Annotated in this window: 47 protein-coding genes (1 of these 47 cut by a window edge); 22 read left to right on the plus strand and 25 right to left on the minus strand. The window is 42.9% G+C overall.

Annotation, left to right across the window (positions count from 1 at the left end; translation table 11 throughout):
• Nucleotides 1-134 precede the first annotated feature (134 nt).
• Nucleotides 135-1,604, minus strand: coding sequence for a gluconokinase (locus tag RB622_RS08170; protein WP_308046068.1), 1,470 nt, complete (start codon nucleotides 1,602-1,604; stop codon nucleotides 135-137).
• Between the two features lie 241 nt (nucleotides 1,605-1,845).
• Between RB622_RS08170 and RB622_RS08175 the strand changes: the two genes are divergently transcribed.
• Nucleotides 1,846-2,037 (plus strand): hypothetical protein, encoded by a 192-nt coding sequence (locus tag RB622_RS08175; protein WP_308046069.1) that lies wholly within the window; start codon nucleotides 1,846-1,848, stop codon nucleotides 2,035-2,037.
• Nucleotides 2,038-2,080: 43 nt separating this feature from the next.
• On the opposite strand, the gene RB622_RS08180 is transcribed toward RB622_RS08175, so the two are convergent.
• Nucleotides 2,081-3,313, minus strand: coding sequence for a metallophosphoesterase (locus RB622_RS08180; RefSeq protein ID WP_308046070.1), 1,233 nt, complete (start codon nucleotides 3,311-3,313; stop codon nucleotides 2,081-2,083).
• A gap of 160 nt (nucleotides 3,314-3,473) precedes the next feature.
• Between RB622_RS08180 and RB622_RS08185 the strand changes: the two genes are divergently transcribed.
• Nucleotides 3,474-3,989 carry a DinB family protein gene (locus RB622_RS08185; protein WP_308046071.1) on the plus strand — a complete coding sequence of 172 codons (516 nt, stop codon included), beginning with the start codon at nucleotides 3,474-3,476 and terminating at the stop codon, nucleotides 3,987-3,989.
• Between the two features lie 102 nt (nucleotides 3,990-4,091).
• Nucleotides 4,092-4,865 (plus strand): peptidoglycan editing factor PgeF, encoded by a 774-nt coding sequence (gene pgeF / locus RB622_RS08190; protein ID WP_308046072.1) that lies wholly within the window; start codon nucleotides 4,092-4,094, stop codon nucleotides 4,863-4,865.
• 16 nt (nucleotides 4,866-4,881) lie between these two features.
• Here pgeF and RB622_RS08195 read toward each other — a convergent pair whose 3' ends face one another.
• Nucleotides 4,882-6,573, minus strand: coding sequence for a lamin tail domain-containing protein (locus RB622_RS08195; RefSeq protein ID WP_308046073.1), 1,692 nt, complete (start codon nucleotides 6,571-6,573; stop codon nucleotides 4,882-4,884).
• 169 nt (nucleotides 6,574-6,742) lie between these two features.
• On the opposite strand from RB622_RS08195, the gene RB622_RS08200 reads away from it, so the two are divergent.
• Nucleotides 6,743-7,177, plus strand: coding sequence for a hypothetical protein (locus RB622_RS08200; RefSeq protein ID WP_308046074.1), 435 nt, complete (start codon nucleotides 6,743-6,745; stop codon nucleotides 7,175-7,177).
• 128 nt (nucleotides 7,178-7,305) lie between these two features.
• Here the strand turns inward: RB622_RS08200 and RB622_RS08205 are convergent, their stop codons facing one another.
• The gene (locus tag RB622_RS08205) at nucleotides 7,306-7,836 is read right to left on the minus strand and encodes an RNA methyltransferase (RefSeq protein ID WP_308046075.1); all 531 of its coding nucleotides are present in this window, start codon (nucleotides 7,834-7,836) and stop codon (nucleotides 7,306-7,308) included.
• Nucleotides 7,837-8,028: 192 nt separating this feature from the next.
• Nucleotides 8,029-8,661: a response regulator transcription factor gene (locus tag RB622_RS08210; protein WP_254561375.1), complete on the minus strand. Its 633-nt coding sequence runs from the start codon at nucleotides 8,659-8,661 to the stop codon at nucleotides 8,029-8,031.
• A 649-nt stretch (nucleotides 8,662-9,310) separates the two neighbouring features.
• Between RB622_RS08210 and RB622_RS08215 the strand changes: the two genes are divergently transcribed.
• On the plus strand, nucleotides 9,311-10,288 hold the full coding sequence (locus tag RB622_RS08215) for a hypothetical protein (protein ID WP_308046076.1): 978 nt from the start codon (nucleotides 9,311-9,313) through the stop codon (nucleotides 10,286-10,288).
• A gap of 198 nt (nucleotides 10,289-10,486) precedes the next feature.
• The gene (locus tag RB622_RS08220) at nucleotides 10,487-11,368 is read left to right on the plus strand and encodes an FkbM family methyltransferase (protein ID WP_308046077.1); all 882 of its coding nucleotides are present in this window, start codon (nucleotides 10,487-10,489) and stop codon (nucleotides 11,366-11,368) included.
• Between the two features lie 31 nt (nucleotides 11,369-11,399).
• On the opposite strand, the gene RB622_RS08225 is transcribed toward RB622_RS08220, so the two are convergent.
• From RB622_RS08225 to RB622_RS08240, 4 genes are all read right to left on the minus strand, one after another.
• Complete coding sequence (locus RB622_RS08225; RefSeq protein WP_308046078.1) at nucleotides 11,400-12,899, minus strand: polysaccharide biosynthesis C-terminal domain-containing protein; 1,500 nt, start codon at nucleotides 12,897-12,899, stop codon at nucleotides 11,400-11,402.
• A gap of 9 nt (nucleotides 12,900-12,908) precedes the next feature.
• Nucleotides 12,909-14,009 (minus strand): non-hydrolyzing UDP-N-acetylglucosamine 2-epimerase, encoded by a 1,101-nt coding sequence (gene wecB, locus RB622_RS08230; RefSeq protein ID WP_308046079.1) that lies wholly within the window; start codon nucleotides 14,007-14,009, stop codon nucleotides 12,909-12,911.
• Nucleotides 14,010-14,042: 33 nt separating this feature from the next.
• Nucleotides 14,043-15,254 carry a glycosyltransferase gene (locus RB622_RS08235; RefSeq protein WP_308046080.1) on the minus strand — a complete coding sequence of 404 codons (1,212 nt, stop codon included), beginning with the start codon at nucleotides 15,252-15,254 and terminating at the stop codon, nucleotides 14,043-14,045.
• Between the two features lie 180 nt (nucleotides 15,255-15,434).
• Nucleotides 15,435-16,703 carry a nucleotide sugar dehydrogenase gene (locus RB622_RS08240; RefSeq protein ID WP_308046081.1) on the minus strand — a complete coding sequence of 423 codons (1,269 nt, stop codon included), beginning with the start codon at nucleotides 16,701-16,703 and terminating at the stop codon, nucleotides 15,435-15,437.
• Between the two features lie 172 nt (nucleotides 16,704-16,875).
• On the opposite strand from RB622_RS08240, the gene RB622_RS08245 reads away from it, so the two are divergent.
• Together RB622_RS08245 and RB622_RS08250 are read left to right on the plus strand one after the other, a co-directional pair.
• Nucleotides 16,876-17,388 carry an ORF6N domain-containing protein gene (locus RB622_RS08245; protein ID WP_308046082.1) on the plus strand — a complete coding sequence of 171 codons (513 nt, stop codon included), beginning with the start codon at nucleotides 16,876-16,878 and terminating at the stop codon, nucleotides 17,386-17,388.
• Between the two features lie 59 nt (nucleotides 17,389-17,447).
• Nucleotides 17,448-18,257 (plus strand): FkbM family methyltransferase, encoded by an 810-nt coding sequence (locus tag RB622_RS08250; RefSeq protein WP_308046083.1) that lies wholly within the window; start codon nucleotides 17,448-17,450, stop codon nucleotides 18,255-18,257.
• Nucleotides 18,258-18,379: 122 nt separating this feature from the next.
• On the opposite strand, the gene RB622_RS08255 is transcribed toward RB622_RS08250, so the two are convergent.
• Nucleotides 18,380-19,288 (minus strand): class I SAM-dependent methyltransferase, encoded by a 909-nt coding sequence (locus RB622_RS08255; RefSeq protein ID WP_308046084.1) that lies wholly within the window; start codon nucleotides 19,286-19,288, stop codon nucleotides 18,380-18,382.
• Between the two features lie 256 nt (nucleotides 19,289-19,544).
• Here RB622_RS08255 and RB622_RS08260 point away from each other — a divergent pair, with 256 nt between their 5' ends.
• Both RB622_RS08260 and RB622_RS08265 read left to right on the plus strand, forming a co-directional pair.
• Nucleotides 19,545-20,789 (plus strand): glycosyltransferase family 4 protein, encoded by a 1,245-nt coding sequence (locus RB622_RS08260; protein ID WP_308046085.1) that lies wholly within the window; start codon nucleotides 19,545-19,547, stop codon nucleotides 20,787-20,789.
• The gene (locus RB622_RS08265; RefSeq protein ID WP_308046086.1) at nucleotides 20,786-21,556 is read left to right on the plus strand and encodes a glycosyltransferase; all 771 of its coding nucleotides are present in this window, start codon (nucleotides 20,786-20,788) and stop codon (nucleotides 21,554-21,556) included. Before RB622_RS08260 ends, RB622_RS08265 begins: the two co-directional genes overlap by 4 nt.
• A gap of 247 nt (nucleotides 21,557-21,803) precedes the next feature.
• Here RB622_RS08265 and RB622_RS08270 read toward each other — a convergent pair whose 3' ends face one another.
• From RB622_RS08270 to nirB, 9 genes are all read right to left on the minus strand, one after another.
• The gene (locus tag RB622_RS08270) at nucleotides 21,804-22,439 is read right to left on the minus strand and encodes a hypothetical protein (RefSeq protein ID WP_308046087.1); all 636 of its coding nucleotides are present in this window, start codon (nucleotides 22,437-22,439) and stop codon (nucleotides 21,804-21,806) included.
• 227 nt (nucleotides 22,440-22,666) lie between these two features.
• Nucleotides 22,667-23,980 (minus strand): DUF4302 domain-containing protein, encoded by a 1,314-nt coding sequence (locus RB622_RS08275; RefSeq protein WP_308046088.1) that lies wholly within the window; start codon nucleotides 23,978-23,980, stop codon nucleotides 22,667-22,669.
• Between the two features lie 27 nt (nucleotides 23,981-24,007).
• On the minus strand, nucleotides 24,008-24,922 hold the full coding sequence (locus RB622_RS08280; protein WP_308046089.1) for a putative zinc-binding metallopeptidase: 915 nt from the start codon (nucleotides 24,920-24,922) through the stop codon (nucleotides 24,008-24,010).
• A 49-nt stretch (nucleotides 24,923-24,971) separates the two neighbouring features.
• Entirely contained in the window at nucleotides 24,972-26,456 is a 1,485-nt protein-coding gene (locus RB622_RS08285; RefSeq protein WP_308046090.1) for a RagB/SusD family nutrient uptake outer membrane protein, read from the minus strand.
• Nucleotides 26,457-26,470: 14 nt separating this feature from the next.
• Nucleotides 26,471-29,842 (minus strand): SusC/RagA family TonB-linked outer membrane protein, encoded by a 3,372-nt coding sequence (locus RB622_RS08290; RefSeq protein WP_308046091.1) that lies wholly within the window; start codon nucleotides 29,840-29,842, stop codon nucleotides 26,471-26,473.
• Between the two features lie 283 nt (nucleotides 29,843-30,125).
• Nucleotides 30,126-30,800, minus strand: a complete 675-nt coding sequence (locus RB622_RS08295; RefSeq protein ID WP_308046092.1) for a response regulator transcription factor — start codon at nucleotides 30,798-30,800, stop codon at nucleotides 30,126-30,128.
• An 18-nt stretch (nucleotides 30,801-30,818) separates the two neighbouring features.
• Complete coding sequence (locus RB622_RS08300; RefSeq protein ID WP_308046093.1) at nucleotides 30,819-32,246, minus strand: ATP-binding protein; 1,428 nt, start codon at nucleotides 32,244-32,246, stop codon at nucleotides 30,819-30,821.
• A 5-nt stretch (nucleotides 32,247-32,251) separates the two neighbouring features.
• Nucleotides 32,252-32,605: a nitrite reductase small subunit NirD gene (gene nirD, locus RB622_RS08305; protein WP_308046094.1), complete on the minus strand. Its 354-nt coding sequence runs from the start codon at nucleotides 32,603-32,605 to the stop codon at nucleotides 32,252-32,254.
• Between the two features lie 147 nt (nucleotides 32,606-32,752).
• On the minus strand, nucleotides 32,753-35,269 hold the full coding sequence (nirB, locus tag RB622_RS08310; protein WP_308046095.1) for a nitrite reductase large subunit NirB: 2,517 nt from the start codon (nucleotides 35,267-35,269) through the stop codon (nucleotides 32,753-32,755).
• A gap of 279 nt (nucleotides 35,270-35,548) precedes the next feature.
• Here nirB and cobA point away from each other — a divergent pair, with 279 nt between their 5' ends.
• The 6 genes from cobA (at nucleotide 35,549) to RB622_RS08340 (ending at nucleotide 45,007) form a co-directional block, all read left to right on the plus strand.
• Nucleotides 35,549-36,307, plus strand: a complete 759-nt coding sequence (gene cobA / locus RB622_RS08315; RefSeq protein WP_308046096.1) for a uroporphyrinogen-III C-methyltransferase — start codon at nucleotides 35,549-35,551, stop codon at nucleotides 36,305-36,307.
• 233 nt (nucleotides 36,308-36,540) lie between these two features.
• On the plus strand, nucleotides 36,541-37,902 hold the full coding sequence (locus tag RB622_RS08320) for an alginate export family protein (RefSeq protein ID WP_308046097.1): 1,362 nt from the start codon (nucleotides 36,541-36,543) through the stop codon (nucleotides 37,900-37,902).
• A 67-nt stretch (nucleotides 37,903-37,969) separates the two neighbouring features.
• On the plus strand, nucleotides 37,970-39,283 hold the full coding sequence (locus RB622_RS08325; protein WP_308046098.1) for an MFS transporter: 1,314 nt from the start codon (nucleotides 37,970-37,972) through the stop codon (nucleotides 39,281-39,283).
• Between the two features lie 24 nt (nucleotides 39,284-39,307).
• A complete protein-coding gene (locus tag RB622_RS08330) occupies nucleotides 39,308-42,871 on the plus strand; it encodes a molybdopterin-dependent oxidoreductase (protein ID WP_308046099.1) in 3,564 nt (1,187 codons plus the stop codon).
• Between the two features lie 186 nt (nucleotides 42,872-43,057).
• Nucleotides 43,058-44,521: a rubredoxin domain-containing protein gene (locus tag RB622_RS08335; protein WP_308046100.1), complete on the plus strand. Its 1,464-nt coding sequence runs from the start codon at nucleotides 43,058-43,060 to the stop codon at nucleotides 44,519-44,521.
• Nucleotides 44,522-44,533: 12 nt separating this feature from the next.
• Complete coding sequence (locus RB622_RS08340; RefSeq protein WP_308046101.1) at nucleotides 44,534-45,007, plus strand: nitrate reductase associated protein; 474 nt, start codon at nucleotides 44,534-44,536, stop codon at nucleotides 45,005-45,007.
• A 27-nt stretch (nucleotides 45,008-45,034) separates the two neighbouring features.
• On the opposite strand, the gene RB622_RS08345 is transcribed toward RB622_RS08340, so the two are convergent.
• The gene (locus RB622_RS08345; RefSeq protein WP_308046102.1) at nucleotides 45,035-45,619 is read right to left on the minus strand and encodes a bifunctional precorrin-2 dehydrogenase/sirohydrochlorin ferrochelatase; all 585 of its coding nucleotides are present in this window, start codon (nucleotides 45,617-45,619) and stop codon (nucleotides 45,035-45,037) included.
• Between the two features lie 238 nt (nucleotides 45,620-45,857).
• Here RB622_RS08345 and RB622_RS08350 point away from each other — a divergent pair, with 238 nt between their 5' ends.
• Complete coding sequence (locus RB622_RS08350; RefSeq protein WP_308046103.1) at nucleotides 45,858-47,813, plus strand: ABC-F family ATP-binding cassette domain-containing protein; 1,956 nt, start codon at nucleotides 45,858-45,860, stop codon at nucleotides 47,811-47,813.
• Nucleotides 47,814-47,893: 80 nt separating this feature from the next.
• On the opposite strand, the gene RB622_RS08355 is transcribed toward RB622_RS08350, so the two are convergent.
• The gene (locus tag RB622_RS08355) at nucleotides 47,894-48,475 is read right to left on the minus strand and encodes a Uma2 family endonuclease (protein ID WP_308046104.1); all 582 of its coding nucleotides are present in this window, start codon (nucleotides 48,473-48,475) and stop codon (nucleotides 47,894-47,896) included.
• Nucleotides 48,476-48,579: 104 nt separating this feature from the next.
• On the opposite strand from RB622_RS08355, the gene RB622_RS08360 reads away from it, so the two are divergent.
• Both RB622_RS08360 and RB622_RS08365 read left to right on the plus strand, forming a co-directional pair.
• Complete coding sequence (locus RB622_RS08360; RefSeq protein WP_308046105.1) at nucleotides 48,580-49,863, plus strand: DUF5103 domain-containing protein; 1,284 nt, start codon at nucleotides 48,580-48,582, stop codon at nucleotides 49,861-49,863.
• 84 nt (nucleotides 49,864-49,947) lie between these two features.
• Nucleotides 49,948-50,346: a hypothetical protein gene (locus RB622_RS08365; RefSeq protein WP_308046106.1), complete on the plus strand. Its 399-nt coding sequence runs from the start codon at nucleotides 49,948-49,950 to the stop codon at nucleotides 50,344-50,346.
• Nucleotides 50,347-50,417: 71 nt separating this feature from the next.
• On the opposite strand, the gene ychF is transcribed toward RB622_RS08365, so the two are convergent.
• Both ychF and RB622_RS08375 read right to left on the minus strand, forming a co-directional pair.
• Nucleotides 50,418-51,521 (minus strand): redox-regulated ATPase YchF, encoded by a 1,104-nt coding sequence (gene ychF, locus RB622_RS08370; RefSeq protein WP_308046107.1) that lies wholly within the window; start codon nucleotides 51,519-51,521, stop codon nucleotides 50,418-50,420.
• 186 nt (nucleotides 51,522-51,707) lie between these two features.
• Complete coding sequence (locus RB622_RS08375) at nucleotides 51,708-52,028, minus strand: DUF3276 family protein (protein ID WP_090335433.1); 321 nt, start codon at nucleotides 52,026-52,028, stop codon at nucleotides 51,708-51,710.
• A gap of 271 nt (nucleotides 52,029-52,299) precedes the next feature.
• On the opposite strand from RB622_RS08375, the gene RB622_RS08380 reads away from it, so the two are divergent.
• From RB622_RS08380 to RB622_RS08390, 3 genes are read left to right on the plus strand one after another with little or no spacing between them, the layout of a single operon-like run.
• Entirely contained in the window at nucleotides 52,300-52,752 is a 453-nt protein-coding gene (locus RB622_RS08380; RefSeq protein ID WP_308046108.1) for a septal ring lytic transglycosylase RlpA family protein, read from the plus strand.
• Nucleotides 52,753-52,770: 18 nt separating this feature from the next.
• The gene (locus tag RB622_RS08385) at nucleotides 52,771-53,685 is read left to right on the plus strand and encodes a DUF58 domain-containing protein (protein ID WP_308046109.1); all 915 of its coding nucleotides are present in this window, start codon (nucleotides 52,771-52,773) and stop codon (nucleotides 53,683-53,685) included.
• Nucleotides 53,686-53,741: 56 nt separating this feature from the next.
• Nucleotides 53,742-54,887, plus strand: coding sequence for a hypothetical protein (locus tag RB622_RS08390; RefSeq protein ID WP_308046110.1), 1,146 nt, complete (start codon nucleotides 53,742-53,744; stop codon nucleotides 54,885-54,887).
• Between the two features lie 223 nt (nucleotides 54,888-55,110).
• Here the strand turns inward: RB622_RS08390 and RB622_RS08395 are convergent, their stop codons facing one another.
• Nucleotides 55,111-56,745, minus strand: a complete 1,635-nt coding sequence (locus tag RB622_RS08395; protein WP_308046111.1) for a hypothetical protein — start codon at nucleotides 56,743-56,745, stop codon at nucleotides 55,111-55,113.
• 355 nt (nucleotides 56,746-57,100) lie between these two features.
• Nucleotides 57,101-57,671, minus strand: partial view of a DNA repair protein RadA gene (gene radA, locus RB622_RS08400; RefSeq protein WP_308046112.1) — the final stretch only. 803 nt of this gene lie beyond the right edge of the window; the window shows 571 of its 1,374 coding nt (coding positions 804-1,374); the start codon falls outside the window, past its right edge; the stop codon is at nucleotides 57,101-57,103.

Consider the following 57,671-nt stretch of genomic DNA (forward strand, 5'->3'; position numbering starts at 1 on the left):
GGTGCTTGCATCAAAAAATAAGCGACCCGGTTTTCTAACAAAACCGGGTCGCTTATTTTTTTACAGACAATCTCATTGTCTTTTATTTTTGAAGAAAGCGCTCAATATTGTAATCCACGCACAGTTAAATCCCGTTATTTCGATATGCCAGCGTTGATCAAAACACTTTCGGAGGACGCATAAAACTTCTCATAAACACCCAGATATTGCTTATGCACGTCTTTGTCTGGCTCAAAAATTGTGCTCACCGGTGTAAAGAAGTCCAGATCCGACAATTCCTTCGCCAGCCCCAGCGCTTTCAATCCCATCATAGCGGCGCCCACAGTTCCCGTATCGACGGTCTCATTCAAAGCCACCGGCGTTCCGAAAACATCGGCCAGCATCTGCACCCAGAACGGGCTATGTGCAAACCCCCCGTTGGCATAAATCGTTTTGACCTTTTGCGTTTCCAGTAGAATTTTCCCGATGCTGTAAATATTCAGGTGAATACCTTCCATGACGGCTCTCGCAAAATGCGGTTTGGTGTGCTGAATATCCAGTCCGAGGAAACCGCCTCTTACCGCAGAACTCCACAATGGCGCTCTTTCGCCTAACAAATATGGGAAAAACAAAAGTCCGTCCGATCCGGGATTTACCTGTGTTGCGGCATCAAAAATCTGGTTATAATCGCTGTCTGAGAAGAAAGTATTCTTCAGCCATTCGAACACTACGGCTCCGTTATTTGAAGGCCCTCCTACCACATAGGTATCGTCATCGAGAATATAACAGAAAGTCCGCATCGTTTCATCCAGATATGGCACATCGGAACAAATTCTGGCCGCGCCACTCGTTCCGATGGTAATGGCCATCGTTCCCTTTCGAATCGCTCCACTCCCCAGATTTGCCAGACAGCCGTCGCTGGCCCCCATGATCAAGGGCGTTCCTTCGGGTAATTTAAAATCATTTCCGGAAGGCAGTTTTTCTATATGATAGGTAGAAACCGCTTTCGACAACCGGTTTTCATCCAGGCCAATTTTTTCGAGCGTCCACGCATCCCATTTTTTACTTTTGATATTAAAAAGACCCGTAGCAGACGCAATCGAATAATCGACAACAAATTGTCCGGTAAGTTTGAAAATAATATATTCCTTAATTCCGATAAACTTGTCGGTTTTTTCGAATACATCCTTTTCATTTTCTTTGAGCCAGATGAGTTTGCAAGCCGGTGTCATGGCATGAACAGGCGTACCATTATGCTGGTACATTTTTTTCCCATCTGCGGATGGGCGTAATTTTTTCGCGATCTCGGCGCTTCGGTTATCCGCCCAAATGATGAGATTAGTCAGGTTTTTACCGTTTTTATCCATGCACAAAATGCTGTGCATGGCAGAGCTAAAACTGATTCCGATGGGCTCTCCCTGCGGTTTACATATTTCACAGACTTTCTGAATGGAGTTGCAGACCGCGTTGAAAATATCATCCGGATTTTGTTCGCTCCATTCCGGCTGGGGATGAAGCATTTCATATCCTTCGCTGTGTGAAGCCAGTATTCCGGCAGAATCAGAGTCAAAAGCAGTAGTTTTAACGTTTGTAGTACCTATATCACAACCGATTATAAAAGACATTTCGAAAGGGCCTGGATTGAATTTTATTACCCGACAAATGTATCATATTCTGCTCTTACACACTATAAATTATTTCGGTGTTCCTCCCGACCGTATCACAAATCTTCTTCTAACCTATGGGGATCGGACGATTGGGTATCAAATGGATGATCAAACAAAATTTCACCAAGAGCCTCCTCTTTAACTAATTTTTATTATTTTCGCATCAGTAAAATAATACTATTCAAATTTTTATTGAACCATGACTGACGACGTACACGTACATAGCAAACCAGAAGGTGCTTCTCTTGGCGCTTCTATCGCGATATTTTTATTTTTGGTAATTATCCTTGCGGTATTTGGGGATCTTTTCGTATTCACCCTTGGATTGATCGGTCTTGTGATAACATTCGCTGCGTTTTACAAAGATCATTCAGCAGACGACCATCATTGATACTCCTTCGTTTCAGTTTAACCTGAAATGAGAAATTATATCATTATCGAACGGCCATTTCGGGAAGCGATTTTATGACCTTCCATGCGAGTTGGCCGTTTGTTTTGTTTATCACCCATTCCTCTTCAAAAACCTTAGTATCTTCAAGGTCACGATACTCGGCCACGAGCTTATCACCATTGAGCCTCAACATCGCAAATCCGTTATAACCTAGTTGGTGACCAGCCAATTCCATCCTGATACGCCGGTCATAAAAATCAATCTTTTCCAGATCTTCTTTACTTTCAGGCATTTGCAGTTCAACCGGCAATCCTCCATGTCCGAGGCAGCGCCCAAATGCCAAGGGCCCCTTCCCATTGGTCCCAGACTTATAAATGACCAGGCGATGATCATGCCCCCAAAACCAGATAACCGGCCGGTCCGATTTACCTAACAATTTCTGTAACTGCGCCCCCGGTCTTGTATATTCTTCCCGAAATGCAGAAATGTAAGGATGGTGACTTAGAAAAACGATACCTCTTTTATCCTCAGGATCACCAATTTTCACAACATTGCGCAACCAGTCAACCTGCTCTTTTCGCAGATGACAGTCAGGCGGAGAAATTATTTCCAGCAAAGGACGGCTTACCGAGGTATACCCTGTGTCAATACCAATAATCCTCCAATACTCGTTTTCCAAACAGAAAAAGCCAGCCTGCTGGGTTTTCCGTTCCTTTCCTTCCTTTGCGTACATCGCTGGCAATAAATGCTGAAAAAATGCATTTCCATTGGAATACATTTCATGATTGCCAGACAAAACCAAACTCCCCGATGCGCCATAATACCAGGACGCGTACGGAGCCGTAAAATTTTGTTCAATCTCTTTTGGCGTGCCCACAAAGTATACATCGCCCAAATGGATCGTGTAATCTGGCGCATAACGAGCGGTTAAATGTGCCACAGCATCCGACTCTGCCGTATCACTGGCCCAATCTGACAGTAATGCAACCGTTATCTCAGTTCGGTCCGGAACAGAAGCTTGTAAGCGATAAACGCCATTGTCTCCGTTTCTGGGATATGCCTGGTAGGGATGCCTGGGCCCGAAACGGCTGCGTAGGTAGTGCCAGGCAAAACCGATAAGGTTTCTTTTAAAAAATTCTGAAATGACACGCGATACAGACGACTTATCCTGTACATATTTTTCAAAAAGTTCCTGTTGCGTTTTAGCGTGATTTTCTGCCTCGCTGTGGCCTAAGGTTAAATATTTTTTTGCACGTTCTTCGGCTGATTCACTCATCTATAATATCATTTACAACCGTTACGTCATATGTAACTGTATATCACAATTTTAACACTTCGAACAATAATAGACAATCAATAAATAACAGCAAATATTCTTGATTTCGACTCGGGGATACTGTAAATTCCAGACAAATATTAATCAAAAAACAAGCCAAATGAAAAAATTACTACTTTCTGCCATGATGTTGTTGACAACACAGGCACTGTTTGCCCAGGTTATGACCGCCAAAATGGTCACTGAATGGGAAAGAGCAAAAAATTACACGAAAGCTTATCTGGATGTGATGCCAGAGGACGGCTATGCATTTAAACCTACACCGGAAATTCGCTCGTTCGCACAGCAAATGGGCCATATTGCCGATGCTAACTTTGCATTTGCAGCCGCCGCCACTGGTAAACCGAGTCCTTTCGAAGGTTCAGTTGAAAAAATGGCTGATCAATCAAAAGCGGCTGTGAGCAAAGCCACACTTGAAAGCTACGATTTTATCATCAATTCATTAAAAGGCATGAGTGATTCAGATCTGCCAAAGAATATTAAAATATTCGGCATGGAGTCAAAATCTGGCGTTGCGTTTGAAAAAGCGTTTGAACATCAGACACATCACCGCGGACAAACTACGGTGTACATTCGTATGAAAGGGGTAAAACCGCCACAGGAAATGCTGTTCTAGTGAAACGGTTTTTATTAAAATACACAACTCCGTCATGAGATCCATGGTGGAGTTGTGTATTTTTGGGCTTTGAATATCCAGTTTTTAATCAACAAAGTCTGCGTGAAGGATCAGCTTAACTCGAATAACAAACCACTATACCGCATCCCTGACTTATTTACCGGTTTAGCGAATCTCGTTTCGGGAGAAAGTACCCGTCACGGTGGTGTTAGCTCCGGACCTTACAATTCCCTGAATCTCGGCGGGTCAACATTGGATAATCCCGATAACGTCGCAGAAAATAACAGACGTTTTTTTGAATCTCTGGGCATTCCTCTGTCGCAGGTTGCCAAGTCACATCAGGTACACGGTTCTGAAATCCTGGTTGTTACCCAGGCAGGCCGGTTTGACGGTTATGACGCCTTAATCACCAACGTTCCTGCCGTTCAGTTGTCCGTCACCATTGCCGATTGTACACCTATATTAATTTTTGATCCTGTAAAAAAAGCAGTTGCCGCAGTTCATGCAGGCTGGCGTGGAACGGTCCAGCAAATTGTACTAAAAACAGTAAAACTGCTTCAGGAAACTTATGGATCAAATCCGGCAGATTGTCTCGCTTTCGTGGGCACCTGCATCGATGCATGCTCTTTTGAAGTAGGCGAAGAAGTTGCAGAAAACTTCCAGTCCGACTACAAAAGCCGGGACGAACAAACAGGCAAGTTTTTCGTTGATTTGAAAGCTGCTAACCGCTCCCAGCTTATTGAAGCCGGTGTGAAGCCAGAAAATATAGAAGTCTCTCCCTACTCTACCGTCATTCATAACGAAGACTATTTTTCATACAGAAAAGAAAAAGGACTAACAGGCAGGCTGCTCGCTACCATTGGAATAAAAGAATAAGCCTGCAAGGTCGTGGTCATTTTTTAACAACCACGACCTTGTTTTTAAACTGTCGCTTATTCCCGTTCGCATCAAACAAATCCGTTAGTAGGAGGTAATAGCCCGTTCGAACCACCTCTCCGCTTTCATCCCGTCCATCCCAACGCATCTCCCCCGTCGCTCCTATCATTTGATTTCTGACCAGGTTTCGCACGAAACGGCCAGTTATATCATAAATCCTGACCGTTGCAATTTGCCCTGACGAAGTCAGTTTGTATTTCAGTACTGCAAAATGACCTGTACCTCCATAATCCGGCGTGAATGCATCGGGCTCTATCTCAAAAATATCCTCATCTACTTCTGACTTCATTTGGGAATTTGTATAACCTGGTGTTGCATTGCCCACATTGTAAGCAGCCGAATGCCAGTTTTCCTGATGTTGGGAAGGAGTAAAAACATCTTTTTTTTCAAGTGAAATACCCTTCGCTGCGTGAATGAGCGGGTCGTGCATCTTTTCGGTATAGTCAAAACGGTCAAAAATCCTTCCATCGGCGTCTTTCAAAACCACACCTCCGGCCGTATTTGAAAATGCAGGTAATGCTGATACTTCCAAAAAATGTCTGGTTTTATCAGTTGGATATAACTGCTTCACCAATACCTGGTCTGTGGTTAATGCCAGACAGCTAAAAGGCAAAAGGATAAATGTATCGTCGGTAATAGTTTTAAAAACATCGGGCTCCCCGTTTTTGATATTACCCAGCGACCAGTTTTTCAAGCTGATAAACTTGGCAGTGTTATTATATATTTCAACAAAATCAACACCATTATCCGGTGGATTAAACAATATTTCGTTTAACACAACATCCCCGGAATCGGCCTTGGACGGCAACCCGATGAGCATCTCAGCCTCGCGTAGCAGGTTTCCGGCACAGTCGGAGAGATTCTTTACAGAAACCGTATACTTTACATTTTCTAAAAAGGGCGAGTTCACTGTCAGGATTACGTTCCTGAACCCGGGTGATTCCAGTTTCTTTTTCAAAATCTTCCTGCCAGAAACCGTTATCAAAGCCCCAGCGACTGCATTCAGGCTGTCCAGTTTTTCATCCGCTGTAATCCGTAATTCATTCGCTGAAATAATATCTAAATATTGTATTTCCGGAGGGATGAGATCCGGATTACTTGCTGAAATGCTATTCACTTTCCCTGGCGTACCTCCTTTCGGATCCGCAGATACAGCCCAATTGGTGCGTTGCCCGCAAGGATTTCCGCTATCAAGCATTTCCAGGGAATACCCGCCGTCTCTTTTATCCGTTGGCCACAAGTTTAGCGAATAACTTACCGAAAACACCAGCTGGTTAGTCGGCGAGTATAGGGACAAAGTAGCACCGTCATTGGCCAATGAAAAAGGCCCAAGGGGAATAACGTTTCCATAATTCCGCATCTGATCAGCCTGAGCGGCGCTGCAAAGAATCACATAGTCATGCGCACCAAGAACAGCATCAGGGAAAACCCAGGACCTGCCTCCAATCGTTAGTTTCCAGTTTTTTAAAGAAAGGGGCTGGGCAGACGGGTTGAACAATTCAATGTATTCAACTTCCGGCAAACCAATAGCCGGTATGGGATCGGCCAGAATTTCGGTAATGACAACACGGTTATAACCCTGTTCCGTACAAACATTTCCAACTGACAAGCAGATCAAAAGAAGGCATATTCCCGTGTATCCTGACATAGCTGCGTTCCGGTTAACAAACTGGTTTACCTAATACGGAATAACGCCGTTTTGGTAACAATTCCACTTAACGGATCACGGAAAAGCATGCTCTAAACAAAAAAATTCAACCCTTTTCAGAGTTGAATAGATATATCTTGTCAGATAAAATCGGTCCCTTTAAAACTATTTGTTTTCTTCAGGTTTTGCCAGTGCAGCAGTTTTCGCAGGAGCAGGTGTCGGTTTTGCAACTGCCTTAGCGGCCGGAGCTGGTTTAGGAGCTGCTGTTTTTACCGGAGGGGTTGCAACCGGCTTGGCAACTGCTGAGGCAACAGGTGTTGCTGGCTTGGCAGCTTTTCCTGCGTTTTTCTTATCTTTTTTAGACTCCTTTTTAGGTGATTTTGATTTCTTCTCCGCATTCTTAGCCTCTTTTGCTTTTCTTTTTTCCTCGTCTTTTGCAAATTTGGAAACTTTTTTAGCCAGCTTGGCTGCTGCTTTTTCTATCGATTTTTTTATCTTTTTCGAATTAGCAGATACCGCATCAAGTTTCACGACTAATACTTCTGCGATTTCGGTAGTAAGTTTTTTTGTTGCGGATTTCATAATCAGAAAATTATTTAAATAAATAAGATATGAATAACTAAACAGCTAATACAATCAATTTTAGCTCATTATTAAATTAATTAGTTCTCTATCTTTCAACCTACAAATACCGACTATTAATTTCAAAAGAGCAAATATAACGCGTTATATTTATGTTAAATTTTTACTTACAAATTCCCACAACACGATCCCGGCAGAAACGGAGACATTGAACGAATGTTTGGTCCCAAACTGAGGTATTTCAACACATGCGTCAGAAACGGCAATAACATCATCAGCAACTCCTTCAACCTCGTTTCCAAAAACAAATGCGTAAGGCACATTGCTTTCAGGTGCAAAATCTTGTAGTAATGTACTCCCCTCAGCCTGTTCTACTGAGATAATCCGATAGCCCTCTTCCTGCAATTTTCTTACCGCGCCCAACGTCGTTTCTTCCTTTTCCCAAATTACAGAATTTTCGGCACCTAACGCACTTCTGGTGATTTCTCTGTGCGGAGGATGTTGCGTATAACCACACAGAATTAATTTCCGTGCCCTAAATGCGTCCGCAGTCCGAAAAAAAGAACCGACATTATTCAGGCTCCTGATATTATCCAATACAATCACAAATGGAAACTTATCCGATTCCTTAAATTCTTCCACCGACAACCGATTCATTTCTTCAATGAGCAGTTTACGCATTTTATTCACTTTATTCTAAAAGTTCAACATCATTTTCACGACAAACATACGACGGTTTGATACAACTTATATAAGTTTCTCATTTGAACATTAAATAAACCAACTATGATTCTCAAATTAAAACCCATGAAAAAAAAACAGATACCAGGCACAATGACCCAATATCTGCTGCAAGACAATAAGCTTAAATTCTTAATTATCGATCAACTTTATTTTCGTAATTAATTCTACAATATTCTTCACACCCATTTTCTCAAAAATACGGGCCTTGTAAGTACTCACCGTAGACAACTGAAGGTTTAGCTTTTCCGCAATTTTGGCCGTACCAAAACCTTCTTTGAGCAAGTTCATGACATCCTTTTCTCTCGGAGATAAACTCACGATCGGATCCGGAAGAAACTCCTTAGGATTGATCAGCCTGTTGATATTAATCTGCTGCATATCCGCGCTCATGTATTTTTTATTATCCAGCACGCTCAGCACAGCCGTCTTGAATTCATCCTCCGCAGCATCTTTTGACAGATAACCATCAGCTCCCGCCTGAAGATAAAGCAAGCCATACAGCTGTTCATCATAGCTCGAAAACATGAGTATCCGAATATCAGGGCGCTTTATCCTGATTGTTTCAATCATTTTAGTATTATTCCCGCCAGGGATATTGATATCCAGAATAAGAAGATCAAAAGTCTGATTCCCTAGTTCCAAAAGTACTTTTTGAAACGTATCCACCCCGGTAATTTGAGATTCCGGAATCAGAGATTTTAGGAGGTGCTTGGTCCCGATTCGTACAACTGCGTGATCCTCGGCAATAAGTATGTGCTTCATGAAAATTTTATATACTAAATGACAGTAGAAATAGTATTACCCCAAAGTTAGAATTTATCGCGAATGAAAACACTAAAATATTAGCACAATTCTAAATACCTGGTAACCAGATGTAATAACTCTCTAATGAATGAATAAAAACAATAATATATTTAATGCAAAATAACCTCTATTCAACACGCAAATGACTATGCTTTTAAAAAATCACTTGCCTGACAGTCATAGAAATCAAGTCAAAGTTACATTGAAGGTACAAGTTATAAATTTTAGTTAAAATAAAGTCAAAAACCTATACCCTATATTTATTTTCTACTCGAAATTTTATTTTCTGCTATTAATGTACAAAGATATTTCGATAAAAAAAATGAATTTATATTGAACGGATATATCGTTGATCGCTATAAAAAGGATCATTTTTATTCGATATGGTACAGAATTAATTTAATTAGTTCTTACACAAGCCACTACAATAAATTCTAAAAATTCTCTGATATATTCAACAATAAGATAGTAAAAATTCAAAATTGCGATTCAGAAACAATTATTCAGATCATTTGAATGCTCCATACGCTTCTTCCTTTAAGTTAAAATGATAAATTTGATGAGGCATTCTCCCGAATCAATCACACACATTATAAAATAGCTAAAATTGAGTAATCCCGCCTTTACCTGGATTTATGATCAACTGGAAACACGTCTGTATATCCAAAATCCCGAAAATGAATATTCTGCTAACTTTGAAAGTTATCTTTTCAACACCGCAAAGCACCAAAATACACAGGCATCTCAGACGTTTTATACATTCTGCCTTTTCAGACTTCCTGAATCCGGCGCCATTGCATCAATTTCTTTTGTCAAAAAATCCCGGAACACCTTTATTTCACCTGCAAAAGCTCCATTCGGTGGAATACAACGACATCCTGACTGCAATGCGTATGAATTAACGTTTTTTATTTTCTGCATCGAAAAATGGGCACAAAAAAACAACGTAAAATCACTAACAATTAAGAGCGCGCCAGCCTGCTATGATCCAATTTTCCATAACCTTTTGCATAGAATTTATTTAATGGGGGAATATCAGGCAACCGAGCAAATCAACCACCACATTGAAATTACAAATCGCGTTTTCAATCAGCGCATAAAAAAATCTGAATGCAGACGATTAACTAAATGTAAAAATGCAGGCTTTACGGTCGGTCTTGACCAGACATCTTCTTCACAAAATATTTACCAATTCATCCGGGATAGCTTTTTAACCAAACAATACAAATTATCAATCTCCGAAGACCAATTTAACATCCTGACAACAACATTCTCCAAAGAAATTCTAGTGTTTTCCGTCAGAGATGCCCATCAACTTATAGCCGTGTGCGTAACCGTGCGTGTTAGCAAAAATGTACTCTACAATTTTATCCCGACCGACCTGCTTTCTTATAGAAGATTCAGTCCCATGGTGCTGCTGTTCGAGGAGATTTACAATTATTGCCAAAAAGAAAGGATTGAAATTTGGGATCTGGGCACGTCAAACGACCATCATGGCATAATCAAGCCTGGTCTGGTATGTTTTAAGGAAAATATGGGTGGGGTAAAATCTTCAAAAATTTGTTATCATAAAATCCTGGTTTAAAACATCACACTTCTAGAATCATAACCATTTACCAACACTGGCTACTTTCAATGATCCTGACTGATAGTCAAATTAAGGATACAAATCCCGCATTCACGCGTTGTATTTTTAAATGATAATGCAAATTTAATTCGTTAAGCCTTTCCTCAGAAAACTCTCTTTTTCCTCTTATCTTCGGCAAAATATTTGAGCATTGTAATGAAATTAAAAACAATAAAGACAATCCTGGGTCACCCGTTAAATAAAAACAGAAAGGTAAAAGCACTTTTAACATTTCTAAAAAGGGGAATTGTAATTCGTTTACATAAACATCCGATGGTCTATCCTTTTGTTGAAAATGTTTCATTGGTTGTTGACAGAGGCATGTCCAGTGCAGAGCTTCAGATATATACCGGCCTTTATGATACCAACGAAATGTTTTTCGTGATGCATTATTTACGGTCAGAAGATACTTTTGTGGATGTAGGTGCGAATATTGGCGTATATTCAGTGCTGGCATCCGGAATAACCGGGGCAAAATCGCTATCATTTGAGCCTATCCCCTCGACTTTTGCGAACCTGAAACGCAATATCAATTACAACAATTTACAGGATAAAACAGAATTATTTAACCTTGGGGTTGGCGATAAAGAGGAAACGTTGGTATTTTCGAACACATTGGATGCCATAAACCATGTAATCAACGACAATACCTTTGGCGGGCCCGTCACTGAAGTCCCGGTAAATTCCCTTGATAACTTATTAAAGGGAAAGAACATCAATCTTCTTAAAATTGATGTGGAAGGATTTGAAGCCAATGTGATTAATGGTGCAACTTCAACCCTGGAAAGACCTGAGTTGAAAGTCATTATTATGGAAACGAACGGACTTTCTGACCAATATGAATTTGGGCAGAATTACATTCACGACAAACTTCTCGGTCTTGGGTTTGTACCTTATAACTATCTTCCGACGGAAAGAAAACTTACCAAAATAACTTCAACAAACCCGGAAAACACGATTTATATCAGAGATCTTGCGTTTGTTGAAAACCGAATCAAATCATCCCGCAAAATCAAACTTGGTGATGTGTTGATCTAACGATAATTTCCCAGCAATACGGCTGCTGAAATTATTTCAGCCATTTGCGTTGAAAAGATAATACCAGTTCATTAATCTCAACCGAAACCTGCATTCGGATGATAAACGTCGCAAACAAAATTACGAGTACTCCTGAACGCAAAACCAATACCATCATGGCTGAAAACACCGTACGGGTATAATCCGGCACCAAAAATGTAAGCGCGTACAAAATGACCAGAATGACCGTAACCTGTAAAGTTTTGTTGGTAAAAGGCAGCACCCCAAATTTCTTCCAGACAAACAACATTCTGACCATCGAATAGACAAAAGTAGTAAAGGCGGTTGCAATGGCTGCTCCCAAAAAACCGTAAAGGGGAATCAACCAAAGGTTTAGCAAAAAACCGATGATGGCAGAGGCCACGATAAACAACGTGGCAAATCTGAAAAATTTCGAGTATAAAATTATTTCGGTATTTAACCCGGTTGCAATATCGAATACCTTAACCATGGCTAAAAAAAGGACTACGTACTTTCCTTCCGAATAAGTATCTCCCTTCGGAAGTAAAAAGAAAATATCGTCAATACTGGCCCAAATAAGTAAAAAAACGACTCCGCCGGCAATCAGTTGATTCAATGCAGACTTCTGATTCATGGTCCGCACATGTCCAAAATCACCTTTTGTCAGTGAAGAGGCCAATAGTGGAATCGATATCTGCGCGATGGCTTTTCTGGGTATTTCGATGATGCTGGCAATGTAAGAAGCGATAATAAATATCCCCGCACTAACCAGTCCTCTTTCGCCTGCCACCATCGACCGGTCAATAAACAACATCAGGTTTACCCCAATTCCTCCGAGCAAGGTAAAACCGCCGTAGGCCAGCATCTGGCGCATCGTCATCGATGTCAGTATCGTCCTGTTTGGAAATTTCCAATACCATTTCCCAAGACTCCTGATGTAACCAATTAAAATCAGCACGCCCAGGCCATAGGATGCGATCAGAAGATACAGCATAGTGTCAAAACTTAACCATCCGATCCCAAACGTAAAGATCAAAAGTACATTTGCCAGTTTTAAATATACCTCCCGAATAAAACTGGGTACCGCAATCCTCGCATTATTACGACAATATGCCTCCAAAACGGTAATATAAATCCAAAAAATTGTTAACGGAATTACCAGAAAATGATACTTCAACAACATCGGGGACTTCTCTGCGTAATACGCGTGAATAGCCGGCGTAAACAACAGATAAATGGTTGCAAAAAGCAATGCGCCTACAAAGGGTAAAAACAGTAGGAAAGGAAGAATTCCGTTGTGTTTTTCTTCATCATCCCGAAACAGGCTGAAAAATTTGTCCGCGATAAAGGGCGTTCCTAAATGCGCAAATGCCGAAAATAGCAGGCTATTTTCAAACAATAACCGGGATAACGCGTACTGCTCTACGGATAGAAACTTCGTAGAAACGTACATAACATTGACAATACCAATCCCTACTCCGATATAAGACCCTAAGCCCGCTTTAAGACTCTGACGAACAACAATTCCCACTATAAAAGGCTAGTTAGCATATTTTTGTATCAATATTTCAGTGATACGTTCTGCCGCCTGTCCGTCCCAAAATGGCGGTATTACGCCTTCCTTTGTCCGACCGCCCAAAATATCCTGTACTTTTTCAGCCACAGAAACCGGATCCAGGTCGCTTAACAGAATATTTGTTCCCAATTCAACTGTGACCGGGCGTTCTGTACTCGCACGGAAAGTCAGACAGGGTACTTGTAAATACGTTGTTTCTTCCTGAATCCCGCCAGAATCGGTAATGATCAAAGCAGCATTTTCCATCAGATGCAAAAATTCCAGATAACCTTGCGGCTCCATCAAAATTACATTCTGAAGGCTTTTCAGTTCTTCCAGCAAGCCCCAGGTTTCCATATTTTTCAGGGTTCTTGGATGAACAGGGAACAATACGGTTTTATCCTTCGAAGTTTCCTTGATAATCGTAAGGATATTGGTAAGCCCTGCTTCAAAGTCCACATTACTCGGCCGGTGCATCGTCATCAAAACGTAAGACTTCGGTGCCAGGCCCAGATCATTCAGAATGGTCAGCGTTGCGGCTTTTTTACGATAATAAACCAGCGAGTCGATCATTACATTGCCTACGAAATGCACCTTTTCGTCCGGAATACTTTCTCTTTTAAGATTATCGATACCGGCCTGTTCCGTCACAAAAAGGTCATCCGCAATACAATCGGTCATGATCCGGTTAATTTCTTCCGGCATTCCGCGATCACCGCTTCTCAAACCTGCTTCCACGTGCACAACCGGAATATGTTCCTTCACCGCCACCATCGCGCACGCGATGGTTGAGTTCACGTCACCCACTACAAGGACGACATCCGGTTTTTCGGCGGCCATCACCTGCTCAAATTCAATCATGATTTTGGCGGTTTGCTGCGTGTGCGATCCCCCGCCGATACCTAAGAAATAATCCGGTTTCGGTAATTCCAGCTGATTAAAAAAAACATCCGACATGCGGGCATCGTAGTGCTGTCCCGTATGAATAATTTTCGAATCTATTTGAGCATGTTTCAAAAAAGCGCGGTGAAGCGGAGCCACTTTCATGAAGTTTGGACGTGCACCAACAATACTTAGGATTTTCATTTTTAATCAACCAAAATTTTAAACAGCTATCGATCAGTGCGCAAGAACATATTGAAAAGCAACCATATACTCCTTCAACACACTATGTATATTAATTTCTTCCTTGATAATTTTCAGCGAGTTAGCACCAAAGGTCTTTACTTTTTCCGGATCTTCAAGCAAGCTTTTGATTTTCAGGTTAAGACTTTCCTGATTACCGTTTTCAAAATAACTTCCGTTGTATCCTTCCCGGACCAGACGACGCTCCGTTCCATCCGCTACTGCGCAAATGACAGGTTTGGCAAAACACATGGCATCGTTGATCGACAAACCGCCCATGCCGCCTAACAGGTAAATGGACGAAACATGCAGATAACGTCCCAATGTCAGCGAGTCATAAACACCACCCACAAAACGAATATTGTCAGCGATGCCCGAATCAGCAGCCTGTTTTTTCAGTGTTTCTTCCTCGGGACCAAAACCTACCACAACCAATTCGATATCCGGAAAAAAACTTTTCAGATCCCTTACCGACTGAATCAGCATATCCACACGTTTCCATTTCACCAACCGTCCGACATGTATAACACGGTGGGGATTGACAGGCAAAATATCAGGCTGTTTCAGGACCTGGTCATAAGCCGCCAGCAATTCGTCTGTATCTGGAGAATTGGCAGCGATAAATATTTTTTCTTTGGGGACGCCGTAACTCGCGATGATCTCTCCTCCCTCGTTGTAATAATTGATATGTGCATCGGCCAGGGGCAGATACAGTCTGCGCAGACAGGTGATAACCCGGAATGAAAGCGCACCTTTCCAGTTTTTTTTCGCCGCGTCCAGATCTTCCGTGATATTTTGTCCGGAGTAATAATATTCCTGGCTTTTGCCCCAATAAGCGGTATTAAACGGAATGTCCCGGCAAATTAATTTCGCTTTGACTTCTTTTAACCTAAAATAGAACAGGGGATTTAATATAAACTGTAAGAAATAAGGCCATGCCGACATCACGATAATGTCCGGTTTTATTTCATGCAGTGTCGGTATCAGATTTTCAAAAAAAGACTTGCCGTACCAGGTTGTGTATTCGGGAAGTTCTACCAGACGAAACTGTGCGGCTGATTTATCCTCTTTCACACCAGCACCAATCGCCTTGCTTTGCTGACTGGGTTTGACCAGAATAACTTCGATTCCATAGTCAGAAACCATTTTATTCAGTATCAATGCAAAATAGTGCGGCAACCCCGCCATGACAAAACAAACCCGCATGCGTCAATAGTATTGTGATAATTCCTGCAAAAGTACACATTCGCAGGTAATTTTAAGAGGCGTAGCAATCTTTACCCGACTCAGGTTCTGTTTTTTTACATAAAACAGAAAAAACAAGCCGAAGTATTGTGAAAAAAATAAGCGGAATCAGCTTAAAACTGATTCCGCTCCGGAACATTTTTATAGTCTCGAATCAACAGAATCTTTTGGCAATGTGGATTTTAAATCAAAAAGGACCGAATTGCTGTTGGTAAAATCCTTCAAATCGATTGCTTTGAAGGTATCGTGTGCCACGGCCAGTACAACCGCTTCGTATTTTCCCGATGGTTTGTCGGATAACGCAATATCGTACTCATGTTTCACCTCATCCGCCGACGCCCATGAATCATACACGTCCACCTGCATACCAAAATCCTTCAATTCTTTGTATACATCAACAACCCGTGTATTTCTGATATCGGGACAATTTTCCTTGAACGTTATTCCCAATATCAAAACACGGCTGCCTTCAATTTTATGACCTTTTTTGATCAGTAATTTCACCAGTTTATTGGCGACAAACACACCCATGGTATCATTGACCCGTCGCCCTGAAAGGATCACCTGCGGGTAATAACCCAAAGATTCAGCTTTGTAAGCCAGGTAGTACGGATCCACGCCAATGCAATGGCCGCCCACCAGTCCGGGTTTGTATTTAAGAAAATTCCATTTCGTCCCAGCCGCTTCCAATACCTCTGTCGTATCAATGCTCATCCGGTCGAATATCAGCGCAAGCTCGTTGACAAAGGAAATATTGACGTCACGCTGGGCATTTTCAATGGCTTTCGAAGCTTCCGCTACCTTAATGCTTGGCGCCAGGTGCGTACCGGCTTCAATGATCGAACCGTATAAATTATTGACAAATTCAGCAATTTCCGGCGTCGATCCGGAAGTGACTTTCTTGATTTTTGTCAGCGTATTGATCTTGTCTCCGGGGTTAATGCGCTCCGGCGAATAGCCACAGAAGAAATCGGTATTAAATTTCAATCCGCTTTCCTTTTCCAGGACAGGAACACAATCTTCCTCCGTACAACCAGGATAAACCGTTGATTCATAAATCACGATATCCCCTTTTTTCAGCACCTTTCCTACCGTTTGACTGGCTTTTAAAAGTGGGACAAGATCCGGCTTTTTATAGTTGTCAATCGGCGTGGGAACGGTCACGATAAATATATTACAGGTAGCCAATGCCGACAATTCATCAGAAAATTGCAAATCCTGCACACGTTGTAAATCTTCGGACGAAATTTCCTGCGTTCGGTCATAACCTCTTTTCAGCTCTGAAACGCGGTCTTTATTGATATCAAAACCAAGCACTGAATATTTCCGGCTAAACTCCACCGCCAAAGGCAGACCGACATAACCTAGACCAATAATTGCAATTTTACTTGCAGCAATTTCTGACGACATTCTGGTAAATTTTATTACGAGGACATAAAACTATACATATTAATCTTGATCAGAAAATTTTGACTGAATCCGGTCGCCAATGGTATGCCAGAATTCGTCATTTTTATCTGGGTACAGGGTGTGACTTTTGATGAAACTGACAGTATCTAATCCAACATTAAAACCGCATATTATGGACCTGATATCTATTCAAAGCAAGGTTTTTACCCTTAGGGGACAAAAAATAATACTGGATTTTGATCTTGCAGAAATGTACCAAGTTCCTACGAAAACATTAAAGCAGGCAGTCAGAAGAAACATGGACCGATTTCCGGAAGATTTTATGTTCGAAATAACAAACTTGGAATGGACCAACTTGAGGTCACAAAATGTGACCTCAAGTTGGGGAGGCACGCGTTACACACCCTTTGCATTCACCGAACAAGGCGTTGCTATGTTATCCAGTGTTTTAAAAAGCCCAAAGGCTTTACAGGTAAACATTACAATTATGAGGGCATTTGTAATGATACGTCAGTATTATTACGACTCAAAAGAACTGGAACAACGCATTGAGCGTCTGGAAAATGAAATGCAGATCAAGTTTAAAGACATTTATGAGGCATTAAACTTTTTGTTAAACCCGCCGAATCCGGAGAGAAACCTTATCGGATTCAGGCAGGATGATGATCCATTTCTGGCAAAGTGAATCAATAGTAATATCTTTGGCAGACAATCGACGGCATATTATAATTTATATCATCCAAAATGTATTGGCTACGCTACCTGCTCAAAGAACCATTTCAAGCATTGCGCACATCGCGTGACAGAGAATTCATCAAACTTCTTTTAAAATACGGTGATTCCAAAAGACATGATCAAAAACAGGTCAGCTTTGGAAAATACACCTTTGAAGTGCCTGATGTGATGTCCTTCCTTTGGCAGTATAAGGAAATTTTTGTTGATGAATTCTATCTTTTCAAAGCTTCCACTCCGAAACCGGTGATACTCGACTGCGGTGCCAACATCGGCATGAGTATCGTATATTTTAAAAATTTATATCCCGAATCAAAAGTTCTTGCCTTTGAAGCGGAGCCGACCATCAGCGCGCTACTAAGTGCCAACCTGTCGCGGAACAATATTACCGGCGTGGAAGTTATTTCAAAAGCGGTCTGGAAAGACTCGGAAGGGATTTGGTTTGGCAGTGAATCGGCGGATTCTTCGTCGATTTATTCGCAGGCTGAAAAGAAAAAAATCCCTTCGGTAAGACTTAAAGATTATCTGGAAAAAGAAGCAAAAATTGACTTTTTAAAAATCGATATCGAAGGTGCTGAAACAGCGGTGCTGGACGACTGCCGAAAATCGCTTTCGCACGTTGAGAACTTGTTTGTCGAATTTCATTCCTATATCGGAAATACACAGGGGCTGGCCGATGTCATTCAAATTTTCGAAGAAAACGGTTTCCGTTATTTCATCGATACCAATCAGCATCGCGGCAAACCGTTTATAAACCATAAATATCGTGGAAACGACGTGATGGACCTCCAACTAAATATATTTGGCTGGCGGGTGCGATAACGGCTGTCGGCAATCGGCTGTCGGCTGTCAGATCAATGTAAGAATCACATTTCAGATGACTGCCGGTTACCCGGGCTGCTCCGCCGATTGCTGATAGCTGACTGCCGACAGCAAATTTTCTGTTATTTCAAATAAGGATTTTTCGGAAAAACATGAATCTGAAATCCTTCCTTTTTCATCGCTTCCAGCACCTGATCAGACGGCATTTTCTTAAAAATAACGGCGCACAGTACCTGGGAAGGCATCAATGAAAACTTTGTCAGAAAGTCATGCACAGCCAGTTTACGTTTTATTTTCTTGAAAGCAGCTGATGAATTATCCGCTTTTTCTTGTGCCGCTGCTGCATTATAATAGTTGTTGTTAATCCCTTTAAAAGCAACCATTGGTAAGCCGATACCGTTGGCAAGCTTATCCATTTCCCTTTCAGAAAGTTTAAAAACATAGTTTCCTACCTCTTCAAACGAATAGCGGTTCTTCCAGTATTTTTGTAAGAGCCCTGTATTCCAACGATCAAAAATATTCCTGAAAGCTAGTAATAGCGGCATCCGGGCTATCGGATCGTGCGGCTCGACTAAAATAACCGCTTCTTTCGCCACCCTGATCATTTCATAAACCGCCATGTAGGGCCGCGGAAAATGATGGTAGGCTTCCTTACAAAATATATAATCGAAGGTATTGTCAGCAAAAGTCAGTTTCTCAGCGTTTTCAACGGCATATTTTTCAATAAGTCCATGTTCTTTGGAAAGCGGTAGAAAAGTATCAGAGATATCCGTGGCCGTTACATCCTGCCCTTTTTTATAAAAATGATTGGCATCAAATCCATATCCGTCCCCAACCGTCAGCCAGCTTTTTTTCGCCAATACAAAGGGGTCGGCCAATGCAAGTAACCGTCTGTGAATCCAGTTATTTATTGTCTTGTTTTCCTGATCATATTTCCAATCCGCAATAGCCTTCTCCTGCGCCTCTCTGGTGGCGTATTGTACCTCATACCAACCGGAATGTGCTTCGTGACTTTGTTTTTCAGTAGACATTATTTTTCAGTTACTCATGTTTGGACAAATATAACTTTTACGGATAATTATTCGCTACATCTCTTGTCTCTCATTATTTCAATTTTATGACTCTTTAATTCGTCCGTGTTCGTAAAAAACTTCGTCCCGGCAAAGAATCAAACCAATCTGAGTACTTTTTGGCAATAAAAACTGATTAAACGCAATATCTCTTTAATTTTACCATCCTATTGAATGAACGGCACAAAATGTCGCTCCTCACGCATTAACCGGTTTTATGATTCTTCATCTGAGTACGTTTCATCTGGAAGGAGGAGCGGGCGTTGCTGCCACTCGTTTACATCGCGCATTGCTTCGCTCCGGAAGAGACTCATGGATGCTGATTCCCAAAGTTGAGAATCCGGAAACAGGTGTTGTGCCACTGGCGGATACTAAATGGAAAAGCTATCAGGCATTTGGGCGTTTCGTTTTTGAACGACTTGCTTTTTATCCGCACGAAAAGGACAAAAGTGTCAGGTTTGCATTTTCACCGGCTGCCGCTGGCACCGATATCAGTGAGCATCCGCTTGTAAAAAAAGCCGATATCATTCATTTGCACTGGGTCAACTTTGGCTTTTTGTCCATAAAATCCCTGGAAAAGCTGTTTTCACTTGGAAAACCGATTGTCTGGACGCAGCATGATATGTGGGCACTAACGGGAGGCTGCCATTACAGCCGGGGCTGCGAGCATTATGTTACGCACTGTCAGTACTGCCCTTTCCTGGCCAAGCCAGACCGCTATGATATTTCCTTTTCTCAGTTTTTGAAGAAAGAGCATAGCTATAAACTGGCAAAAATGGCATTTGTTTCGCCAAGTCACTGGCTGGATGAGCTGACCGGCCATGCGCATCTGACAAAACAGATTCAACACCTGACCATTCCAAACTGTCTGGATACGACTTTGTTTAAGCCAGGCGATAAGAAAGCAATCAAACAATCCTTGAATTTGCCGATAGACAAACCGCTGATTCTTTTTGCAGGAGCTAACACACAGGATCCGCGGAAAGGATTTCATTATTTTAAAGAAGCGATCCGGCTGATCCGGGATACACATAGCGACATTGAGGTTTTGATTTTTGGGAAATCAGGCGCTACCAGCTTCGATTCCTTCTCGGCTCCGGTTCATTACCTTGGCAAAATCACAGAAACCGCCAAAATGATTGATGTTTATAATGCCGCAGATTTGATCGTGGTTCCTTCGTTGGAAGACAACCTGCCCAATACGATCATGGAAGCGATGGCCTGCGGAACACCGGCGGTGGGATTTGAAACGGGCGGGATTCCTGAAATGATAGACCATCTGGAAAATGGATTTATCGCGACATTGAAATCATCCGAATCGCTTGCAGAAGGAATAAAATGGACGCTGACAAATAATAGGGAAGGAAAACTTTCCGAAAACGCAAGACGAAAAGTGCTGGAAAACTATGCCGAAACTGTGGTTACCGCAAAGTATGGTCAACTTTATGATTCCCTGTTATGAAGCCCTTATTAACCATCGTCACGATCACCTATAACGCGGAACGTTTCCTTCCACGGACGCTGAAAAGTGCAGAAAGAGCCTTATCGGAAATTTCAGATAAAACTTCGGTTGAATACCTGATTATCGACGGCGGCTCAAAAGATCAGACCATCGCGATTGCCAGCAAGTATCCTTTTATTTCAAAAATAGTTTCCGAACCCGACCGTGGCCTTTACGATGCCATGAACAAAGGACAGGCATTAGCCTCGGGGAAATATCTCTGGTTTTTAAATGCCGGCGATGAAATGTTTGATCACACTACCCTATCCGGTTTACTGGCCGCCTTTGACAAAAATGCCGATGTGTATTACAGCGATGCCTTGCTCGTTCGGGAAGATGGCAGCGAAGTAGGTTTGCGAAGTCAATTTACACCCCACGATTTACCTACAAGCCTGATTTGGAAGGATTTTGCCCTGGGTATGAAAGTCTGTCATCAGTCGTTCATTGCAAAAAAAGAAGTCGCGCCGGTGTATGATTACACCAACCTCAGCGCGGATATAGACTGGGAAATAACCTGTCTGAAAAATGCCAAAAAGGTTGAACATTTAGGTTTTACGCTTTGCCGTTACCTGATGGGCGGTTTGTCCATTCAGAACCATCGCCGTTCGCTGCTCGACCGGTTTAATGTGCTAAAAAAACATTTCGGACTTATGCCCGCACTCTGGAACCACGGAATCATTTTCTGGCGCGGGTTTTGGTTTGCGAGGAAAAATGGAAAGTATTGGTAGGGATGGAAAGCCATAGTCAAACTTCACAAAACCAATCTAAAAACCTAAAATTGTTTGCCTGATTCTCTTTTATAAAAATGCAACAAAGTCCAGCATAAAGCCAAACCAATAATTAAGCAACGATAATAAAAGTGTATCCTTTTTTCTATTTCCTCATTAAGCACAAAAAACACATCCACTACCAGCATGCTTATCAATAATGTGATAAATAATATATAAGACAGGTATCTTTTCATTGTTTTCATAATTAAAACGGATTCATCGGAAGATCCTGTTTAGTAAGAGGTTTAATGCCGGGCTTTAAAAGAATGCAACAGTCGTTATAAGCTCTGTCACATTTAATTTTTGCAGACAACGCTTTTACACCCGCAGCCAAAATACATACTCCAAGAATTGGTGGAGCCTCAAATGCTATCATACACAACCCACACTCAATCAATGCTTCTGCATCCGCATCTTTATGACAACGTTCCCATGTTTGACTACATGTCGAAGAGCCTCCACCGGAAAGATCTTGAAGAATTATTTCAGTAGTTATCATTCTCCTTTTTTGCAATTCCACGATTCCAAACGCTTCTAAGAAAATTTTCTTTTGAATTGGACTGCCAACATTCGTTAAGTTAAATTTTCGTTCCAACTTAGATAAATGTTCAACAAAGCGACTATTAATATCAGAATATTCTTGAAAATTTTCGAATCCTAATTCTCCGACAAAATTCTCTAAGTCTTTTGGATTTTGTACATTTTGACTTGCAGTTTGAAGTAATTGAAGCTTACTACCAATCTCTTTATTGGAGAGTTCATCTACAATAAAGAGCAAAATTTTCTTTTCTTGCTTAGATAATTTTTCTCTAATATCCTCAAACGAGTCATTTCCATCCATTTTCAAATATTTATCAGTAAGAAAATAATATTAGAAACTATCATAGTGACAATAATTGTCGCTATGATAGTTTCTATTTTGGCTGAATATACTTTTATACTGTATTGTCAAGATTCAGAGCTCACAAGCCTGTAAACCAAAGAGTAATAACTTATGTCTTGACTGAGAAACGACCACTAGGTCACACTGAAGAACAAATATTATCAAAAATTATGAGTGGTGCGTTTTTACCGTTGCCATCTGATCCATCCTTTTGCATCTTTTGCATTGACCATGTCGTAAGAATTTTCAGAAAGCTGAATTAGATAGTACCCACTTTCGTCGTATAGATAATTCCTTGACGCAATAACTGGCCCATCAGCCGGATAACCATCGCCCAATATTCCGAGCGGTGTAAATATTATCCGCCCATCAGTAGCAAATGTGGGGGCATTAACTGCGTCCCAATAATACAGAGATACTCCGTTATTTTGAAAAAACACGGGTGCAAATGCGTCATAATTTGATCCAAACTGAGGATAATAGATATAGAAATAATAAGTCCCCTCTCCTCTTGTTAACGAATTAACTTTGAAAGCATCATCCACACCATTGACATGAAATCCATCTACTGAAAGCCAGTAGCTATCTTCCGACAACGCCGTCTGATACCATCTTCTCGCAGCCGCCACATCTACTTTCAGCGGTTTCGCCGCATCCACAACTGTTACCTTAGAACCAGCCACTGTCACACCCAAAGATAATTTGGAAGCATCCCATGTTAAATCGGTAAAACCGTTGATCGTTTGCGAGCCATTTACAAAAGGCGTGATAAAGGCCACACCGGTAGAGCTGTAATAATATTCCGTCGTGAATGACTTCAATGTGGTACCGTCAAGCCAGTTTAAGGTGATCTTGCGTGCATTTTGGTTTACAGCAATTTCATAAGTCACTGCGCCAATGGTAACCCGTTTGAAATAGGTCAGGTATTTGGAAATATTGCTAAAAAGCAAACTTTTGGCTAATCCGCCGTTCCCATAAGCCGTGGCTTCTTCCTGTGTGGCTTTAATCAGTACAAGCTTGCTCTGGTTCTTCGTGCCGGTCAGCGTGATCCTGCCAGAATTCAGCGTATCTTTTTCAAAAGAAAATTCATAATCTGATTTAAGCCCTTCGCCGTCATTTCCGCCATTTACTCCCCCATCCGGATCCGCGAGCACGTGTAAATAGGAATACGTATCAAAAATCAGCGACGGCGTTTGCATGGCTTTCAGTCTGTAACTGCTTTCCTTGGCCGTAGCCGCAGATTCCGGGGCAAAATCGGAATACATCACCACGCGGTTTTTGTCATTGAATTTGAAATAAAAACTATAAACACCGCCGCCGCCGGGATAAATGATCCCCTTCCAGCCATAAGGTGCCTCCGCCAGTTCTTTCTGATAAGATGAAAGCGTTGCACTGATACGCTCATCCGCTGTTTGTTCAAAAACACCGTCATCTTCTTTACAAGACCAGAGACCCGTAAGAAGTAACAATAGCCAATAGGACAGATACTTATTTTTCATCTTAAAATATTTTGAACGAACAGTTTCTTATAACAATGGAATCAGCGCAGCCCTTGTTTTCTTTTGCAGGGCATAAAAGTCGATATTCCATGCCGTCTTATAATAATTCACCACCAAAGCTTCCTTACGTCTTAGTTTCGCCTGCGCGTCGGCCTGGCTTGTTCCATTCGGACTGAAACCTGCCGGAATATCGTTTATCATTTTATCCCAGCCTCCTTTACCTTCCACCAACATCATCGCGATTGTTTCTACGAAATCCTCATCGAAAGCTGAGCTTGCATACGATGTAATAAAACCGTCTCTCCTGGCCGTAGCATCCGAAACGTTGATCCAGTTTTGCCCCTGATACAGGCCCTTGCAAATGGTTTTGAACTCAACAGGATAAAACTTCGTCTGGTGAAGAATGTGCCCAAATTCATGTTGCAGCGTATGTGTCGATTGTTTCACATTATTGGAATCCCTCGATGCAACGTACCCCGCCATGCCCCGCACACGAAAATTGTTCACATCAAACAACACAATTTTTCTACCGCCTTCTGCCTGTCCTAAGATAACAGAGCCATCAGACAGATATTGTACACTGCCCGACATCACAAATGTTTTGGGCGAGTATTTATTAAAAAACACCTTTCCTGCCTGAACCACATAGGGATTTATCCAGGTGCTGATCACCGCTCTTGAAACGGGTAAAATCAATTCTTCTTTAGGAGGAACCAGCGTTTTTGTAACATCGCCAAACTCAAACTGGTCCCACTTGTACTGCATTCTGATATTGTAAGGCGCCAGCAAACTATCCTTTAACCAAAGGTCTATCGGCCCTTCCACCGGAACGGGCTCCTCGGGGATTTTACTGATATCAACGTCATCCTCACCGCAGGCACTCAGACCAACAGCGAGAACCATCAAGGAGAGGAAAGATTTAAGTGTTATTCTCGTTTTCATACTTTGAATATTTTCAGTTTAAACTACCCTGTTTTAACCAGCTTAAACTTTATCGCTTATTTAATTCCAAACCCGATAAAACGGCGGCTTGCGGCAACTGCAAAACCCGTCTCGGATCATCGCTGTTGACCGTAATCACCTGCCCCTCCGCTGTCGGATGCTCCACGTCAATACCGTAACGAAGAATATCGAACCAACGCATCCCTTCCTGTGTAAATTCCAGCCTTCTCAAATCAGCGATGGAGATCAGCAGACCCAATAGGTTATTCTGAGTGGTATTGCTAAGGCCGTAATAACTTCTGATTTTCGCAGCTGTTACAGCATGCGTCGCCGAGTTATAGTTTCTGATCCTTTTGCTCATGAACAAATTGATGTCCGCCAACGAAGCGGCCGAATTATTCAGATAAAGATTGGCTTCTGCACGATTGAAGAGCACTTCTTCGGTGGTGAACAAAGGAACCATCACATAAGTCATACCGATTTCTGCATTCACCGATTCCTTCACAAAATATTCCGTCAACTTGGGAATAAACAAATTTTCCTCACCCTGCGTATAAATAGGATAAGCCCAACCCGCAGAAGTACCCGTCAAACCACTGATCTGGTTAATCTCCGACCATTTGGAATTGGTAAGACCATAACGATACGACGGTGCGTATCTTCCAAACAATGAATTGGTTTCCACAAGGAGCAGGTTAGCATTTTCACTGGCCCGGGAATATCTTTTCCATATGGCATCGTAAGACAGCGTGATGTACTCCGTGTTCCATGGACGCAGATTGGAGGCAATATCGCCGCTCGGAAATACCTTGTTGGCATATTCAACCACTTTGGCATAATTTCTTTTGACCAGATAAAAGCGGGAAGCAAAAGCATTCGCCGCAGCCTGATTGAAGTGATATTTGGGAACCGTGTAAGAAAAATCAGCAATCAGCGGCAAGCCTTCCAACAGGTCTTTTTCAATCATTTCATACACGTAAGCCACCGTTTTACGCTCATATTTTTTCACGACAACATCTTCCGATTCAGTCACATAAGGAATCCCCGGATCAGAAGACGCAGTCGCGGGATCGTAAAATTTGGAATAAAAACTGACCAGCATAAAGTGCGCATAGGCTCTCGCTACCAAAGCTTCACCTTTTTGCGCGCTGAAACTGCCCGGGTTATCGGCTTTTGCAATAATTTCCAAGGCAAGATTGGTCGCTGCAATCGCGCGATAAGCCTGTGCCCAGTACATATCGGGCGCATCTTCCTTGTCAACGGGCGCATCGACTACCTCAAAAAGATAAGAACCCCGGTTAACGCGGTCGTCCTGCCCTCTGCCTTTGTCCGCGACATTATCACTCATCGATTCTCCGAACGTGACGTAACTACCCTGCGGATAAGCCGTGATCAAAAGCTGTGACACCTGTTCCGGTGTTTTGATATTGGCTCTGGTACTGTCCGGTTCGGTACTTAAAAAATCATTACAGCCCAGCACAAAAAACAAAGGCAGTAAAAGAAATATTCTGATTAGAAGTCTACTAATTTTCATATTCATTTCTTCAATTATATCGTAAACTTAAGAGCTACCGTAAACTGTTTTTGGATAGGCTGCGCTACCCCGCCCGTATTAAAGAACTCAGGATCCTGGCCTTTCAGCTTTTTGTCAGCATAAATCAGCCACGGATTGATTGCTGAAACCTGAACGGAAGCACTTGACATGCCCAGGCGTCTGATCGTCGCAACCGGCAGTTTGTAGGCCAGAGATACCGATTTCAAACGGATAAAATCTCCTTTCGCAACCCGCTGACTCGAATAGTTATAGGTGGTGTAAGGATAAGTTCCGGCCAGATACTGATTTCTCAATAAGTCAGGAATGGCAGGCATGTTCGTGATTTTCTCGTCTCCCGGCATTTCCCAACGATCGTTAAACTCCTTTGGCATGGCATCCAGATCGCTAAACGCAGGTCTGCTGGTGTTGCTTCCTTTGAAAAGTGGGTTCAAACGGATTTTGTTTCCAGCCTGTCCGGTAAGGAAAACATTAACCGTGAAGTCTTTATACGTAAAAGTATTGTTCAAACCACCGGTTAAGGGCGGATCAACCGGTCCTTCGTATTTCAGATACGTCGTGGTAAGGTCCTGAATATAAACGTCAGAGCTAAGTTCACCTTTTTCATTGATGTATGTCGGTACGCCGGTCTTAGGATCGAGCCCTCTGTAATCAACAGAGAAAAGCCCTCTTACCGGGTATCCCTGAATATTGGCACCTTCCGCCTTTACCATATCAAAAATACTCGGGATGTTATCCACATTTGTAATTTTGGTGTGGGCATAACCAGCGGTTAATCGTGAGCGCCATGACCAGTCCTTTGATTTATAAATAACTGCTTCTAATGACAAGTCAACTCCTTTGGACTGCATATCGGCATAGTTGGCGATTTTGAAGGTTTGTCCGCCAATACCTGACGTTCTGAAACGATCGATCAGATCAAAGCTGTTTCGTAAATACACATCGACCGTCAGGTTAAATCTGTTTGCCATTAAGCCCAGATCAAGTCCCAGGTTACCGCTGTAAAGTTTTTCCCAGGTTAACTCGGTATTCGCCAGCGATGCCAAATCGATTGCTGATTCTTTTTCGTCTGTATACGGACGGTTGGTGATCAAACTTTTAAGCAAAACCGCCGAGTTTGTTGCAGGACCTGTACTGGCCGTCAATCCATAACTTCCTCTTAATTTCGCATAACTAACCCATCCCAGATCTTTGATAAAGTTTTCCCGGTCCAGGTTCCAGGATCCCGCAACGGTCCAGGTAGGCAGCCAGCGTCCGATCGCCGATTTACCGAATCGGTTGGATCCGTCGTATCGGGCATAGGCGGTAAAGTTGTATTTGTCATCGAGTGTATAACCCAAACTCGCATAGAACGCGGCGAAACGGTCATAAGTCTTTTCCATTCCATAATACTGGAAATTACTTTCGATGGTCTGCTTCAAAATCCGGTAATCGACAAAAGGAACACCGCCCTGGTCATACTGATAACCATAACCTGTATTGTTGGCGTTTTGCCGGTTGGTGTATTTTATTTCCTGTCCTATCAAAGCATTCACAGCGTGTCGTTCTGCATAAACCTTATTGAAGCGAAAATTATTTCTGATGTTATAGAAACTCATTTCATCTTCATTACGATTATAAAAACCGCCGCGTGGCAACACAATGACCGGATATGCGTCAGGATCATCCGGATCGGTATATAAAAATTTGTTGGCTCTTGCGATGGTTGAAGTTTCGGCAGCGCGATATGCGTTCGCCATGTTCGAATTCTCTGTGATCTGATGCTCTCTGCCGGTTTTGATATAGCGTAAAGCACCCATGAAGTCATACTGGATACTCGGCGTGATTTTGTAGGTTAAATCACCCTGCAAACGAATATCAACCAGATTAAGATCAATGTGGTTGTTTTCCAGCTCGGTCAGGATATTGAACGGCGCAAAATTTCTTCTGAAATACTCCCGGTTTCCGTTTGCGTCAAAGGCCGTTAATACGCGACTGGTATTCAATGCATAACTGAAAGGGTTGATATCAAAATCACGGTCATAGGTCCCTTCCACCGGGTTGCTCTGACGTGTCAGAGAACCAGGCGCTTTTTGCTGACGAACGGACGACAAGGTCGAAAACCCAACCGACAACTTATCAGAAAACTTGTAGTTATTCCGGAAGTTAAGTGTGTATCGTTTTACCTTGTCTGCAACGGTCCAGCCGTTGTCACTTAAAAAACTGGTTGAAAAATAGGATTGAGACTTATCCGTTCCGAAGGAAACGCTTAGTGAATGCTCCTGAACAAAGTTATTTTTAAACAGGATATCGAACCAGTCGGTGTTGGCAGCAGCATAACGGGACAAAAACTTATTTTTGCCTTCCTGATTATTGACCACGCCAAATCCACCTTCATCATTACCGGCCAGCAATGTGTAATATTTCCCGTAAACACCGTAATCCGGTTTTTCCAGCACATTGGAATTCAAATACCCTTTTCTGCTCATTTCAACTAAAACAGACATCTGTTCCGCAGAATTCATGATGTTGAAATTACGGTAAGATGGTTTCAGCTGCGTACTGAAATTACCCGAATAACTTACGACAGGCTTTCCCGATTTTCCTTTTTTGGTGGTAATAACAATAACCCCGTTCATCGCCCGTGCACCGTACAAGGCCGCAGCGGCCGCATCTTTCAGGATATCAAAAGTTTCAATATCATTCGGGTTCAGACCTGCAACGGCTGATCCCAGCAGTGTAGTCGGGTCACCACTGGAAAGCTGATCGTTGGAGATATTAACGATATCTTCCAAAACCACCCCGTCCACAACCCAAAGCGGTTTATTATCTCCGTTGAGGGAAGTTGCACCACGGATACGGATTTTGGGAGCCGCGCCAAATGTTCCGGAAACGTTTTGAATGGATACACCAGCAGCACGCCCTTCGAGCATACGGCTTACATCAGGGAGCCCGTCGATACGCACGTCCTCGGTTTTCAGGGTAACGGCGGAACCTGTAAATTTATTTTTTTCAATTTGCTGAAAACCAGTAACGACCACATCCTGCAATCCTATCGCATCTTCTGAAAGTTCGATCGCTACGAACCTCGCGGCGGGTACTTCTTTGGAGAGAAAACCGATCATACTCACGACCAGTGTTGCACCTTCATTCACATCGGGTATCTGAAACTCTCCCTTTTCATTGGTAACCGTTCCCTTCGATAATCCCTTGACCCGTATCGTAGCACCGATTAGCACCTCGCCGGTTTTACTTTTCACGACACCGCGTACTTCAATATTTGCAGCTGAAGCCTGTGATGAGATAATGGTAAGAACTGTGCAAAAAAAAGTACTTAATAAGAACGCAAAGAATGGTCGAAAACCATTGATCCGATAAAAAATCCTCATATGTGAATGAAAGTAAAGTTCTTTATTAAATAGGTCTTCAACTTTAATGAATCCAATTATACACATAATCGGAATAAAAAACGAGATTTTTTTCGGCGGAGTCTATAATTGCCGACAGTATTATTTTGGCCAATAATATTTTCAAAATCGGTCAAAATACCGAATATGTACTAAATAAAGAGCTTAATTTGTACAATATCAGGAAATGCAGGGGCGGTAATACTTAAACTTACTAAAAAAAATTCTATCTGCAATAAAGATTCATCTGAACAAATACGGTGACTTAAACTTTCTGACGGTCGCGGAGCGCCAGCCCTATCAGTTCAGCAGTATTTTTCACATTGGCTTTTCTCATAATACTGGCTCTTTGATTGGCCACAGTATTGGAGCTGATCGCAAAATGTTCTGCAATATCCTTACTGCTCATGCCTTCGGTCAGGCATTGTAAAATCTGCTGTTCGCGGGGTGTCATTTTATTCCAGACAGAGGGCCCGCCGGGCATAACTTTCACCTCGGATTCTTCCTGTTCCTTTTGGGGCAGAATAAGATTGCGAATGATAATGGACGAGGCATTGGGGGGATAATAGAGTTCACCGGCAGCCACACTGCGGACCGCCCGCAATATTTCGTCCCTCCCGGTATCTTTCAGCAGATAACCGGCCGCTCCGCTTTTTACTGCCGAGAGAATATAGTCAGGATTGTTGTGCATACTGAAGACGAGTATGCGCAGGTGAGGGTGCACCGGCATGAGGGTTTTAATGGCATCCAACCCTGACATACGCGGCATTGTAAGATCCAGCAATATGACATCCGGATTACACGCTTTGACACTGTCCATCACTTCATCCCCATCGGATGCCTCACCCACGACGAGGATATCTTCCTCATCTTCCAGCAAAGTGATGATACCCTGCCTTACAACAGAATGATCGTCAACGATAAGTATACGTATTGGCATCTCGTTCAGATTTATGATTTACACAGGAATATTGATAACCAGTCTGGTACCTTTATCCACTTTGGAAATAATTTTCATTTCACCGTTGAGCAACTGCGTACGCGTCCGGATGTTGTCAATTCCGTTTCTGGTCAAAAAGGATCCGTTTTTATTTTTTAAATTACTAATTAAAAATCCTTTCCCATCATCTTCAATCTCCAAAAGAATCCGATTCATCTTTTGTTCTAATTTAATCTTTATATTATCCGATCCGGCGTGTTTAACTGCGTTATTGAGCCCTTCCTGTGCAATCCTATACAAGCCAATTTCCATCTTTTCATTAAGTTTAATCCTTTCGCTATCGCCTTCAAATTCAATCCGGATTCCCGACAAGTCTGCTGTTTGCTCACAAAGCACGCGAAGCGCAGCATTGAGCCCGAAATCACTCAGCACGGAAGGCATCAGATTAAAAGAAACCTGACGGGTCGTTTGTATGGTATCCTGAATTAAAGACACAAGCTTATCGAACCGAAACCGTTGTTTTTCGTCTGCAAACTGCACTTGTTTCAATTTTTCAGCATGTAATTTAAGGCCGGTCAGCATTTGTCCGATGCCGTCATGCAGTTCCAGTGCGAAACGTTTCCGCTCCTCCTCCTGCCCTTCTATCAAAGCCGACGTCCGGACCCGGTTTTCAGATAATTGCAGCTGATATTTCTCTTCTTCGCTCCTTATCAGGTCGTTCTGTGCGCGTAACAGTCGGCTATTGGTGATTTTCAGTTTGTCATTTGCCATTTTTATTGCGTCCTCGGATTCTGCCAGCAAACGAACAACCCGTCGTGTGGTGTTCACGACGGGTCTGAAAATTAATATCCCCTCGGCCAGAAGCACCAAAAGCGTAAGTACGTCCAGAATCCATTCGATCTGTTCCAGAATTCTGATCCGTCCATAGCTTTCCGAATCAAACTGAAACACGATGGCTTCCATTTGATTTAGAAATACCGGCTCGGTTGCGAGTATGATTTGAAGCGCTTTTTTCTTGTCACTATCCGAAACTCCTTCCCTGCTTACCAGGACAAGGTTTTGATATATCGTTTGAAAAACCGGTTCCAGTTTCCGGTACATTTCCTTGATCGAGTCGCTTTTCAGGACTACAAACTCACTCTCCATCTTGATCCTGCCGCGAAGCAGCTGCTCATGGCTCATTTTCCAGAGGGAAAGCAGGGAATCTATTTTGACGGAATCCACCGTTGGGATGCCTTCAGTGTGAAGAATGGCAAGTTTGGTCAGCCGCTGGCTTAACATCCGCTGGCGGCCGGCCACATTGACAACCCGACTGTCATGGTTGAGATTATTGATTGTCCTACGTATTAGAAAAAGCCCGCTAACAGTGAGAATGGCTACCAATGTAAGTGCCACAATGTAATAACGGGTGAGACGATCCGCAACCTGACTTTCGAGTTTCTCCATACTGTTTACAAACCGATGTATACCTGATTCTCCTTGATTAGAATAGGAAAGGTATTAATCTTATAGTCGTCATCGTTCAAACACTGGCCGTTTTTAAGAGAAAAAGTTTTTTTGTGGAACGGACAGGCCACTTTTGGCTCTTCGCCCTGGCTTCCGATCATCCCACGACCAATGGCCATTTGCTGACGGTGCGGACATTCGTTATCCGTTGCGTACCACTCTCCTCTGCGGGCAAAATTGAAGATCGCAATTTGCTTTCCTTCGATTAATGCGCAGCCGCCGCCATCCTCCGGAATATCTTCTACACTGCATGCTAAATGCCAAACGATTCTGTCTTTTGTATTTGTTGTTGGTTCCATGGTTTTTCTGATTTGATTGGTTTCCGATGCATTCACCCGGAATCGCCGGGCATTGCCGGGCGTTCACCCGGAGTCACCCGAACGTTCACCCAGAGTCACCGGGCGTTGCCCGGTGCTAAGGTATTACGGCCTTTCAGGCCTGGGGGTTTAAGCCCATTCTCTGGCTCGTTTTTGGGTACGTAATTCTTCAAATGCAACGGTCGGATCTTTGTCCGGCACGTTAACGAAATGATTGTAATGCTTACGTAGCTCAGGATTATCCACCACTTCTTTCCACTCACATTTGTAGTTATTGATCAGCGACTGCATTTCGTTTTCAAACTCTGCTGCCAACCCCAGAAGATCATCCACAACAACAGCTTTCAGGTAGGAAATACCCCCCTCCATCTTATTCAGCCAGGTGGCAGTTCTAGTCAGCGGATCCGCGGTTTTGATGTAGAACATCAGGAACCTGTCGATCAGCTTGATACATGTTTCCTTGTCCACATCAGAAGCAATCAATTGCGCATGCTGTGGTTTTGAACCTCCGTTCCCGCAAACGTATAAGTTCCAGCCTTTTTCAGTAGCGATGATACCGAAATCCTTGCTTTGTGCCTCCGCACATTCACGGATGCAGCCCGATACAGCCGACTTGAACTTATGCGGCGCCCGGATCCCTTTATATCTTTCCTCCACCTCGATGGCAAACGAAACAGAATCCTGCACACCAAAACGGCACCAGGTTGAACCTACGCAGCTTTTCACAGTCCGCAGCGCTTTTCCATAGGCGTGTCCACTTTCAAAACCTGCATCGATCAGTTCTTCCCAGATCAACGGCAGGTCATTGACATGCGCACCGAATAAGTCGATACGCTGGCCTCCGGTGATTTTCGTGTAAAGACCATATTTCTTGGCAACCTGCCCAATCACAATCAGTTTATCAGGCGTAATTTCACCGCCCGGAATACGCGGCACGACAGAATAGGTACCGCCTTTTTGAATGTTGGCCAGATAACGGTCGTTTGAATCCTGAATTGGCGCACGGTCTTTTGTCAAAACATTTTCATTCCAAAGACTTGCCAGGAGAGATGCTACAACCGGTTTACAAACCTCGCAGCCATCACCATGTCCAAATTCGTTCAACACCTCGCCATAAGTTCTCAGGCCATTCATTTTCACGAGATCAAGCAATTCCTGGCGTGAATGATCGAAATGCTCACAAACCACATTTCTCACATATTGGCCATTTTGCTTCATTACCCCCTGAATGATATCTTTCACCATCGGAATACAACCGCCGCAACCGGTTCCGGCTTTGCAGCATTTTTTCAGCGCATCAATCGTTGCGTGACCATTTTCGCCGATCTCATGACAAAGCATACCTTTCGTCACCGCTTCACAAGAGCAAATCAGCGCGTCATCAGGCAGACTCATCACGCCAGCACCAGCATCTTCCCCTCCTCTTGAACCTAGGATCAGGTCTTCTGAGTCAGGCGGAAGTATTGTTTTATTCTTACAGGTTTGCAGCAGCATGTTGTATTGCTCTGCGTCACCTACCAAAATTCCACCCAAAAGTTCTTTACCATCCGGCGACACATTTATTCTCTTATAAATGCCTTTCGCCTTATTTTCATAACGAATTGTCTTACAAGCCGGCTCTTCCACAAACGGATCTCCGAAACTCGCCACATCCGTTCCGATCAGTTTTAGTTTGGTAGACATATCGTACGGCAAAAATTCCTTTTCCGTACCCGTCAAAGCACCAGCAACCACGTCAGCCATTTCATAACCCGGCGCAATTAATCCGTAGATCATATGGTGGGCCAAAGCACATTCGCCGATTGCGAAGATGTACGGATCCGAAGTACGCAGTCCGTTATCCACCACAATCCCCCCGCGAGGATGCGTGTCCAGTCCGGCAATTTTAGCAAGCTCATCGCGGGGACGAATACCTGCTGAAATAACCAGCATATCCACATCCAGGAAGGAATTGTCGGCAAACTGCATTCCCTTAATAAAATCACCGCCAACAATCTCCTGCGTACTTTTAGCCAAATGAATATTCAAACCCAACGATTCCAGTTGACTTTGCAAAATCTTGGATCCGGCATCATCAATCTGCCTTGGCATCAAGCGTGAGGCAAATTCAACCACGTGCGCTTCTTCCAGGCCAAGATCAAGCAATGCTTTGGCCGCTTCCAGCCCCAGCAAACCGCCACCAAGCACAGCACCTCTTTTCGCCTTTTTAGCATACGCTTGAATCAACTCCAGGTCCTCTATAGTCCTGTATACAAAAACACCATCTTTTTCCACACCCGGAATAGACGGAACAAACGCACCGGAGCCTGTGACCATGACCAGATAGTCATAATGCACTACGTGTCCATGGTGAGACCTTACCAGTTTTTCTTCTCTGTCGATATCTACAACAGGGTCAGAAAGGAACAGCCTGATACCATTTTCAGCGTACCAATCCACACTGGCCATAGTAAGATCATCAGCAGTTTTACCAGCAAAATATTCACTAAGGTGAACGCGATCATAGGCTACACGAGGCTCTTCCCCAAAAACCGTCAGTGTAAATTCCTGATCATTTTTTTTCCTGGCTAGCAATTTCTCGCAGAATTTGTAGCCGACCATACCATTACCAATGACAATGATATGCGTGTTTGTGTTTGCTTTCATAGTTACAATTAACTATTAATTTTGAATAACCCTGTTGTTTTATTGTAATATTCCAATAATACCCCTTATTCACTACCAAATATTACATGTCAAAATTAAACTGTGTTTTTCTATTTTCCTAACTTTATATTCTATTAATGATCATTTTACACACTTATTTTTTGGCAAAAGTATTGTTTTATAAAATATTGCTGCTAATTTTGAACCAATAAATCAACATAGTTAACATTTACTATGTATAGTACATTTCTAATATTCACCAGAACATATATATAAGAGATGGAGCCGAAACTTACACTCGTGGGAGCAGGTCCGGGAAACGGAGAGTTGATCACCTTAAAAGGAATCAAGGTTTTAAAGACAGCCGATGTCGTTTTATATGACGAGCTGGTCAGCACCGAAACACTTGATTTCGCACCGGAGCAAGCGTTGAAAATATATGTAGGAAAAAAAGTAGGTGCGGCGTCATTTTCTCAGGACGAAATCAACGGACTAATCGTAAGACTGGCACGTAAACGCGGGCACGTAGTTCGTTTGAAAGGCGGAGATTCCTTTGTTTTCGGACGCGGACATGAAGAAATGGAGTATGCGCGTGATCATGATATTCCTTGCGAAGTTATTCCCGGCGTTTCGAGCTGCATCGCGGTACCGGCATCCCTGGAAATTCCTGTAACGAGAAGAGGTGTAAGTGAGAGCTTCTGGGTCATCACTGGCACTACGAGAAACGGTGAGTTATCTGATGATATGCGACTGGCGGCTCAATCTAAAGCAACAATCGTTGTTTTGATGGGCATGAACAAACTGAACGAAATTTGTGATCTGTATAAATATTTTGGACGTGGGCATTTACCGATGGCGGTAATTCAAAACGGCACACGCCCGGACGAGAAAAGCGTAATGGGCCAGGTTTGGGAAATGCCAAGACTGGTAAAAGAAAATAATCTGGGTACGCCGGCAATCATCGTACTTGGAGAGGTCGTAGGATTGCATCCATCTTATGCGGTGGAATATCTGCAGAGTATAAATCTGGCTTCCTAGCAAAAAAGCCGATCAGGTGTGGGGACACCAAATCGGCTAAGTATTATCCCAACAGGGCTATTCAAACTCAAGGGATATTGTTCATGTTTCAAATAAACAGATCAAATAAAATGGAAAAAAGAACATAAAGCAAATTCTAAAAAATTACTTGAACGCGCAACGTCGCCTTTAAGTCTGAATTAAGCCATTCCAATGGCACTGGTTATCTTTTTTCATTTTATCCAATGATCCAAATGAAAACAATTCGCTACCTCTTTATTGCCGGAGCAGCACTGGGAATCTCTGCACTTTTCTCGTCGGAAACGATGGCACAGCTGAGCATATCCGGACAACTCCGTACACGTTCCGAACTACTTTCCGGTCAGGGATCACCGCTTTCCAAAGGAAGTAAACCGGCATTTTTTACATCGCAACGCACGCGATTGAATGTGGGATACAAGGGATATCGCACACTGTTTTTCATTTCAGCGCAGGATGTAAGAGTCTGGGGACAGGATGCCTCCACCAACAACCGCGTTACCAATGCCGCTCAAAATGGTTTTATGTTGCATGAAGCCTGGGGAGAGATCAGTTTACTGGACACAAACCAGATCAAAACCGGTAAAGAATTTTCATTGAAAATCGGGCGCCAGGAATTGCTTTATGATGACAGCCGTTTACTTGGGAATCTGGACTGGCTACAACAGGCAAGAAGACATGACGCTGCTTTAATTAAATACAGCAACCAGGGTTTTACCGCACATTTCGGTTTTGCGTATAACCAGAACAGTGAGTTAAAAACAGGTACTTTGTACAACGGTGTACCCAATGGATATCCGGCAGGAACCAATGGAATCGGCACGATGTACAAGTCGATGCAGTTTGGTTATGCAAGTAAAAAACTAAAACAAGGTATCGTTTCATTGCTTATTTTAAAAGACGATTTTCAGAAATATACATTAACACAGACCGGTACGAAAAACCTTGAAAAAGGGGTAAACAGCAGAGTAACATTCGGCCCGTACCTGCAAACAAAACTTGGGAAAAGCTGGAATCTGACGGCAAGCGCGTACATGCAGCAGGGCAAGGATAAGGACGGAGCTAAACTTTCCGCCTATATGTATTCAGTGAAAGGAGTTTATGATGTAAATAAATTTATTTCAGTGGGCCCCGGTTTTGATTATACCTCAGGCAGCGGCACGGGAAGTACCAAAAATAAAACTTTTGACCCGCTATACGGAACGCCGCACAAGTTCTGGGGACAGATGGATTACTTCTACGCAGCCAACGGATTCGGAAAAGGTGGCTTATCCGACTTATACCTGACGAGCACAATCAAAACGTCACCCAAACTTTCGATACAGGCGGATCTTCACCAGTTTTCGAGCCCTTCGCAGGTTATTAATACCAAAGACGAAAAACTCAGCAGTAATTTTGGCGAGGAACTGGATATCATCGCCACTTTTAATTTAACAAAAACGATAAGTTTCCAGGGAGGATATTGCACATTTTTACCAACGAATTCACTGGCTCAGGTTAAGGGCGTAACCGATCCGCAGAAGATGGCCAACTGGGCCTATCTGATGATCAACATCAAACCTGATTTCCTTAAATAATCCGAATACCTCAAGAATTTGAATGCCGCATCACTCTTATTATAAAAGCCTCAAATCTCATTGAACTATGGAAACGACAAACAAACCGTTACAGAAACTAAATATTTTCAGTGTTAAAGGTGTTCAAATGAGAACCTTTCACCTGACCTGGATGGCATTTTTCCTTTGCTTTTTCGGATGGTTCGGATTGGCCCCTTTAATGACGGTAGTCAAAACCGATCTTGGACTAACGAAAGGACAAATCGGGAATATCATTATTGCATCCGTGGCGGCTACGGTTATTGCCCGGATCGCAATCGGAAAACTTTGCGACACCTGGGGGCCACGGAAAACTTACACCGCGCTGCTTGGAATCTGTTCCATCCCGGTTATGACCGTTGGTTTGGTTCATTCCTATGAAGGTTTTTTACTTTTCAGACTTGCCATCGGGGTGATCGGTGCTTCATTCGTCATTACCCAATACCATACTTCGGTCATGTTTGACAAGAAGATCGTAGGAACTGCCAACGCCGTTGCCGGTGGCTGGGGAAATTTGGGTGGCGGAGTTACCAACATGATTATGCCATTGGTTTTTGCAGGATTCGTAGGGGCAGGTTATTTGCCTGAGTCGGCATGGAGACTGGCTATGGTTGTACCGGGTGTTTTACTTCTGATTTTTGCTTTTGTTTATTATTTCTTCACAAAAGACACGCCGGCTGGAAACTTTGATGAACTGCCGGAATACAACCAGGCATCTGCTGTTAAAACAAAAGGGACCTTAACACTGGCGATGAAGGATCCACGTACCTGGGCACTTTTCCTTGCCTACGGCGCGTGTTTCGGAATCGAGATCACCTTTGATAACATTGCCGCTTTATACTTCTTTGAAAACTTTGACACCTCACTGGCAGTAGCAGGTATCCTTGCCGGAACATTTGGCTTTATGAACCTTTTTGCCCGGGCATTGGGAGGTATCGTGGCTGATAAAGTCGGCTTGAAATATGGAATGCTTGGAAAAGGCCGTCTGCTTGCGCTTTTGCTGGCTTTGGAAGGAATCGGTATCGCGTTGTTCGCACAGAGCGGCAGTCTGGTAATTGCAGTAGCGACCATGTTGTGTTTCGCAATGTTCCTGAAAATGGCCAATGGTGTTACTTATTCAATTGTTCCTTTTGTAAACCAGAAAGCGATCGGATCTGTGAGCGGAATCGTTGGGGCAGGTGGAAATGTTGGAGCAGTTTTGGCCGGCTTTCTTTTCAAATCAAGCTCAATCACTTATTCTCAGGCATTTGTATACATCGGCGTAGCGATCGCCTGTGTGGCAGCAATCGTAGCCTTAGTCAATTTTGACAAAATAAGAACAGCGGTACCCGAAGCCAATACGCTTGAAACGGCTAATTCATAATTCCATCAATAATCTTTTACGAGTATGAAAACTTCCTCTGATACCTATAAATCTACCTGTTGCTATTGCGGCGTGGGTTGCGGCGTAGTTGTAAAGAAGGAAGAGAACGGACGCCTGAGTCTGGAGGGAGACAAAGAACATCCCTCCAGCAAAGGAATGCTTTGTTCCAAAGGAATGAACCTGCACTATACAGTAATGGATCAGTCGGACCGGTTGTTGTACCCGCAAATGCGGCACAACCGGTCCATGCCATTACAACGCGTGTCGTGGGATGAAGCTTTGGAAAGAACTGCTGCCGTTTTTAAGACATTCATAAAAAAATTCGGCCCTGATTCGGTCGCTTTTTACGTTTCCGGACAATGCCTTACGGAGGAATATTATCTGGTAAACAAACTGATCAAAGGATTTATCGGCTCCAATAACATCGATACCAATTCCAGGCTTTGTATGAGTTCGGCGGTTGTCGGATATAAGCTGGCTCTTGGAGAGGACTGCGTGCCGGTTTGTTATGACGACATTGAAGAGGCTGATGTATTTTATGTAACGGGTGCAAACCCGGCCTGGTGTCATCCGATTTTGTGGAGACGCATCGAGGCACATAAAAATGCAAATCCGCATGTTAAAATTATTTGTGTAGATCCGCGCCGCACGGATACTGCACGCTCATCTGATCTTCATCTGGCGATCGTTCCGGGCACTGATATTGTTTTGAACAATGCCATCGGCCGGATATTGGTTGAGAAAAATTATATCAACCAGCAGTTTATTGAAGACCATACCGATGGTTATGCGCTTTTTAAGGAAAAAGTTTTTGAGAGAACAATACAGGAATCTGCTGAAATATGCGGTATAAATCCTGATGATATATATCTGGCTGCCGACTGGATCGGTCAGTCGAAGGGTTTCCTTTCCTTATGGACGATGGGGCTGAACCAGTCTGTGATTGGCGTTAACAAAAATCTTTCGTTGATTAACCTTCACCTGGTCACAGGCAAAATCGGCACACCAGGAAACGGACCATTTTCTTTAACCGGACAACCTAATGCCATGGGAGGCAGGGAAACCGGAGGACTCGCCAACATTCTTCCCGCGCACCGTGATGTGACCAACGCTACACACCGGGAAGAAATGGAGTCTTTCTGGAACGCACCGGTTAAGATTGCCCATAAACCTGGCTTCACGGCAACCGAAATGTTTGAAGCGCTGGCTGATGACCGCCTGAAAGCGATATGGGTTATTAATACCAACCCGTTGGTGAGTATGCCGGATATCAATGTGGCCGAGAAAGCATTGAAAAATGCACGTTTTGTCGTGGTGCAGGATATTTCAAATCTGGCTGACACGGTTCATTTTGCCGATGTTGTTTTACCTGCTGCTGCCTGGCTGGAAAAAGAAGGCACCATGACCAATGCAGAAAGACGCATTACCTATTTGCCAAAAGCTTTGGAAGCGCCGGGAGAGGCTTTGCCGGATTCGGAAATCATTTGGAAGTTCGCGCAAAAAATGGGTTTCGGGGAGGCCTTTAATTACAAAAACACTTCTGAGGTTTATGATGAATACAAACAAGTTACGACCAGCACCAATGTAGATGTAACCGGTGTTGATTATGACCTGTTAAAAAGCAACCGCAGTGTGCAATGGCCGCTTAGTACGCAAGACCTGCATACTGCGGCAGAAAATATTTCCAAAAATATAATCAGCACGGCCAATGCGGTCGGCACGAAACGGCTGTTTACGGATCACACATTTTACACGGCCAATAAACGTGCACAGATTTTCGCTGTTGCTGATGAAAATACTTCTGAACCAACGGATGAAAATTTTCCGCTGGTTTTGACCACAGGCCGTATCCGGGATCAGTGGCATACGATGACCAAAACGGGACGGGTTACCAAACTTAAACAACATATTCCACAACCATTTCTACAAATCCACCCAAAAGACGCAGAGGTAAGAAACATCAAAGAAGGTGCACTGGTGGTTGTAAAAGGCCGTCGCGGAGAAGTACGTGTTAAGGCACAACTAAGCGATGACGTTCGCCAAGGCCTGTGTTTCCTGCCTATGCACTGGGGGAAAATTCTGGGAAGCAATCTGGGCAGAGCCAATAACCTGACCAATAATCTGGTGGATCCTAAGTCCAAGGAACCGGATTTCAAGTTTTCGGCGGTTGAGGTTGAATTATATAAAAAAACTTTTGAAAAAATAATTGTTATCGGGGCTGGTTCGGCTGGCTTGGGTTTCATCAACGCCTATCGCACGCTTAATCAGGAAGATGAAATTCATGTCTTTTCAAAAGAGATATTCCCGTTCTACAACCGGGTACTTTTGCCGGACTACATCAGCGGCGAACAAACCTGGGAGCAACTTGTAAAACTGCGGGAAGATCAGTTTGCCGATTCGAACATTACCGTTCACAAAGGCATCAGCATCGCCCATATTGATAGAAAAAACAAAATTGTTACGGACAGCGAAGGGAATGAGCATACCTATGATAAATTAATCCTGGGTATGGGGAGCAAGGCATTTATGCCCAAAGGGGTACCTGAACTTCCAGGGATTTTCAATATGAGGTCGCGTTTTGATGCGGATAATCTTTTGCCATTCATCAATCAGGCAGATTCGCATGCTGTGATTGTCGGTGGAGGTATCCTTGGACTGGAATTGGCGGCTTCCTTCCGGAAAATTGATGTAAAAGTTACGGTAATCCAGCGCAGCGGCCGGTTAATGGAACGCCAGCTCGATCCGCTGGCCAGCGAACTTTTATACCAGGATCTGACAGACCGGGGAATCGAAATTTATTTTAATGATGAAGTTTCTACTTTCTACGGCAATAACAAGGTGGAAGGTATTTTGTTAAAATCGGGAAGAAAAATAAACTGTCAGGTTGTTGTTATGGCGATCGGAACGGTACCGACGATAGATCTGGCACGCGAGGCGGGCATTGAACACAAACGCGGCATTCTCGTCAATGACTACATGCAAACGTCTGACGAATCGATTTTCACAGCGGGAGAAATTGCGGAATGGCGCGGGCAAATGTGGGGCATTACGCTGGCTGCGGAACAACAGGCAGAGGTTGCGGCACATTTCATCGCCGGTGACATCGCTCAGCCTTACAAAGGCAGCGTTTCCATGAACATCCTGAAAATGGAGGGGTTACACATGAGCAGCATCGGCATGACGGAAACACCGGCAAATGATCCGACCTATGAGGAAATTGTATTCATTGATAAATCAAAACGTTATTACAAAAAATGTATCGTGCATCAGGACAGGCTGGTTGGTGCCATTCTGATCGGTGATAAAAATGAGTTCCTGGAATTCAGGGATTTGATAGCCAAAGGCACAGAGCTCTCTGAAAAACGCCTTCAACTATTGCGTGCAAGCCAAAAAGCAGATCCGATGGAAGGCAAGCTGGTTTGTTCATGTAATAATGTAGGACAGGGAAATCTGGAAAAGGCTATCAAGGGAGGGTGTAGCGATTTTCAAAAACTTTGTCAGCAAACCGGGGCCGGAACTGGTTGTGGTTCTTGTCGCCCCGAGGTGCGGGCAATTTTGGAACACATGAATTTGCTGGAAACGATATGAACGGCACCAATTCAACACCAATCCACCAATAGATGGGCGTTGCCCATCGCTAAGATATACCGCCCTTTCAGGGCTATGACATAATAATAATGAAAGCCCTGAAAGGGCGACATATCTTAGGATAGGGCAACGCCCTATTATTTAACCAATTATCGACACAATCATTGAATCAATCGCCAACGCATCATGAGAGATTATTACACCATAAAAATCAATCTACCGGGAGGCATCGTTTCACCGGGATATCTCAAAGACATTCTTACCGCCGCCTGGGAATCGGGTCTTCGGAAAGTACGATTTGGTGCCCGTCAGCAGCTGCTGATGACTGTTCATTATGAAGTTGTTCGTTTTCTTGAAAAAGATTTACAAAAACGGGGCGTTGGCTATGAACTAAATTCAGAGACATACCCCAACATTATAAGCTCTTACTGTGGTGAAGAAGTTTTCCGTACGGGGCAATGGCTTGGTGCAAACGAATACCATTCCGTACTGGACAGCTTCGATTATCAACCACTTTTAAAAGTCAACATTTCGGATTCCAACCAAAGTTTCACCCCGTTTTTCACCGGAAATCTGAACTTTGTTTCGTCTCCTGAACCGCATTTCTGGTATCTGTACATCCGATCTAAACAAAGCAATAACCTGTTCCGCTGGCCGGAATTGATATATACCAATGAAATTGGTCGTCTCGCAAAGATTACCGAGGACTGCATGCTCAATGAGGGATGCCAAAATCTCGAAACCCTCTACGATGCTGTAAAAAAGCAAACAGATTACATTTCCGTCCCGGCAACACAGGAACTGGAATTGCCTGCCTTTACCCTACCCTATTATGAGGGTTTCAACCGGTATGAGTCCAGAACATGGCTTGGGTTATACCGTCGGGACGAACTTTTTTCCGTGGAATTTTTAATTGACCTGTGCCTTTTATGCCTTAAAACACGTGTTGGGGAAATATGCGCCACTCCATGGAAATCACTGATTATCAAAGGAATTGAAGATATACATCGTAATGCATGGAGCAGTATTCTTGGCAAACACAACATCAATGTGCGCCACGCGGCCAACGAACTTGCCTGGCAAACAGAAGATCATAACGAAGACGGCACAATCCTGAAAGATTATCTGGTACGGTATGTCGAAAAAAATGACACCCGGACTTTCGGACTTTGTTTTGGCATCCAGACACGCGCCAAATCCGAGGTTTTTGGCTCTGTACTGATCCGAAAACGCCCGTTATTTCAAATTGCACAGTTATCCCTGTTCAGCGTATACGATTTATATTTTACCGAAAATTTCAACCCGAACAGCAGAAAACATATCCTCTTTCAAAAAGGATTGTTTAAAATCCATTTGCCGTGGCAACTGGAAAGGCTTTGCAGACAATACAACACCCGTAAAACCAGCGAAAACACCGAAGCATTTTTCCTTGAAAAGGATGAGGTAAAAAGCACTTCCCCTGCAACACTGACGGCGCATCAATGCCCGAACTGTATGACCATTTACCACCCGGAATACGGCGACATCCTGAATAACATTCCGCCAAAAACTTCCTTTGAGGCATTGCCCCAAACCTATTGCTGTCCTACTTGCGGCACCGAAAAAAATGAGCTGACAGAAATTCAGTTTCCGGCTGCTGTTTTAATTTAAACATGAAAGACAATGAAAACTGAAATCATCAATCCCTTTTTCTTCGATTTTGAAAGTGATTTTGTGGAATCACTTCGTTGCATACCCATGATTGTCCGTTACAAACTGGACACCTGCGGAATTAAATTAAAACTTCCCGAATGGGTCAAAATTAGCGTTGAAGAAAAAACACAGCTTGCTTATCTTCCATGTTACATGAACTCGGAAGTTGACCAGTATGGGAAGTATGTGAGCAAACTTGTCTGGAAATATGCAAACCACGAAGCCAGTCTATTGCCCAATGTTGACGATAGCTGGAACAACCTCAACGAGATTCCTCAGGAGATAGAAGAAAAATCAATCGAATGGAATTGTCCCGCGCCAACCTTAAAACAATGGATTGAATTGGACACTTTGCAAAGATTTGCCCTGGTTAAACTAAGCCGGTCCGGACATGAAGGGAAAAACTTCCCGAAAGCGTTAAGAGAATTTGGAATTATTCAATAATTCCAATCTGCAATATTATTCAGTAAATCACTTACCCACAGGCTTCTCAACCAAAACCGATGTAATCCGGTTTAACTCGTCCACTTTATAAGCAAAATCACCTTTCAACATATCTCTAACGGCTTTCAGCTGCTCCATAGCCGTTTCAAGATTATCAGGAAGTGCTTCATTCAAGACCTCTTTCAGCCTTTTCGCCATTGTCGGCGACATGCCGTTGGTGGAAATTGCAACTTTTAAATTTCCTTTTCTCACGACTGACGAGAGATAAAAATCACAAAGGTCCGGTGTATCAGCCACATTGCAAAGCATATGTTTTGCTCGGGCAACGAATTTAATCCGCTTATTTTCTTCTTTGTCGTTTGTAGCGACAATCACAAGATCCTTTTCAGCAAGATCCGCATCTTCAAACTTTCGTTCTATTAAACGAATCCGGTTATTGTGCGCGGCAATTTCTCTGACTTCCTGCCTGATTTCAGGAGATACCAGCGTTACAGTCGCCTCCGGCGAATTATCCAAGACAGCCGTTATTTTTTCCAGCCCAACATAACCTCCGCCTACAATAAGTGTATGCAGGTTTTCAAGTTTCAGGAATATGGGAAAAAGATTATTCAAAATTTCAGTCGGTTACTGTTAAAGATTACCTGGAGAGTCACGGAGAAAAAATGAGGACCACGGAGTTTTTCTTATCAATAAAAAACGCTGTGGCTCTCTTCTGACCCCTGAGAAACGCTGCGTAACCTAAACACAAATTTACAAGATTAATGCCATATTCCGGATTAACTCTTTGATTTTATAACTATTCCAACAATTTGAATTTTTAGTATCTCTATCTTATCCGTACCTTTGCGGCATGATCGCGATTACGAACCTCAGTTATTATCTTGGCGACCGCGCACTGTACGATGGCGCGTCGCTTCATATTAAGCCAAAAATGAAAATTGGCCTTATCGGCCTTAACGGAACGGGTAAATCCACCCTGCTCCGCATGATCGATGGCGAATACCAGCCGGATGAAGGACGCATCTCTAAATCAGGAGATTGCTCGATTGGCTTTTTGAACCAGGATTTACTTTCTTACCAAAGTGATGATTCTATTCTTTCGGTAGCCATGCAGGCTTTCGAACGTCAAAATTTACTTCAGGTACAAATTGATAAAATTCTTCATGAAATGGAGCACAACTACCGCGACGAACTCGTGGATAAGCTGGCGAAAGTTCAGGATGAATTTGATGCATTGGATGGTTATACGATCCAATCAAAAGCAGAAGCAATTCTCGAAGGTCTTGGCTTTGTCACCGATGATTTGCACAGACCGCTAAGATTATTCTCAGGGGGATGGCGTATGCGCGTGATGCTGGCCAAATTGCTTTTGCAGAAACCTTCCTTGTTAATGCTTGATGAACCTACCAACCACTTGGACTTACCGTCTATTCAGTGGGTGGAAAAATATGTTCAGAGTTATGAAGGCGCCGTGATCGTGGTTTCTCACGACAGGGCTTTCCTTGACAATACCGTTGATACGATTGTTGAAGTTTCTGGCGGAAAATTGAATTTGTACTCCGGAAATTATTCTTACTATCTGGAAGAAAAAGCGCTGCGTAACGATATCCAACGTGGAGCTTTTGAAAACCAGCAAGCCAAAATTAAGCAGACCGAACGTTTTATCGAACGTTTTAAGGCCAAAGCAACAAAATCCAAGCAGGTACAGAGCCGGGTTAAGGCACTTGACAGAATGGAAGTTGTGGATGCTGTTGTGGACGAAAATGCAAAAGTTCATTTCCGTTTCCAGTTTACGACCCAGCCTGGCCGTCATGTTTTCCAGCTGGAAGATGCTTCTAAAGCCTATGGCGATAAAGTAATTCTGGACCATACGAGTATAACCATGGAACGCGGTGATAAAATTGCGTTAATCGGTGCGAACGGACGTGGTAAATCTACGGCTTTGCGCGTTGTTGCAGGTACCGAACCAATCGAAGGGAAAAGAAGACTGGGCCATAATGTCATGTTTACCTTCTACGCGCAGCACCAGCTGGAATCGCTGAACGTGAACCACAACCTTCTGGAAGAACTGAAATACGCCAATTCAACCAAAACAGAAACAGAATTACGTACCGTCCTGGGTTGTTTCCTTTTCTCTGGTGACGACGTATTCAAGAAAATCAAAGTACTTTCCGGAGGTGAAAAATCCCGTGTGGCATTGGCAAAAGTTTTGCTTTCCCAGGCTAACTTCCTGCTGCTCGATGAGCCTACCAACCACTTGGACATGCAGTCGGTGAATATTTTGATCCAGGCTTTGCAGCAGTATGAAGGTAGTTACATCGTAGTATCTCACGACAGGTATTTCGTAGAATCGATTGCCAATAAAATCTGGTATATCGAAGATCATCAGATCAAAGAATATCCCGGAACGTATGCTGAGTACGAAAGATGGGTTGAAGAACGTGGTTTGCAGTCGGCGGTAAGTGATAAAGCTACGGTGAGCAGTGCGCCGCCGCAGGTAAAGAGCAACCAGGCTTCCAACAATAACGGAAATGCTCAGAAGAACAACAAGAGCAAATCCGTTTCGTCAGAAGATGCTCAGAAATTGAAGAAAGTCAAAAAGCAGGTAGAAGAGCTGGAAGCGACCATCGATAATCTTGAGGCGAAAAAGTCGGAAACAGAAGCAAAACTAGCACAGCCGGCAATTTATAATGATTCTGCAAAACTTGCTGAATTGAACCGTTTTTACGCAGATGTAAAGAAAAAGCTGGAAGCAGCAACTGAATCGTGGGAAACTGCGATGATGGAGGTGGAGGAATTAGGTTAATAATCCTCTTTTCAATCGCCGGTACATATATAAAAAGCCATTTTAAGCGTAATGTTTAAAATGGCTTTTTGCTTAAAGCGCTATAAAAGCAAATCTTCCGTTTGTGCATAAATATCTGTCATGGACAATGTCAGACCGACAGTGGCCAATTCCAAAGAATCATGAAGCTGATACGCCTCTGACGCCAAAAACCAAAATCCTTCTTCGTTTTTCCGAAAAACTTCTGCCGAAAATGCGCGTGAATTAATCAAAACATATTCCTGAAGAGACGGGATACTACGATAAAAGTGAAACTTCTGCCCGCGATCATAAGCCTCTGTGCTTTCTGATAACACTTCAATAATGACAGACGGATTTAAAATCGTATCTTTTTTGTCATCCAGATATTGATTTTTGTCACAAACAATAATCAAATCAGGATAGGTATAAAGACCGGTATCGGGAATATGAATTCTTTGATCACTGGAATAGGTGCGGCACGATTTCCCTTTGAAAAAGCCCCCTATTTCGATTGACAAATTTTCCACAACACGGTTATGATTATGCCCGGCACCGGCCATCGCAAAAATCTCCCCCTTATAGTACTCGCTTTTATATTCTGCCTCGCGTTCCAGTTCAAGATATTCTCCGGCTGAATAATATTTTTGAGGTTGTGCTGTCATAATGTTTCGGTTCTACAACAAAAATAGTTAATTATGTTAAAAAACATCGTTGTCTTAAATACGTTGTCTTTGTATTAATGTTACATTTTGCCTTAAAACAATCTATGCGCCGTCTCTTCGTCATCCTGTTCAGTTTAACCTTTTTTATTTCCAATGCACAAAATACGGACGTGCGTCTGGATGATTTCATTTATACGGACGATATCAAAACTGTATTTTTATACCCGGGTATTGCGGACAAAGAAAACCCGACCCGGTTGATCGCGCCACCTGTTATCCCGATGCAAAGCAGTTTCCCGCTCGTGCTTGAATTTGATGATATGACGACCAATCTGTCAGGATTGCGCGCTAAAATAATTCATTGCAACGCCGATTGGACCAAGTCAAATCTGAATGACATCGAGTTTACTTATGAGTACAACGATTACCCGATTACCACCTATGAGCAGTCATTCAGTACCAAAGTAGCTTACACGCATTATCGCTTTGAAGTGCCTAAACTTAAACTCTCCGGAAATTATATTCTGGTGGTTTCTACCGACCGGGGCCGCAGAACGTTGCTGACCAGAAAATTCATGATCTATGATACCAAGGTTAACATCACGGCCCAGGCTCGTTTTTCACAGGGAATCCAGCAGCAGTTTTCCGACCAGCAAATCGATTTCAGCATTGACTATAAAGGCTACAACCTCATTTCACCGCAACAGGACCTAAAAGTTATTCTTCGAAAAAACTTCCGCTTCGACCAAACACGCTCCGGTTTTAAGCCGACCAATGTCAAGCCCTTTGACCAGATTCTCGAATACACCTTCTTTGACCTTGAAAATACATTTCCCGGCGGCAACGAATTCCGTTATTTTGATAGCCGAACCCTGTCTGGCCGTGGTTATGGCGTTTATGCGCTGGAACGTACGACTGAAAATACAAGCCTGACATTAACTCCCGACCGTTCACGTGCCGACAACGGTTATCTCCAAATTGAAGATTTAAACGGCCAGTATATTGTCGACCAAAAAGAGTCGGGACGAGGCAGTGTAGAGGGGGATTATACGCCGGTTTTGTTTACATTAAAAATCCCGGAAGATCCTGATGTGACGTTTTATGTAAACGGAGCCTTTAACCTCTGGCAGCTCAATGACCGCAACCGGATGGAATTTAATGCAGATACACAGGCTTACCAGGCCGATATTCTGATCAAACAAGGTGTTATCAACTACGAGTATACAGTGGTGAAAGGAAATCCGCCAAAAGCCGATGACGGATATGTGGAAGGCAACTATGGCGTTACCGAAAATGATTATGACATCCTGATCTATCACAGACCGCCAACCAGCAGATCTGACCTTTTGATCGGATATAAAACGATCGAGTGGAACAGAAGAAGATAAATTTCCTGTGATTGCAACTTTATATTTATTAGATTAGTGAATAATATTCATCAACAAATACAAATAATGTAAATCGCGGTACGTATGAAAACACATGCACCGGCATGGGATTTAACGCCAAACTTATATCTCACGAGGAATGAATCTGAAATTATCGACTGTTTGGTAGATCATCACGAAATGCCCGTTGAATTTGATGAAAATCACGTCATTTCCTTCTTTAATGATACCGACCTGCATCTGGTACTTTATTTTTCAAAACAGGAAGACAGAGGATTCCAAATGTATGTCATTAAGGATTTTTCGATTCACGTGGATGATATGATCCTGCTCCGGGAGCTTTTTGGCAGACTGATCACAGACGGATTCAGTGTTTTGGTATTGCAAAAAGCACAGTACCGGATTGATCACATCATTTCCATGTCCAAAACATTCAGGGCGATGCTGCATAAAGATTTAGCCGATCATTTTGAAGATAATTAATATCCGTGTAAAATCAGAAGGGCCGAATCAATCTTGACCCAGCCCTTCTGATTTTATATGCTTTTTGTCAATTACACATTGAAACGGAAGTGCATAATATCACCATCCACAACAACGTATTCTTTTCCTTCAACCGCCATTTTTCCAACTTCTTTCACACCAGCCTCTGATTTGTATTGCTCATAATCAGCCAGCTTGATCACTTCTGCACGGATAAATCCTTTTTCAAAATCAGTGTGAATTACACCCGCTGCCTGTGGCGCTTTCCAGCCTTTCACGATCGTCCAGGCCCGAACTTCCTTAACACCAGCAGTGAAATAAGTGATCAGGTTTAATAAAGCGTAAGAAGCCTTGATAAGTTTGGCCAAACCGGATTCCTTCAAACCATATTCTCCAAGGAACATTTCGTGCTCTTCTGCATCTTCAATTTCAGAGATCTGCGACTCAATGGCAGCACAAAGTACAATGACGTCCGCACCTTCATGTGCCACGGCTTCTCTCAATTTTTCAGAATATTCATTGCCTGAAAGCATCGATCCTTCGTCAACGTTCGCTACATAAAGTACCGGTTTGTCCGTCAATAATTTCAAATCACCAACAGCCGCTTCTTTCAGATCTGCGTCAGCAACGACAAGGCTCCGGGCATTTTTACCCGCTTCCAGTGTTGCTTTATATTGTTTCAAAAGTTCAAGTTCGGCTTTTGCCTTTGCATCGCCGGCCCTTGCGCCTTTTTCAGTTTTCTGCATTTTTTTCTCGACCGACTCAAGGTCCTTCAACTGCAATTCTGCATCGATGATTTCCTTGTCAAAAACAGGATCGACCTTTCCTTCCACGTGCACCACGTTTTCGTCCTGAAAACAACGCACAACGTGTACAATCGCGTCAACTTCACGGATATTGGCAAGGAACTTATTTCCCAGACCCGCACCCTGGCTTGCGCCTTTTACCAAACCGGCAATATCAACGAACTCCATGATCGTTGGTATCACTTTCTGCGGTTTTACCAATCCGATTAATACATCAATACGCTCATCCGGCACAGTTACGACGCCGACGTTTGGTTCGATGGTACAGAAAGGATAATTGGCAGCTTCGGCTTTACCGGTAGAAATAGCATTAAATAAAGTGGATTTCCCAACGTTCGGTAATCCAACAATTCCACATTGAAGGCTCATAAAAACTAAGACAAATGGGATGAGAAGACGATTTAAGCCATAATTCTCATCATAGTAAATGGTAAATGGCCGTACTTAAGTAGCAAGCCCTGATAATTTTTACGCAAAATTACCAATTAGCTGACAGAAAAACTAAAAGCCTTCGTCAATGATTGCGAAGGCTTCTCTTAAAAACGTAAAGTTTTCTTATTCCCACTTCAAATCTGATTCTCCAATCGCGTCTACTTCATCCGCTTTGGCCTCATATTGAGAAAAATCAACTTCTGGCATTAATTCTGTTTTCACGTGATCAACCGCATCTTTCAAAGCTTCTACAAACTTATCAAAGTCTTCTTTGTACAAAAACATCTTATGTTTCTCATACGTGAATCCCTCTCCCTGCGGATGACGCCGACTTTCGGTAATGGTTAGGTAGTAATCGTTGGATCGCGTAGAGCGAACATCGAAGAAGTAAGTCCGTTTTCCCGCCCTGACCCTTTTGGAGTAGATTTGCTCTCTGTCTTCCACTATGTTTAGTTTTTAATAGGTTTCCAAACGCTAAAATAGAAAGTTTATTGCTGCGAACAAAAAAACCAGAAGATATTAGCAAATCCTTAATGCCTCAAAAATTAAAACTTTATGCATTTATCTTGTACTTTATCAACATAACACAAGCATTTGTATGTTTATTCCGTTACATTTGAATAATATGCGGGACTGTGCGCCGGTGCTGCACCGCTATTATGGTAAAGAATAGGGCTCAACAAGTCCTGTTTATGTTCCACCTAAACGCTCAGATATGACTTATCATCGGATTCTGATTCTATTGTTTTTGTCCCTGGCCGGACTCCCTGATGCAAGCGCACAGATAAGCCTTGGCAAAACTGAAGTTGGTCGTGCTTCATTCTATTCAACTCGCTTTCATGGGCGAAAAACCTCCTTTGGAGAAGTTCACAAGAGCACGGAACTCTCCGCCGCCCATCGCACGCTGCCACTCAACACCATGCTGGAGATCACAAACCTGTCTAATAATCAAAAAGTTATCGTTCGGGTCAATGACCGCGGACCTTATTCCAAAAACAGAATGGTTGACATCAGTAAAGAAGCAGCCCGTGTAATTGGAATTATTTCAAATGGCGTTGCCAACGTATCCATGCGGATCGTGGGTATGGAAGGAATGGTGATGCTCGACACCAATGAAGAGGTAGATCACAAAGCCGGTAAGATTATTTCGATGCGTACTAAAGATTAACGCCGTTTTTAAAACTGTATGAATAACAGACAGCTGGATTTAGCAAAAATAAGAGAATTTGGTAACCTGGAATTCCTGGCTAAACAGCTGGTTGAAGGCTTTATAACCGGGCTTCACAAATCTCCTTTCCATGGTTTTTCCGTAGAATTTGCCGAACACCAATTGTATAATACCGGTGAATCGACAAGAAATATTGACTGGAAAGTTTTTGCAAAAACAGACAGATTGTATGTAAAACGTTACGAGGAAGAGACTAATCTTCGCTGTCACATATTGCTGGACACCTCGTCTTCCATGTATTATCCGGAAGAAAGTTATGGCAAAATGACGTTCAGCCTGATGGCTGCGGCAAGCCTTACCTATCTTTTACAAAGACAAAAAGATGCCGTCAGCCTGTGTACATTTTCAGACGCCGTTGAAATGCAGACTGCGGTAAAATCCACGCCCTCGCATGTGCACAAGATCATGCAGGAACTGAATGTACTTTTACAGAAGAGTCGTCCGCTGCAAAAAACTTCAGTTGCGAGCGTCCTCCATCAGCTGGCGGAGAAAATCCATAAACGTTCGCTGGTTGTTATTTTCAGCGATATGTTTGACAATATTGAAGAGGCTGATCAGATATTTTCGGCACTGCAACATTTACGGCACAACCTGCATGAGGTTCTTCTGTTTCATGTAACGGATAAAAAAACAGAAGAAGCTTTTGCTTTTGAAAATCGTCCATACGAGTTCATTGACCTTGAATCGGGAGAAAAAATAAAAGTGCAGCCCGAGCAGGTACGCGAATCCTACCAGAAATTTGTCGGTGAGTTTTATCAGAAACTTAAACTGAAATGCGGCCAGTATAAAATCGATTTCATCGAGGCCGATATTGCCAAAGGTTTCGATCCTGTTTTGATGGCCTATTTAGTGAAGCATTCGAAAATGAGGTAATTTTTGTAGAAATTTACGGATCAAATCCTATACGTCCGGTCTGGCGGATAATTTCTATGAATCAACTTTCCTCATTTTATCTATTCCTGATTCTATCCATTACGTTTGTTGGCTGCCATTCGGCAAAAAAATCACTTAAGCGTAGCGATTTTGATGATTCCGTTTTTCGCGCAGCAGATAAATTAAAAAGCACCCCAACCCACAGCGCATCGCTGGAAATCTTAAAACAAGCCTTTCCAAGCGCTGTCGCCCAGCACCGGGACGATATTACCCGAAATGAAACGGCTCCTGATTTGCCAAAATGGGAGCTACTGATGGCGTCTTATCAAAAACTGAATAAACTTTATGATGCCGTAAAAACCTGTCCGGTCTGCATGAAGGCAGTCGACGCCAGGAACTATTATGAAGAGGAAAGAAATACACGTCAAAAAGCCGTTGAAACACATTATGCGGAAGGCGTAAAGTTTTTATCGCTGGGCGACCGGCAAAATGCGCGCACTGCTTACGATCATTTCGAAAGAGTCAATGAACTAAGCCCCGATTATAATGACATTCAACGCAGATTAGATGTTTCCTACAACATCGCGTCTTTCAAAGTTGTGGTTGAACAGGTTTTGGTTACTTCAAAAATGTACCAGCTCAGCAACGTTTATTTTCAAGATCGTATTAATGATTTTCTGAAAACCAATCAGCGGATCAACAAGTTTGTACAGTTCTACACACCTGATGAAGCAGCTAACAGTAAACTAAAACCAGACCATGTTATTACCCTTCAATTTGATGATTTTGTCGTCGGGCAAACGCTGATAGAAAAAAATACCGAGACAGTTACCAGCAAGGACAGCGTGAAAGTCGGTGAGAAAACCGTGACCCGAAAAAAGGTTGAGTTTTACGACAAGGTAAAGGCTAAACTTACAAAAAACCGAAAAACAGTCCATTCCAGCGGTTTACTCGATATGCGTATTGTGGATTTTAAAACCAGACAGCAGGTTAATCAGGAAAAATTCAGCGGCGAATACAACTGGGTTTGTGAATGGGCAAATTTCAACGGCGACGAACGTGCCCTTACCGCAGCGCAACTAAGAATGTGTAAAAGCCAGGAATTATTACCGCCTGACCCGCAACAGCTTTTCGTTGAGTTCAGTAAACCGATTTATGATCGGCTGACAGATAGGCTGCGGAGTTTTTATGTGAAGTATTAATAGGTTTCAAAAATCTGCAATCCATACCATATCTCCATAGGAGAACCCTGTTTATAGGAAACATATCATATGACAAAACTGGCTCCATCGGAGCCTCCTGGCAATGATCAGGAAACTCTGATGGAGTTGTCTTTCGTAACTAAACGAGCTGGCTAGAAACAGGGTGCCCCTAAACGGGCATTCCTTCCGCTTTACACTTCGATGATTGAATTCGCACCACTTATCAAAAATATCCGTGCGTATCTACGCTACCATATTTTAGTGCAATTTCCAGTCTTTTCGTCATAAACACCCCTCCCGTCGCCATGATACTCACCGTATTGTCGCCCTTCTTCAAAAACTTAGCCGGAACGATAAAAGCATACATTTGCTCGCCTTCCTGCAAACCTTTTTGGCGGTCGAATTGTGCGGGATAATCTGCTTTTTGAATTGCCAGACGATTTCCGTTTATTTCTACATCGAATGGAGCTTTACGATCGTTTCTGATAAATAAGATTGCTTCCTCAGGGTTGACGGTTTCTACATCATCTCCTACAAAAATGGAGGCGTTGCTCTTTTTTCCTCTTCCACATCCCATGGGCAGATCGGCTACTTGCAATACGCGGTAGGCAGGCGTCGTACCGTCGGATGCACAGAAAATTTTGTTCCGGCTCTCCAAAGTTTTGAGAGAACCTATTTCTTTCAACAAAGACGGCACTGCGTATCTACACGATAAACCTCCTTCTGTCGCGACTATTTTTTCTTTATTGATGCGCTTATAGAAGTCGAAATAGTAATTAAATAAATGAATTCCATCTCCCTGATTTAGTAAATGAGAAGCCATGCCTTTATACATGCCATGCGTATAAAATTCATAGGGCGTGTACCCACCGGAATCGATCGTTCCATATACGGGAATCTTGGGGTTCTTTAAATCTGTCTTAAATTTCGCAACAGGGGTAGCCGTTTCACCAGGCCAGTGTGCACCGATGGAAATAAAGTCAATAAGTCCCATAGATACCCATTTTTTCACATCCAAACCTTTTTGCAGGCACCCTTCAATGGTAATAGGAACCCGAACCGATAGCGTCAAACGCTTGCCTCTCTTTTTCCCTTCGACGTCGAGTTTCAGACGAATATTCTGGATCATTTCTGTGATGAGGTGTGCATTTTCACTGGCTTCCTCAGGTTTAAAAAAAACAGCGAACCTCATAAAATCTAAATCAAATCCATCAATCATGTCATACTTTTCGATCTGCTCGTGAATGAGATTTAACTTATATTGTCGTACTTCTGCATGCTTGAAATTCAAAGCATTGCTGCTGTTGTAGCCTTGGGAGTCTTTTCCAAGCCAAAACTGCGGGTTTTGAATCCAGAAGTCAGGATAAACCCATGCGCAAAATTGTGTACTGTCAGCAAAGTGCAGATCATTCATACGGAAAGTAACGATGGCCTCAAGCCCATTTTTCTTCGCGCGTGTTAAAGAAGCTGCAATCACATCGGTTCCTTCCACCTCCAGATTTTTGATGTTCCGATGGTATTTTTTCCAGACCGCTACTGTTTCCGGCTTGCTGTTACAGGCTACTTTCCCTTCCAAATCATCACAAAATGTTCGGGCATATTTGGACTTATAGTATACAAAATCGCTGCCCGTATTCATCATGAATGTGGTAACCTGTGTACTAGAAACCATGTCTACGTAGTTGTTAATATCTGACACAGCGAGCGGTTTGTCCAGATCAAACCAATTATTGCTTAATGCATCTGTACCATCATTGTTATGAATAATTCTGAATTGAGGTGATTTCTTGGCAGGGGGTGTTGAAAAACCAGATTGGCAGAAAGCTATTATTAAACACGAAAGTAGTTTAAATTTCATAGGGTAGGAAGGTGTTTTGAATTGGAATAAAAGAGAATCGAAGTACTTTGTACTTCCGAAGCAAACATAGTTAAAAGAAAGATAAATTCACCAAGCCGACCGATTCTCAATAGGGTTTAATGAAAAGAGGGAAATCAATTAAAAGCCTGTTTCTATGTTAAAAAAATCAAATCAATCGGATACATCCCATCGGAGATCCTTATTTATAGAAAATAGTTAAAATAACGAAACTGGCTCCTTCGGAGCCTCCTGTCGGGATCGGGAAACTCCGAAGGAGTTGTGTCGCAAAATCAAACCAGCTAACTAGAAACAGGGAGCCCATCAATAGGCATTACACAGCATTTTCTGAATCTCCTTACTTATTCAAAAACAACTCCATAAAAAGCTGATCCAAATGCGCAACCATCACCACTTCAATTTTCGCGTCCTTAACATCCAGCCCCTTTCCGTTATACTTTGAGATGTAAATCTTCTTAAAACCAAGTTTTGCCGCTTCTGAAATCCGGCTTTCGATTCGATTTACGGCCCGTACTTCCCCGCCAAGCCCGACCTCTGCCGCAAAACAGACCGACGGCGGAATAAACGAATCTTCATAAGAAGACACAATCGAAGCGACTACGGATAGGTCAATGGCCGGATCTTCAACCCGTAACCCGCCGGCTACATTTAAAAATACATCCTGAACACCCAACCTGAAACCGCCGCGTTTTTCCAGCACCGCCAAAAGCATCTGTAACCTTTTGGCATCAAAACCCGTCCCGCTTCGCTGTGGTGTTCCATAGGTAGAAACGCTGACAAGCGACTGAATTTCAATCAAAAGCGGGCGATTCCCTTCCATCATCGAACCAATGGAAATTCCGCTAATCGGTTCATCACGCTGGGAAATAAGTATCTCCGAAGGATTGCTAACCTGGCGTAGTCCGGCT

It is taken from the genome of Dyadobacter sp. LHD-138 (assembly GCF_030929615.1).
Taxonomy (GTDB): domain Bacteria; phylum Bacteroidota; class Bacteroidia; order Cytophagales; family Spirosomataceae; genus Dyadobacter.

Bases quoted from the DNA above. Each gene is read 5' to 3' on its own strand.
- RB622_RS08170 (WP_308046068.1), bottom strand. From the start codon at position 1,604: ATGTCTTTTATAATCGGTTGTGATATAGGTACTACAAACGTTAAAACT.
- RB622_RS08175 (WP_308046069.1), top strand. From the start codon at position 1,846: ATGACTGACGACGTACACGTACATAGCAAACCAGAAGGTGCTTCTCTT.
- RB622_RS08180 (WP_308046070.1), bottom strand. From the start codon at position 3,313: ATGAGTGAATCAGCCGAAGAACGTGCAAAAAAATATTTAACCTTAGGC.
- RB622_RS08185 (WP_308046071.1), top strand. From the start codon at position 3,474: ATGAAAAAATTACTACTTTCTGCCATGATGTTGTTGACAACACAGGCA.
- RB622_RS08195 (WP_308046073.1), bottom strand. From the start codon at position 6,573: ATGTCAGGATACACGGGAATATGCCTTCTTTTGATCTGCTTGTCAGTT.
- RB622_RS08205 (WP_308046075.1), bottom strand. From the start codon at position 7,836: ATGCGTAAACTGCTCATTGAAGAAATGAATCGGTTGTCGGTGGAAGAA.
- RB622_RS08210 (WP_254561375.1), bottom strand. From the start codon at position 8,661: ATGAAGCACATACTTATTGCCGAGGATCACGCAGTTGTACGAATCGGG.
- RB622_RS08220 (WP_308046077.1), top strand. From the start codon at position 10,487: ATGAAATTAAAAACAATAAAGACAATCCTGGGTCACCCGTTAAATAAA.
- wecB (WP_308046079.1), bottom strand. From the start codon at position 14,009: ATGAAAATCCTAAGTATTGTTGGTGCACGTCCAAACTTCATGAAAGTG.
- RB622_RS08235 (WP_308046080.1), bottom strand. From the start codon at position 15,254: ATGCGGGTTTGTTTTGTCATGGCGGGGTTGCCGCACTATTTTGCATTG.
- RB622_RS08240 (WP_308046081.1), bottom strand. From the start codon at position 16,703: ATGTCGTCAGAAATTGCTGCAAGTAAAATTGCAATTATTGGTCTAGGT.
- RB622_RS08245 (WP_308046082.1), top strand. From the start codon at position 16,876: ATGGACCTGATATCTATTCAAAGCAAGGTTTTTACCCTTAGGGGACAA.
- RB622_RS08250 (WP_308046083.1), top strand. From the start codon at position 17,448: ATGTATTGGCTACGCTACCTGCTCAAAGAACCATTTCAAGCATTGCGC.
- RB622_RS08255 (WP_308046084.1), bottom strand. From the start codon at position 19,288: ATGTCTACTGAAAAACAAAGTCACGAAGCACATTCCGGTTGGTATGAG.
- RB622_RS08260 (WP_308046085.1), top strand. From the start codon at position 19,545: ATGATTCTTCATCTGAGTACGTTTCATCTGGAAGGAGGAGCGGGCGTT.
- RB622_RS08265 (WP_308046086.1), top strand. From the start codon at position 20,786: ATGAAGCCCTTATTAACCATCGTCACGATCACCTATAACGCGGAACGT.
- RB622_RS08270 (WP_308046087.1), bottom strand. From the start codon at position 22,439: ATGGATGGAAATGACTCGTTTGAGGATATTAGAGAAAAATTATCTAAG.
- RB622_RS08275 (WP_308046088.1), bottom strand. From the start codon at position 23,980: ATGAAAAATAAGTATCTGTCCTATTGGCTATTGTTACTTCTTACGGGT.
- RB622_RS08280 (WP_308046089.1), bottom strand. From the start codon at position 24,922: ATGAAAACGAGAATAACACTTAAATCTTTCCTCTCCTTGATGGTTCTC.
- RB622_RS08285 (WP_308046090.1), bottom strand. From the start codon at position 26,456: ATGAAAATTAGTAGACTTCTAATCAGAATATTTCTTTTACTGCCTTTG.
- RB622_RS08290 (WP_308046091.1), bottom strand. From the start codon at position 29,842: ATGAGGATTTTTTATCGGATCAATGGTTTTCGACCATTCTTTGCGTTC.
- RB622_RS08295 (WP_308046092.1), bottom strand. From the start codon at position 30,800: ATGCCAATACGTATACTTATCGTTGACGATCATTCTGTTGTAAGGCAG.
- RB622_RS08300 (WP_308046093.1), bottom strand. From the start codon at position 32,246: ATGGAGAAACTCGAAAGTCAGGTTGCGGATCGTCTCACCCGTTATTAC.
- nirD (WP_308046094.1), bottom strand. From the start codon at position 32,605: ATGGAACCAACAACAAATACAAAAGACAGAATCGTTTGGCATTTAGCA.
- nirB (WP_308046095.1), bottom strand. From the start codon at position 35,269: ATGAAAGCAAACACAAACACGCATATCATTGTCATTGGTAATGGTATG.
- cobA (WP_308046096.1), top strand. From the start codon at position 35,549: ATGGAGCCGAAACTTACACTCGTGGGAGCAGGTCCGGGAAACGGAGAG.
- RB622_RS08320 (WP_308046097.1), top strand. From the start codon at position 36,541: ATGAAAACAATTCGCTACCTCTTTATTGCCGGAGCAGCACTGGGAATC.
- RB622_RS08325 (WP_308046098.1), top strand. From the start codon at position 37,970: ATGGAAACGACAAACAAACCGTTACAGAAACTAAATATTTTCAGTGTT.
- RB622_RS08330 (WP_308046099.1), top strand. From the start codon at position 39,308: ATGAAAACTTCCTCTGATACCTATAAATCTACCTGTTGCTATTGCGGC.
- RB622_RS08335 (WP_308046100.1), top strand. From the start codon at position 43,058: ATGAGAGATTATTACACCATAAAAATCAATCTACCGGGAGGCATCGTT.
- RB622_RS08340 (WP_308046101.1), top strand. From the start codon at position 44,534: ATGAAAACTGAAATCATCAATCCCTTTTTCTTCGATTTTGAAAGTGAT.
- RB622_RS08350 (WP_308046103.1), top strand. From the start codon at position 45,858: ATGATCGCGATTACGAACCTCAGTTATTATCTTGGCGACCGCGCACTG.
- RB622_RS08355 (WP_308046104.1), bottom strand. From the start codon at position 48,475: ATGACAGCACAACCTCAAAAATATTATTCAGCCGGAGAATATCTTGAA.
- RB622_RS08360 (WP_308046105.1), top strand. From the start codon at position 48,580: ATGCGCCGTCTCTTCGTCATCCTGTTCAGTTTAACCTTTTTTATTTCC.
- RB622_RS08365 (WP_308046106.1), top strand. From the start codon at position 49,948: ATGAAAACACATGCACCGGCATGGGATTTAACGCCAAACTTATATCTC.
- ychF (WP_308046107.1), bottom strand. From the start codon at position 51,521: ATGAGCCTTCAATGTGGAATTGTTGGATTACCGAACGTTGGGAAATCC.
- RB622_RS08380 (WP_308046108.1), top strand. From the start codon at position 52,300: ATGACTTATCATCGGATTCTGATTCTATTGTTTTTGTCCCTGGCCGGA.
- RB622_RS08385 (WP_308046109.1), top strand. From the start codon at position 52,771: ATGAATAACAGACAGCTGGATTTAGCAAAAATAAGAGAATTTGGTAAC.
- RB622_RS08390 (WP_308046110.1), top strand. From the start codon at position 53,742: ATGAATCAACTTTCCTCATTTTATCTATTCCTGATTCTATCCATTACG.
- RB622_RS08395 (WP_308046111.1), bottom strand. From the start codon at position 56,745: ATGAAATTTAAACTACTTTCGTGTTTAATAATAGCTTTCTGCCAATCT.